The organism is Belliella baltica DSM 15883, from assembly GCF_000265405.1.
GTDB classification, from domain to species: domain Bacteria; phylum Bacteroidota; class Bacteroidia; order Cytophagales; family Cyclobacteriaceae; genus Belliella; species Belliella baltica.
This window is the reverse complement of sequence record NC_018010.1, coordinates 1,842,984-1,900,654: the sequence shown is the minus strand read 5'-3', so window position 1 is coordinate 1,900,654 and position 57,671 is coordinate 1,842,984. Positions and strand designations below refer to the sequence as shown.

The 57,671-nt window shown below is 37.8% G+C and carries 41 protein-coding genes and 2 pseudogenes (2 of these 43 cut by a window edge); 14 read left to right on the top strand and 29 right to left on the bottom strand.

Going from position 1 to position 57,671, the window contains the following annotated elements; genetic code table 11:
• A protein-coding gene (locus BELBA_RS08765; protein WP_014772366.1) for a DUF4397 domain-containing protein crosses the window boundary here: on the top strand, positions 1–452 show its 3' portion. Its footprint begins 274 nt before the window's first position; 452 of the gene's 726 nt are visible here — the last part of the coding sequence; its start codon lies off the left edge, out of view; the stop codon is at positions 450–452.
• Positions 453–756: 304 nt separating this feature from the next.
• Here the strand turns inward: BELBA_RS08765 and cysM are convergent, their stop codons facing one another.
• From cysM to BELBA_RS08745, 4 genes are read right to left on the bottom strand one after another with little or no spacing between them, the layout of a single operon-like run.
• A complete protein-coding gene (cysM, locus tag BELBA_RS08760) occupies positions 757–1,635 on the bottom strand; it encodes a cysteine synthase CysM (protein WP_014772365.1) in 879 nt (292 codons plus the stop codon).
• 46 nt (positions 1,636–1,681) lie between these two features.
• Positions 1,682–2,518 carry a serine O-acetyltransferase gene (locus BELBA_RS08755; protein ID WP_014772364.1) on the bottom strand — a complete coding sequence of 279 codons (837 nt, stop codon included), beginning with the start codon at positions 2,516–2,518 and terminating at the stop codon, positions 1,682–1,684.
• Positions 2,519–2,537: 19 nt separating this feature from the next.
• On the bottom strand, positions 2,538–3,107 hold the full coding sequence (locus BELBA_RS08750; protein WP_014772363.1) for a hypothetical protein: 570 nt from the start codon (positions 3,105–3,107) through the stop codon (positions 2,538–2,540).
• Positions 3,088–3,375, bottom strand: a complete 288-nt coding sequence (locus BELBA_RS08745) for an FtsB family cell division protein (protein WP_014772362.1) — start codon at positions 3,373–3,375, stop codon at positions 3,088–3,090. The genes BELBA_RS08750 and BELBA_RS08745 overlap by 20 nt, the downstream gene beginning before the upstream one ends.
• 196 nt (positions 3,376–3,571) lie before the next feature.
• Between BELBA_RS08745 and BELBA_RS08740 the strand changes: the two genes are divergently transcribed.
• Positions 3,572–6,346: a VPS10 domain-containing protein gene (locus tag BELBA_RS08740; RefSeq protein WP_014772361.1), complete on the top strand. Its 2,775-nt coding sequence runs from the start codon at positions 3,572–3,574 to the stop codon at positions 6,344–6,346.
• A 33-nt stretch (positions 6,347–6,379) separates the two neighbouring features.
• Here BELBA_RS08740 and yaaA read toward each other — a convergent pair whose 3' ends face one another.
• On the bottom strand, positions 6,380–7,123 hold the full coding sequence (gene yaaA / locus BELBA_RS08735) for a peroxide stress protein YaaA (RefSeq protein WP_014772360.1): 744 nt from the start codon (positions 7,121–7,123) through the stop codon (positions 6,380–6,382).
• A 10-nt stretch (positions 7,124–7,133) separates the two neighbouring features.
• Complete coding sequence (locus tag BELBA_RS08730; RefSeq protein ID WP_014772359.1) at positions 7,134–12,698, bottom strand: T9SS type B sorting domain-containing protein; 5,565 nt, start codon at positions 12,696–12,698, stop codon at positions 7,134–7,136.
• An 83-nt stretch (positions 12,699–12,781) separates the two neighbouring features.
• Here BELBA_RS08730 and BELBA_RS08725 point away from each other — a divergent pair, with 83 nt between their 5' ends.
• From BELBA_RS08725 to BELBA_RS08710, 4 genes are all read left to right on the top strand, one after another.
• Complete coding sequence (locus BELBA_RS08725) at positions 12,782–13,831, top strand: PorP/SprF family type IX secretion system membrane protein (protein ID WP_014772358.1); 1,050 nt, start codon at positions 12,782–12,784, stop codon at positions 13,829–13,831.
• A 12-nt stretch (positions 13,832–13,843) separates the two neighbouring features.
• On the top strand, positions 13,844–15,076 hold the full coding sequence (locus BELBA_RS08720) for a M48 family metallopeptidase (RefSeq protein WP_014772357.1): 1,233 nt from the start codon (positions 13,844–13,846) through the stop codon (positions 15,074–15,076).
• A 93-nt stretch (positions 15,077–15,169) separates the two neighbouring features.
• Positions 15,170–15,778, top strand: coding sequence for a Uma2 family endonuclease (locus BELBA_RS08715; RefSeq protein ID WP_014772356.1), 609 nt, complete (start codon positions 15,170–15,172; stop codon positions 15,776–15,778).
• Positions 15,779–15,857: 79 nt separating this feature from the next.
• Positions 15,858–16,556 (top strand): hypothetical protein, encoded by a 699-nt coding sequence (locus BELBA_RS08710; protein WP_014772355.1) that lies wholly within the window; start codon positions 15,858–15,860, stop codon positions 16,554–16,556.
• Between the two features lie 132 nt (positions 16,557–16,688).
• On the opposite strand, the gene BELBA_RS08705 is transcribed toward BELBA_RS08710, so the two are convergent.
• The 4 genes from BELBA_RS08705 to BELBA_RS08690 all read right to left on the bottom strand — a co-directional run bounded on the left by BELBA_RS08705 (position 16,689) and on the right by BELBA_RS08690 (position 25,237).
• Complete coding sequence (locus BELBA_RS08705) at positions 16,689–17,879, bottom strand: hypothetical protein (RefSeq protein ID WP_014772354.1); 1,191 nt, start codon at positions 17,877–17,879, stop codon at positions 16,689–16,691.
• Positions 17,880–17,984: 105 nt separating this feature from the next.
• The gene (locus tag BELBA_RS08700; RefSeq protein ID WP_014772353.1) at positions 17,985–21,101 is read right to left on the bottom strand and encodes an efflux RND transporter permease subunit; all 3,117 of its coding nucleotides are present in this window, start codon (positions 21,099–21,101) and stop codon (positions 17,985–17,987) included.
• Positions 21,102–21,107: 6 nt separating this feature from the next.
• Positions 21,108–24,158 (bottom strand): efflux RND transporter permease subunit, encoded by a 3,051-nt coding sequence (locus tag BELBA_RS08695; protein WP_014772352.1) that lies wholly within the window; start codon positions 24,156–24,158, stop codon positions 21,108–21,110.
• A 5-nt stretch (positions 24,159–24,163) separates the two neighbouring features.
• Positions 24,164–25,237, bottom strand: a complete 1,074-nt coding sequence (locus BELBA_RS08690; protein ID WP_014772351.1) for an efflux RND transporter periplasmic adaptor subunit — start codon at positions 25,235–25,237, stop codon at positions 24,164–24,166.
• Positions 25,238–25,845: 608 nt separating this feature from the next.
• Between BELBA_RS08690 and BELBA_RS20470 the strand changes: the two are divergent.
• A pseudogene (locus tag BELBA_RS20470) lies at positions 25,846–26,641 on the top strand (IS256 family transposase); the annotation flags it as partial.
• A gap of 111 nt (positions 26,642–26,752) precedes the next feature.
• Here the strand turns inward: BELBA_RS20470 and BELBA_RS08680 are convergent.
• The 3 genes from BELBA_RS08680 to BELBA_RS08670 form a co-directional block, all read right to left on the bottom strand.
• Positions 26,753–27,835 carry a hypothetical protein gene (locus tag BELBA_RS08680; protein WP_014772349.1) on the bottom strand — a complete coding sequence of 361 codons (1,083 nt, stop codon included), beginning with the start codon at positions 27,833–27,835 and terminating at the stop codon, positions 26,753–26,755.
• Positions 27,836–27,896: 61 nt separating this feature from the next.
• Positions 27,897–28,088: a hypothetical protein gene (locus BELBA_RS08675; protein WP_041779294.1), complete on the bottom strand. Its 192-nt coding sequence runs from the start codon at positions 28,086–28,088 to the stop codon at positions 27,897–27,899.
• A gap of 363 nt (positions 28,089–28,451) precedes the next feature.
• Complete coding sequence (locus BELBA_RS08670) at positions 28,452–29,018, bottom strand: septal ring lytic transglycosylase RlpA family protein (protein ID WP_014772347.1); 567 nt, start codon at positions 29,016–29,018, stop codon at positions 28,452–28,454.
• Between the two features lie 145 nt (positions 29,019–29,163).
• Between BELBA_RS08670 and BELBA_RS08665 the strand changes: the two genes are divergently transcribed.
• From BELBA_RS08665 to BELBA_RS08655, 3 genes are read left to right on the top strand one after another with little or no spacing between them, the layout of a single operon-like run.
• Positions 29,164–30,393, top strand: coding sequence for a metallophosphoesterase family protein (locus tag BELBA_RS08665; protein WP_014772346.1), 1,230 nt, complete (start codon positions 29,164–29,166; stop codon positions 30,391–30,393).
• Complete coding sequence (locus tag BELBA_RS08660; protein WP_014772345.1) at positions 30,390–33,422, top strand: AAA family ATPase; 3,033 nt, start codon at positions 30,390–30,392, stop codon at positions 33,420–33,422. Before BELBA_RS08665 ends, BELBA_RS08660 begins: the two co-directional genes overlap by 4 nt.
• Positions 33,423–33,448: 26 nt before the next feature.
• On the top strand, positions 33,449–34,357 hold the full coding sequence (locus tag BELBA_RS08655) for a 6-bladed beta-propeller (protein ID WP_014772344.1): 909 nt from the start codon (positions 33,449–33,451) through the stop codon (positions 34,355–34,357).
• A 137-nt stretch (positions 34,358–34,494) separates the two neighbouring features.
• Here BELBA_RS08655 and BELBA_RS08650 read toward each other — a convergent pair whose 3' ends face one another.
• Positions 34,495–35,691: an ATP-binding protein gene (locus BELBA_RS08650; RefSeq protein WP_014772343.1), complete on the bottom strand. Its 1,197-nt coding sequence runs from the start codon at positions 35,689–35,691 to the stop codon at positions 34,495–34,497.
• Positions 35,692–36,023: 332 nt separating this feature from the next.
• Between BELBA_RS08650 and BELBA_RS08645 the strand changes: the two genes are divergently transcribed.
• Positions 36,024–37,031 carry a glycoside hydrolase family 43 protein gene (locus tag BELBA_RS08645; RefSeq protein WP_014772342.1) on the top strand — a complete coding sequence of 336 codons (1,008 nt, stop codon included), beginning with the start codon at positions 36,024–36,026 and terminating at the stop codon, positions 37,029–37,031.
• A 158-nt stretch (positions 37,032–37,189) separates the two neighbouring features.
• Here the strand turns inward: BELBA_RS08645 and BELBA_RS08640 are convergent, their stop codons facing one another.
• The 7 genes and pseudogenes from BELBA_RS08640 to BELBA_RS19970 form a co-directional block, all read right to left on the bottom strand.
• Entirely contained in the window at positions 37,190–38,338 is a 1,149-nt protein-coding gene (locus BELBA_RS08640) for an aldose epimerase family protein (RefSeq protein WP_014772341.1), read from the bottom strand.
• 12 nt (positions 38,339–38,350) lie between these two features.
• Positions 38,351–39,049 (bottom strand): L-ribulose-5-phosphate 4-epimerase, encoded by a 699-nt coding sequence (locus BELBA_RS08635; protein WP_014772340.1) that lies wholly within the window; start codon positions 39,047–39,049, stop codon positions 38,351–38,353.
• 53 nt (positions 39,050–39,102) lie between these two features.
• Positions 39,103–39,441: pseudogene (locus tag BELBA_RS08630) on the bottom strand (four helix bundle protein); the annotation flags it as partial.
• 164 nt (positions 39,442–39,605) lie between these two features.
• Entirely contained in the window at positions 39,606–41,267 is a 1,662-nt protein-coding gene (locus BELBA_RS08625) for a ribulokinase (RefSeq protein WP_014772339.1), read from the bottom strand.
• A 12-nt stretch (positions 41,268–41,279) separates the two neighbouring features.
• Positions 41,280–42,827, bottom strand: coding sequence for an alpha-N-arabinofuranosidase (locus BELBA_RS08620; RefSeq protein WP_014772338.1), 1,548 nt, complete (start codon positions 42,825–42,827; stop codon positions 41,280–41,282).
• Between the two features lie 25 nt (positions 42,828–42,852).
• The gene (locus BELBA_RS08615) at positions 42,853–45,210 is read right to left on the bottom strand and encodes a glycoside hydrolase family 127 protein (RefSeq protein ID WP_014772337.1); all 2,358 of its coding nucleotides are present in this window, start codon (positions 45,208–45,210) and stop codon (positions 42,853–42,855) included.
• 6 nt (positions 45,211–45,216) lie between these two features.
• Positions 45,217–46,497 (bottom strand): TonB-dependent receptor plug domain-containing protein, encoded by a 1,281-nt coding sequence (locus BELBA_RS19970; RefSeq protein ID WP_280956347.1) that lies wholly within the window; start codon positions 46,495–46,497, stop codon positions 45,217–45,219.
• A gap of 417 nt (positions 46,498–46,914) precedes the next feature.
• Here BELBA_RS19970 and BELBA_RS08605 point away from each other — a divergent pair, with 417 nt between their 5' ends.
• The 3 genes from BELBA_RS08605 (at position 46,915) to araA (ending at position 51,150) form a co-directional block, all read left to right on the top strand.
• Complete coding sequence (locus BELBA_RS08605; RefSeq protein WP_014772336.1) at positions 46,915–47,625, top strand: NUDIX hydrolase; 711 nt, start codon at positions 46,915–46,917, stop codon at positions 47,623–47,625.
• 120 nt (positions 47,626–47,745) lie between these two features.
• The gene (locus BELBA_RS08600) at positions 47,746–49,620 is read left to right on the top strand and encodes a sodium/sugar symporter (RefSeq protein WP_014772335.1); all 1,875 of its coding nucleotides are present in this window, start codon (positions 47,746–47,748) and stop codon (positions 49,618–49,620) included.
• A gap of 30 nt (positions 49,621–49,650) precedes the next feature.
• Entirely contained in the window at positions 49,651–51,150 is a 1,500-nt protein-coding gene (gene araA / locus BELBA_RS08595) for an L-arabinose isomerase (protein WP_014772334.1), read from the top strand.
• Positions 51,151–51,512: 362 nt separating this feature from the next.
• Here araA and BELBA_RS08590 read toward each other — a convergent pair whose 3' ends face one another.
• The 8 genes from BELBA_RS08590 to BELBA_RS08555 all read right to left on the bottom strand — a co-directional run.
• The gene (locus BELBA_RS08590; RefSeq protein ID WP_014772333.1) at positions 51,513–52,010 is read right to left on the bottom strand and encodes a VOC family protein; all 498 of its coding nucleotides are present in this window, start codon (positions 52,008–52,010) and stop codon (positions 51,513–51,515) included.
• Positions 52,011–52,110: 100 nt separating this feature from the next.
• A complete protein-coding gene (locus BELBA_RS08585) occupies positions 52,111–53,262 on the bottom strand; it encodes a DUF4221 family protein (RefSeq protein ID WP_014772332.1) in 1,152 nt (383 codons plus the stop codon).
• A gap of 78 nt (positions 53,263–53,340) precedes the next feature.
• Positions 53,341–53,532: a hypothetical protein gene (locus tag BELBA_RS08580; RefSeq protein WP_014772331.1), complete on the bottom strand. Its 192-nt coding sequence runs from the start codon at positions 53,530–53,532 to the stop codon at positions 53,341–53,343.
• Positions 53,533–53,948: 416 nt separating this feature from the next.
• Positions 53,949–54,566, bottom strand: a complete 618-nt coding sequence (locus BELBA_RS08575) for an alpha/beta hydrolase (protein WP_014772330.1) — start codon at positions 54,564–54,566, stop codon at positions 53,949–53,951.
• The gene (locus BELBA_RS08570) at positions 54,559–55,509 is read right to left on the bottom strand and encodes a ring-cleaving dioxygenase (RefSeq protein ID WP_014772329.1); all 951 of its coding nucleotides are present in this window, start codon (positions 55,507–55,509) and stop codon (positions 54,559–54,561) included. The genes BELBA_RS08575 and BELBA_RS08570 overlap by 8 nt, the downstream gene beginning before the upstream one ends.
• A gap of 87 nt (positions 55,510–55,596) precedes the next feature.
• Complete coding sequence (locus BELBA_RS08565; protein ID WP_014772328.1) at positions 55,597–56,115, bottom strand: YceI family protein; 519 nt, start codon at positions 56,113–56,115, stop codon at positions 55,597–55,599.
• Between the two features lie 82 nt (positions 56,116–56,197).
• Entirely contained in the window at positions 56,198–56,647 is a 450-nt protein-coding gene (locus tag BELBA_RS08560; RefSeq protein WP_014772327.1) for a MarR family winged helix-turn-helix transcriptional regulator, read from the bottom strand.
• Positions 56,648–56,803: 156 nt separating this feature from the next.
• Positions 56,804–57,671, bottom strand: the 3' end of a protein-coding gene (locus BELBA_RS08555; RefSeq protein WP_014772326.1) for a mechanosensitive ion channel domain-containing protein. Its footprint extends 1,625 nt past the window's final position; the window shows 868 of its 2,493 coding nt (coding positions 1,626–2,493); the start codon falls outside the window, past its right edge; its stop codon occupies positions 56,804–56,806.

Sequence of the window (57,671 nt, the reverse complement as noted above, 5' to 3'; positions counted from 1 at the left end):
CTTACAACTCAGTTACATCACTTTTAGAAAAAACTTTTACCATTGAAGAAGATGTGGTTTATTCCATGTTTTTCACTGGTATGGAAGATGATTTAGACGCTATCCTTTTGACTGATGAATGGGCTACACCAAATCAGGAAAGTGCACAGTTGAGATTTGTCCATCTTTCTCCTGATGCCGGATTAATAGAAGTTCAAGTGGAAGAAGGAGATTCTCCATTTGTGGACAATTCTGATTTCAAAACTCACTCTAATTTTGAAGACCTTGATTCAGGAACTTACAATATCAGAGTTGTGTCAAAAGGATCAGGCGAAACTTTAGTCACTGCAAACAATGTGGAATTGAGGGGAAATAGAGTCTATACATTGGTACTTCGAGGACTACAGGAAGAAGGGACTGAAGTGGAAAAAAGGCTGAATTTGCAGTTGATTACCAACTTTATCAATTTTTAAAAAGTTATTAGTTATTAGTCAATCAGTTATCAGTGAATCAAAATCAAATGAAATCATGAAACTGCTTGGCCACTTCGTATAGGAAACCGAATATAAAATCACATGTAAAAAAGTGGTCAGACCTCTGGCCACTTAAATAAAGTAACTCAGTTTCTATTAATCATCAGTTGACTGACTTCTGTTAGCAATGGACACTTATCCGCTACTATTGATCTGCTTTATAAAATTACATTAATGAGGATAATCAAATTAATTGTTTTTTAGGGTGATCCCGGGATATTTCATATCTCGGGATATTTTTTTTTTAGCCGAACAAGTCCGAACTCAGATATCTATCACCTCTGTCACAAGTGATGCATACGATCACTCCTTTATCGATTTCTGAGGCTATTTTCATGGCAGCAAATAGCGCCCCTCCACTGCTCATCCCTGCCAAAATCCCTTCTTCTTTTGCAAGTCTTCTTGTCATGATACTTGCCTCTTCTTCGCTGACATCGATGGTTCTATCCACTCTTTTTGGATCAAATATCTTTGGCAAAAACTCAGGTGACCACCTTCTGATCCCAGGAATGCTCGACCCATCAGTCGGTTGGGTTCCTACAATTTGAATGGCTTTATTCTTTTCCTTGAGATATTTTGACACCCCCATAATGGTTCCCGTAGTTCCCATAGCAGACACAAAATGGGTGACATTTCCATCCGTATCTTTCCAGATTTCCGGACCTGTACTTTTGTAATGGGACAGATAATTATCCTCGTTAGCAAATTGATTCAGCATAAAATAACCCTCTTCATTTGCCATTTTTTCTGCCAAAGTTCTGGAATACTCGATTGTCTTTGCAGCAGGTGTCAAAATCACTTTTGCTCCATAGGCTTCCATAGACAAAACTCGCTCTTTAGTGGAATTATCTGGCATAATCAAGGTCATACTTACTCCAAGTAGATTCGCGACCATCGCTAAAGCTATTCCAGTATTCCCACTTGTAGCCTCGACCAACTTATCACCTCTTTTGATATCCCCACGTTCTAGAGCAGATTTGATCATGTTGTAAGCAGCTCTGTCCTTGACGCTGCCCGCAGGGTTTTGCCCCTCTAGTTTACAAAAAATCTTCACATTGGGATTTATCGGAATTGACTTCAATTCCACCAAAGGCGTATTCCCAATCAATTCAAGTAATTTCATATTTAGCTTGATTATTATTTACAACTAGCACTAAAAAATTCAGATTTTACTCCGTATCATTTTTGAAGACATATACATCTGTGGTTTCGGAATTAGCGTCATACATCTTGGCTTGATAATAAATCTTGCTAAACGCAGGTACCGACTTGGTCAACCATACATTTCCTCCTATCACTGAACCTTCACCAATTACTGTATTTCCTCCGAGAATTGTGGCGCCGGCATAGATAACTACATTGTCTTCAAGAGTCGGATGTCTTTTAGTATCTGCATCTTCTTTGTGTACACTCAAAGCTCCCAAGGTCACTCCTTGGTACAATTTCACATGATTTCCAATCACAGTGGTCTCTCCAATCACCAATCCTGTCCCGTGATCAATGCAAAAATGATGGCCTATTTTAGCTCCCGGATGTATATCAATCCCCGTTTTGCTATGCGCAAATTCAGTGATTATTCTTGGGATCATTCTAATTCCCAAAAGTGTCATTTGATGGGAAATTCTGTAGGCTGCTATGGCAAAAAACCCAGGGTAACACCTCAAAATCTCTGCTCTAGATTTCGAAGCCGGATCACCAGCGAACATCGCATCTACATCTTGATGAATCGCATCAAAAACTTCTGATAAACTTTCAAAAAACTTTTTACTTAACTCCCTTCCATCACCTTGATATAAATGTTTGTTTCTAACTAAAATATCGGAAAACTGTGCTTTCAATACCTCAAGGTTCTCTTGAATATCCTTTTTATCTTTGATGATATTCAATGCATACTCAGGAAAAAGCAAGCCCAAAAGGCTTTCAAAAAAAGTTTGAATCAATTTTGGTGAAGGGCATTCAGGGCAATCTTGATGAGATTTAAATATTTTTTCGACTAAATTTTCCATGTTCTTGAATGATTTCAAATCAAAGAACAAAACCTACTCGAATGACATAAGGTTCATTGTAAGGTGATCTAAAATTGTCATGGATCAAATTATAGAGAAATGTAAAATTCGCCCCACCTCTACTACCGAAAGGAGCGAAATATCCTGCACCTAAAAATAGCGAAGGAACCCACTCTCGATTGTATTCATTTGTTCTTCGATTGAACAGGTCGAAATTTAGCATTTCATATTCTGTATGCGCAAAAATATTGGGTAAGATGTTATATCTCACAAATGTTCTCCCTCCATACAAGCTCCGGTTTCCTGTGCCTGCACCTACAAATCTCCTATCATCAAAATATTGGTAAGTGGCGCCAAGACCACCAGATAATCGTTCCGTAATCATAGCTCCTACAAGTGGCGACACGTCAATAAATGTGATTGTACCAAACTGCATGGCGAAATTACCTCCGTAATACAACCTGTCCTTCAAGGGCGGATTACTTTCAGGGTCGATTTCTCGCTGAGCTTGAGCGGCAGTAGCTAGTGAAAAAAATAGTATTGTAAGGACTACAAAATTGAAATATTTTTTATTCGGGAATGATAACATACAGGTCTTCTGTTTTCTTTTTCATCAAGTACCTTTCACGAGCAAACTTCTCAAGAAGTTCATAATTACTCATCAATTCCTCTCGATCTTGCTTGATTTTTTCTTTTCTTTCAAGAAGGTACTCTTTTTGATTTTCAAGTTCTCGAACCTTGGAGCTTAGTTTAAACTGAGAAACGATATCATTCGAATCGATGAAAATCATCCACAAAACAAATAACGCCGTAAAGACAAAATAAAAATTTTTAGTGTACTTGAGGTATTTTTTCATGATCAAGCGGTCGATTTAAAACAAATATAGAAAAATCAATTGCATTGAAAAATTGATTTTTACTGAAACATTTCATATAAAGAATAATCTCAAATGAAATTTTCTCCAATTATCACTTATTGAATGGTTTTATGGTTTTGTTACTCTAGTTCCTGTAGCCTTTTTATATATTGTGGTGAGAAATCTATAACAAACTATGCATAAAAATTTACGTCAACTCAGCATACTGACTGCAGTCTTCCTTTTCGAAGCTGGCATCATCAGTACAAATGCACAGCAAATCAAGCCAAGCAGCTCTAAAGAGATGCAAACAGCTTTTCAGAAACATCAAGAGATGTTTGCCAGCACACCTTTCAAGAACTACCCTTTACGGAATATTGGACCAACAAATATGTCTGGCCGAATTACCGATATAGAGGTAAGCTCAGATTTCAAGACCTATTATATCGCAGCTGCTTCTGGCGGTGTTTGGAAGACGAGTGATAATGGACAATCCTTCTCCCCAATCTTTGATCATCAAGGTGCATTAGGAATGGGAGATATGGCTCTAGCTCCATCTGATGACAATATCATTTGGGTAGGTACTGGAGAAAACAACTCAAGTAGATCAACTTATGCAGGAAATGGAGTCTATAAATCAATTGATGCAGGAAAAACCTGGGAATTTGTAGGATTTCCACATTCACAGCATATCGGTCAGATTCAAATCCACCCAAGCAATCCAAATATAGTTTGGGTAGGTATCATGGGCTCTCTTTATAGTAAAAATCAAGAAAGAGGACTCTACAAAACTACTGACGGAGGAAAAACGTGGAAAAGAACACTTTTCGTAGATGACAACACAGGTGTGATTGATATCAAAGTTCAGCCAGGAAATCCGAATGTAATCTTAGCTGCAACTTGGGAGAGAATGAGACAAGCGCATGATTTTGTTGGAAATGGAAAAGGTTCTGCAATCTGGAGATCTGAAGATGGAGGGGATACTTGGAGCAAGTCAATGGTTGGATTCCCACAAGATGAATTTGTAGGAAGAATTGGCTATGACTTTAGTTTAAGTAGTCCTAACATTGTGTATGCTCTTCATGATTATCAAAAAACAGAAGAGAGAGAAAGAAGATCAAGCACAAATACAAATAATGATGCGCTGACCTTTGAAAAATTTGAAAAAATGACTTCTAATGATGTTTTGACTTTAGAAGATGATGCACTGAATCAATTTTTGAGAAGAAATAGGTTTGCTTCAAAATACGACGCCAAGTCTGTTAAGAAATTAATCGAAAATAAGAAAATCACTCCAACAGATATCGCTACTTACAGTAGTGGCGGCGTAGATGCTAACTCAGCGATTATCAATTCATCAGTAATCGGAGCTGAAGTTTATAGATCTGAAGATGCTGGAAAATCTTGGAAAAAAGTCAACGAAACAGGACTAGACAGGGTTTATAACAGCTACGGTTATTATTTTGGAGAAGTGCGGACAAGTACTCAAGACCCGGATGAATTATTTATTCTTGGCGTTCCTTTGATGGTCTCTAGAGATGGTGGGAAAACATTTGCTAATACCGATTCAGTGGGAAATGTCCATTCTGATCATCAATCCATGTGGATCAATCCAAATGACTCAAAACATATTCTCTTAGGAACTGATGGTGGCTTATACGTTTCTTATGGTAACGGAGAAAGATGGACGCACCACAACGATCAATTGACCATTTCTCAATTCTACTCCATAATGGTTGATGAAGCAACGCCTTACAATGTCTATGGCGGAATGCAAGATAATGGAGTTTGGTATGGCAAATCAACGAGCAGACCTGCTGATCAGTGGAATTCATTATTTGGAGGAGATGGAATGGTTGTGGCCGTTGACACAAGATCAAATGACATCGTTTACACTGGATCACAGTTTGGTAACTATTACAGAATCAATACTTCAACCAATGAAAGAAAATATGTCACGCCAGGCCATGATATTGGTAATAAGCCAAACAGATGGAATTGGAGAACTCCAGCTACTTTGAGTAAACACAATCAGGATATTTTCTATATGGGTTCTCAATATGTCTATAGAAGTTTAGACAAAGGTGATACTTGGGAAACTATCTCTCCAGATTTGACCAAAGGACCTAAGGAGGGCAATGTGCCATTCGCTACACTTACAGTTGTAGAAGAATCACCTTTAGAATTTGGTACTCTGTATGCTGGCTCTGATGATGGTAACATCTGGTATACCCGTGATCATGGGAATTCTTGGATAGACATCAAAAAAGGCTTGCCTCAAGATCGATGGATTAGTAGTATCACTCCTTCTCAGCATGTAGAAGGTCTTGTGTATGTGACTTTGACTGGGTATAGAAATGATGAATTCACTCCACATGTGTACAAAAGCACTAATTACGGGACTACATGGACCCCAATTTCAGGCAATCTTCCTACCGAGGCTATGAATGTAATTCGTGAAGATCATCATCATCCTGAGATACTTTACATTGGTTCGGATCATGGATTATACGTCACTTTGGATGGTGGTAAAAGTTATGATCTAGTTCAGGGAAATATTCCAAATGTCTCGATATATGACATGATTATTCAGAAAAATGAAAATGACCTTGTCATTGGTTCACATGGCAGGAGTGTTTACATCATGGACCTGAATCCATTATATGAAATGGTCAAAAATAAAAGTGCCGAAATCAGCTTGCTTAGCGTGACAGATGCTCAGCTATTCCAAAGGCGAGGTACACCTAGCATGGATGCCATGTTTTATATACCTAATACAGGAGAGGTTCAGATTACCATCAAAAATAGTAAAGGAGAAACCTTAAAAACTTGGACTGATAATTTCTCAAAAGGATTCAATCAAGTTAGCTGGGATTTGAAACCTGAATCAGGCAATCCTTCCCGAGGTAAGTTCAGCATAGAGCTTAGTAAAAATGGACAGAATAGTACTAAAGAATTTGAAATTAAGTAAACAAAAATGGGATCGAAATTCGATCCCATTTTTTTACCTTACAAATCTCAATTCCGATCCATCTCCAAAAAGCTCATAACCTTCTTCATTAAAAGTCTTGAGTTGCTCAGGATTGTTGATTCTATTTTTGATGATAAAATCAGTCATTAGGCCTCTAGCTTGTTTTGCAAAGATCCCGATGATTTGATATTTACCATTTTTATATTCTTGAAAAACCGGAGAAACCACCTTTGATTTCAAGGCGCTTTGATCTACTGCTTTGAAATATTCTTGAGAAGCAAGGTTTACTATTGGCTCACCCTTGGCAACTTCATTGATTGCTTTGGCTATTCTCGAACTCCAAAATTCATAGAGATTTTTTCCTTTTTTATTTTCTAATTTAATCCCCATTTCCAAGCGATAAGGCTGAATCAAATCCAATGGCTTCAAAAGACCATAAAGTCCAGATAAAATCCTCAGGTGATCTTGTGCAAACTCAAAGTCTTCTTTGGAATAATTATCTACATCCATTTTAGTGTAAACATCGCCTTTAAAGGCTAGCATAGCTTGTTTTGCATTATTTGGATCAAAAGTTTTCTTAAATTCCTTATACCTTTTTTCATTCAAGGAAGCAATATTTTCACTTACTCCCATGAGTTTGCGGATATCATCAGAACTCTTTTTTTTCATGATGGAAACCAACTCAAAAGTCTCCTTTTGGAAATCAGGTGTGGTAAAAATATCCACATCAGTACTCGTCAAATCAAGTGTTTTTGCAGGTGAAATTAACGTTATCATATTTATTTGATTATTCTATTACTACGATGGCCTCTCTGAGGGTTTTGGTTATATTTTGATTATTACTTCTAAACCTCACGACGACCGGATATGTTCCAATTGGCACCTTTTGGCCATTTACTGTACCATCCCAAGGGCAATACCCACCTACTGCATCCCCAGGGAGATTACTCTGCTCACAATAGAAAATCAATTCACCCCAGCGATTGTAAATATATACCGATAGCTCATCAATAAAGTCATTGGTATAAATCAAGAATTGCTTGGAGGCATCACTTGGACTCATGGCATTGGGGAACCTCACTCTTAGCTCACAATCCTCCACCACCTCAAAAGTGATCTCCTCCACACAACCCAACTCATCGAATACCACTAATCTGTAATTACCTTCCTGCTGAGGAGTAAAGATTGGGTCTGTGGATATAGGCTCGTCTTCGCCTTCCAGATACCATTCATAATTATCGTATTGACCGGGATCAAGTTGAAATACGATATTTTCCAAAGCACAGATGATGTAAGTAGCCTGTAAGACTGGTGCCACCAAGGTGGACTGAATTACCTGAATCTGATCCCTTCCTACCAAGCATCCGAAATTATTGTAAACTTCAACTTGATAAGTCCCTTGATTAGCCTGATCCACTGAAACCATGGTAGCGTCATCATTGGCAGGAAGTGGTGTTCTATTTCCCCCTTGAACAAAAAACCACCTGATCTGACCCACAGCATCCATGTCATCAGCATCAATCAGCAAATTCACAAATGTACTCGGTTCACCCACACAGAATGGTTGAACTTCCAATTCAAAATCCACAGCTGCAGCAAATTCCTCCACCTCAAATGGTATCGGAGGAGTCGGACAGTTAGAGCCTACCCTTGGCTGAACATCTAGTGTATACTGCCCAGGTGCAGATGGGAAAAACCGCTGTGATCGCCCAACTACCTGGCTGGATTCATTTCTCCAAAAGAAAAATACAGAAGCTGGATCTGTTCCATCTAAAATAATCGCCTCATAAGACACGCCGTCCACACAGTCTACTTGAGGGGCTGAGAGTTCATATTGGATCGGGTCATTGATAGTAAGATTAATAGTCCTCTCTCTCGGACAAGCAACACCGTCAGGATCTTCTCCAAATACGGTGTATACACCAGAAATATTGAGTAAATAAATGCCGTCTGCGTCAGCATTGATTAAATCCCCATTGGGATCAGTAACTGTAAATACCAAATTTTGCTGTGTCGATATTTCTAGCTCAAAGCTTTCGCAGGCCACTATATTAGACGGTACATTGAAATCCGCCAAAAATCTCCGTGCTACAGTCACATCACCTACAGGTATGGCACATCCATTGGCATCTTCCACTTGCACCGCATAGTCACCATGGCCAATCTCAATGACAGTAGTCTGTCCATCTAGTGCCCCGGTAAACTCTTGCCCATCTCCTTGACGCGTAATGGTATAAGTACCCTGAACAGCAGCGCTAAGTTCAATAGTTATGCTTCCTGGGATGATCTCGTTGACTCCGCAACTTTCGTCGGTACTGTCCAAGGTTATGTTCTCAAACCCTTGAGGTGGATTCACATTTTGAATCGTGGCGGTTCTGGTAAATTCACAGCCAAAATCAGTCTGACCTCTCACTGTATAATTACCTGGTTCCAAATCTGTCAAAGTAAAGAAATCACCAGCAGACACATTTTGGAACACATCCCCAGTTTCCATAATTTCCAATACCGACATGGCTATCAATGCTTCTATTTCAAAGCTACCCTCAGGACTATTGCAATCTTCGGCATTGGTTAAAATTACTATTTCAAAATTAGGAAGAGGAAAAACTTCTAGCTCCAAGACTTTCTCCACCAGACACCCTTCTACTATCGGGTCTTCAGTCACAAAAATAATCTGATACAAACCTGGACCAGGCAGATCTATTGATGGGGTGATTTCAAGCTCAAAGGCTAACCCAACAGGAAACTGCACCCTATTCGGATCGCCTACTCGTTGATAGAACCATTCTCCCGACACAGGGGTGTCTGGAGCAAAAACAACCAAGGTCTCGTCATAACAAACTTCTTCTGCAGTCTGAGTCAAATCAAATTCAAACGCAGGCCCTACAAAAACAGACCTTGTTGCTGGACAAGCATCAAAAAATTCTTCGTCCTGATTGGTATTTCTATATGATACCGTCACTGTATAAATACTTTCCTCTTTTACAGTAATTTCATTGGAATTTTCATCCCCAAACTGAATTCCAGCTGCATTTCTCCATTCGAAATCATACAACCCATCAGCAGGATCATAACCATCTATGGCAGTTAGCGTGACAGGAGTTCCACTACAAAGAGTGACATCATTCTCAAGGGTGATCTCAGGCGGTGCAACCACAAGCACCTCAATGCTATTATTTTTATTATAGTGTTCAGGATCGCCACACCTGTCAACCCTTAAAGTCACTGTGTACAGACCTTCTCTCTGAAAGATATAAGTCAAAGTTTGATTCTCTTCCCCAGGCCCACCAAGATCTGACTCTATTACTTCACCATCCTCATGAACAATCGTCCAGAAGTAACTATCAATATCTGGTTCACCTGCACCCTCAAACAAACCTTCTGCGCCATTTTCAGGATCAAGACATAATCGATCTGGACCACTGATAGCAGGCTCGGGAATACTACTGCCTGACTGCTGCACAAAAGAAGGGAGACCTAAATTCGAAGTTGTACCAGGCAAAAGTTGAAAACCTTCGGTAGTACCTGTACTAAGCTCACAAAGTCCTCCAGGTTGAATCGTACCTAAGAAATTCTGTCCAGGTCTTGCTACATAAATATCTCCCATTGGCCCCATTTGGATGGCACCTATTGGTCCATTGATACGTAAATCTGTTCTTGAGTCTAAGATACACTGTGCTCTTTGGGCGCTTGTCGTAGCTCTTTCGAAACATGCTCCACAACTCAAATCATCATCCTCATCTTGTGAACTCGGACTTTGAATGATAAACTCTTCAACTTTCCCTCCATCACCAGTGTATGTGACAAAAATCCTGTCACTATCATTTGAAAACTCTACTCCATAAACATCATCATCATTGCAATCCAAATCAACTGATGCGTACTCTGTCAGACGCCCTGTACTTTGATCAAAATCGAAAAGTTCCACCCTACTACAAGCACCATCTTGAATAGTCACTGCGACTTTGGTTCCATCTGGGCTAAACTTCATACTACCAACTCCTGTATCATAACCATGGGTAGAACCAACAGAAGAAAAAACAGGTGGCCCTATCCCCAAAGAGCCTACTGGATATGCCCTAAAGGTATTATTTCCCAACTCATGAAAAAGCACCCAAGTAGTATCCCCTGCTGCGATGGCCGCTGATTGTTGTGTAGCTGGACTGAATAAGAAATTATCTTTGCTAACTACATTCCCTACACCTGTAGGATTTTCAGCCTTGATATCAACTAGGGAAAACTTCACTTGACTGTTGCCGTCAGCAGCTGTAGATGTAGTGAATAGATAGAAAATGGTTTCTTCTTGCGGAATAGCTACTGCAATTACACCCTCAGAAGCTTGGTTACTTCCCCCGATATCTTCACCATCTGCCATGACATCTCCATACAAATCCCAAACTGTAGACCCATCTGTGTAAAACAAAACCTGACCAGTTTCATCTGAGATTGTTGTTGTACCTGCGGGGATGTTCTGTGGATGCCTTGGATCTACTGGTCTTGGAGTAGGCAAGATACCAGCTGGATCTTCATTGAAATCAATCCCAGCGCCATCACCAAAATACCAAATATTATTACTCTGATCATCCAAATCCCACATTCTCACGCGAATACTTGCATAAGCATAGCAAGATGAACCAGGCTCTTTTACCAAAACCCAATACAATCCAGGCTCACATATCTGATTAGGGGCTTCCGGTCCCCAGCCTTCATCTCGTTTGTTTGACCAAAAATATTCATAAACCCCATTACCACCACCTGGACCACCAACACCAGGACCACCCGGGCCACCTGGCCCTTGTCCACCTTGTCCTCCTTCACCTTGTTGAACTTCTAAGAGGGGCATTAAGTCAAAGCAAGATTCACAAACTGTGGTATCTTGAGGTGAGAAGTTTGCCTCCAAATTGTTTTCGGATAAGTTGATAGTTCTCGGGTCAGATGTAGAGGTCGTACCATCAGCAAAAGTAACCGTAAGTGTTGCTGTGACGCTTTCTCCAGATGTCGCCTCCGCAGGCAAAAGCAAATGCTCTTGATTGTAATCAATATCAAGTGGCTCTCCATCTTCGTCAGTCAATTCAGGCTCAAAAGTCCATTCAAAGCTTACCGGTCTGTAATTCTCAGGCGTGATGACACTAGTCAATTGTACGGGATTATTGCTACATGGCTCTTCAGGTTCCCAAGTAAAATCTACCGTAGCCTCTACATCAGCATTAGGAGCAAATTGCGGGAAAATCCTACCACAAAAATCCACCCCATCAAATGGATCTTCATCTTTCTCTAGTTCCTCCAGATCTTCCTCGTCAGGATTATCTACCCTTCCTATCAATTGAGGGCCACCTGCTACTTCTTCATAGATATAATACAATCTTCCATCAGGGCCGACTTTGATATCATAGATTCGGAATACATTATTTTCCAAAGGAATCAATTCAGGGTCTGCATCTAAATCATCCGCAGGAACTCGGAACAATTCATTGCCTCTAGAAAAGTAGATATAATCAGCATCAGGACTGAAGGCTGCTCCTTCTATTGAATCAACTCCCCCAGATTGCGAAATGGTATTGACTGTACCAAATCTTCCTTCTGCGGTATCAAAATCTACCAATACGATGTCCTCATTAGGATTTTCAGGAATAAGAATCAATTGCCCTGTTGCTTCATTAAAAATTATCGCCTTTGGTGTAAAAGGTATACCAACATCATCAGTCTCCGTAAATTCACCTTGTGTGGCTTCAATTCTTCTGGAGATTAAGTTGCCTCCATTGAAGCTGATCAAGTAAGAAGGTGATTGTGCTGACTTTACCACTGCGATAGAACCAGTAGCAGGACCAATACTTCGGTTAAACACTTCTACTCTACCTTGTGGCGGTTCATTACCAACCGCAGCTCCTGGGGAATTCATATCCACCACTGCATATTGTAATTGACCACCAGTAGTTAGATAAAAAATGTAATAAAGCTTATCCCCATTTGGATCAAATTCTAGAATACCAATTCCAATTTCCTGTCTACCTGATGAATTACCATTGATTGAAAGCGCCCCTTGCATAGGGGAATTATTATAATTATAAACTAATTCTCCGTCTGAATAAAAAACCACATTTCCGTTTATTGGATCAACTGCAACAGCAGAATTATTTTGATTAAAAGCTCCTGAAACTTCTCTTATAACCGGTTCTTCTCCTTTACCAAATGAAACTATTCTTTTGAGAGTATCTAATTCACAATACCCAAAGATCCATTCGTTGTTATTAAATCCCTGTGAAAAACTTTTATTTAGGGGCATAATGCAGGATAATACACATATTCCTGCAAAAATTAAAAGAAACTTGATAGATTTAAAGCGGCTTTTCATATTTTACGTCTTGCTAATAAAACAACGATCTCTTACAATCGTTTAGCAACTACATTACATAATTTAAATAAACGAACAATTCCTTGATTAGGTCTTATCTATATCGTCTTTTTTTTACATTCCTCAGTATTTTTGCTGCCAATTCTGCTTTGGCTCAAGACCCGCAATATAGTCAATATTATGCTGCTCCATTATATTTGAATCCTGCATTTACAGGTGCTGAACAAGCTACACGGATAGGAGCCAATTACAGAAATCAATGGCCCGGACTGAGTGCACAGTTTACTACATTTTCGGCTTATGTTGATACTTATTTGGAAGATTACAATAGTGGAGTGGGTTTTTTGGTAATGAATGATGTAGAGGGCGCTGCACAATTGAGATCTACTACACTTTCGGCACTTTATTCTTATGAATTAAGATTGGGTGAACGTTCATTTTTCCGCCCAGGATTTCAAGCTTCCTACATAAGACGAGACATAGGTTTCTACGAAAACTTACTATTTGCCAATCAGATCGATCCAACAGATCCATTTGGACCAACTTTAGGAGGGAATGAAATCCCTGGTTATGGAGAGCCTGTTAATCTTCTTTCGCTTTCCTTAGGGGGTCTCTTTTTCACTGAAAATTTCTGGTTTGGCGCATCTGCTCAACATGTCAATCAACCTAATCAATCTTTTATTGAAAATGGTGTAAGCAACTTGCCAATGAAATTTTCAATTCACACAGGATACAAAATCTCACTGGGCTCTGGCGGTTATAGGAATGATTTCACCCACATGTTTAAAGAACGTTATTTTGTCCCTACTGTCAATTTCAAAAAACAGGGACCTTTCGAACAATTAGATGTTGGCGCTTATTTATTTATGGAACCCATCATTTTTGGACTTTGGTACAGAGGTCTTCCATACAAGCCTGTAGAACAACAAAGCAATCGAGATGCCATTGTCATGATGGTTGGGTTCAATCTCCTTTCTGGTTTGAATATGGGTTATAGTTTTGATTATACTGTTTCAAATTTGGGAATTCAATCTGGTGGCGCTCACGAAGTCAGTCTCTCTTATGTTTTTCCAAGCCGAAACCAAGGTAAGCCAAGGAGGAGAGATACTGTGTTGCCTTGTCCTAAATTTTAAAAAATTTTATCCATGGATGCTGAATCGATCAAACACCTTTTGATAGGGGTAGTTGCCTTTGGTTTTTTATTTGAAAAACTCCTTAGTTTCTTAAACAGTAGAAGAAGCCTACCTGCAGTTCCAAAGACATTGGAACAATATTTAGATGAAAAAAAATTAAAGCGTGCAAAATTATATCAAAAGGCTAATTTTCGTTTTGGCTTGATTTCAGGAACTTTCAGCTTTGTACTTACTATCTTGATGATCTATTTTGGAGTTTTTGGATGGATAGATAGCTGGTTAAGCGGGTTTGTTGAGAATCCGATCTTCTTATCATTGATTTACTTTGCAGTGATTTTTATCGGTTCTGACTTGATTTCTATTCCTTTTGATTATTACCATACTTTTAGAATTGAAGAGCATTTTGGCTTCAACAAGTCAAATAGGGCGACATTTTTTACAGATAAGTTGAAAGGCTACGTACTTTCCATTGTGGTCGGTGGTGGGTTGTTAGCTTTACTGCTATGGCTTATCCATCAGATTGGGAAAGGTTTTTGGTGGCAATTTTGGATCTTGGCGTCTATTTTCATGGTATTTGTGAATCTATTCTATACCGCATGGATTCTTCCAATTTTCAACAAGCTCACCCCGCTGCAAAGTGGTGAGCTTAAGGAAAAGCTTATAGCTTATACAGCAAAAGTAAACTTCCCTTTAGAAAATCTTTTCGTGATTGATGGGAGTAAAAGGTCATCAAAAGCCAATGCATTCTTTTCTGGATTTGGAAAACGAAAAAAAGTGGTCCTTTATGATACGCTCATTGAGCAACATACACCTGACGAAATTGTGGCAGTTTTGGCCCATGAAGTAGGTCATTACAAAAAGAAACATATTCTTATCGGAATGCTCAGCGGAGTGATTCAAGTGGGGATTCTGTTGTTTATCCTCTCCCAATTTATCCATAGTCAAAATATGAGTATGGCACTTGGAGGAAGTGAAATGGCTTTCCATCTGAACATCATTGGATTCACCATGCTTTTCTCCCCGATTTCAATGGTCTTAGGGATATTTATGAACATGATTAGCAGAAAACATGAATTTGAAGCTGATGCATATGCTAAGGAAACCTTCGCGGGTGAACCTTTAGCGGAAGCCTTAAAAACGCTATCAATCAATTCGCTGAGTAATATCAACCCGCATCCTTGGTATGTTTTTGTGAATTACTCACACCCTCCTTTAATAGAAAGATTAAAAAAATTAGAAGGCTGACGAGTGAAAAAAAACAAGCCCTTTTTGAAGAAATAGAAGATAAATCACAAACAGAACTCTACTTATTTGCCTCTTTTTTAATAAATTAGCTTTATGAAGATTAGAGACCAAAAAAACTTCTTAAACGAACCTGAAGCCCTTTATGGCACTTATTCCTATGCAGATTATCTTTCATGGGATTTGGAGGAAATGGTAGAGTTGATCAAAGGCAAAATCTTCAGACAAGCCGCAGCTCTAAGAAGGATTCATCAAGAGGTATCGGGAATAGTATTTAATAAGCTTTTTAACTTTCTTGAAAGAAAAAAATGTAAAGTATTCTCGGCTCCATTCGATGTTCGACTTCCAATTAAGTCTAAGAAAAATGAAGATATAGACACCGTCGTGCAACCTGATATTTGCGTTGTCTGTGACATGGACAAACTTGATGAAATGGGCTGTGTGGGAGCACCGGATCTGATTATCGAAATTCTCTCCCCAAGCAACAACCAAAAAGAGTTGATCAATAAGTATGAAGTCTATGAAGAAAGTGGTGTCAAAGAGTATTGGATTATTCATCCTTCGGAAAAAACCCTTTTTATCTACACCCTAGTTGCAGGGAAATACATTCCTTCCAAACTCTACACCATTGGCCATCAAGTAGCCTCTACTGCCATTGAAGGTTTTGTTTTGGACTTAGAGCAAGTTTTTGAGGGGTTGGAGTAAAAATTCATTTCCTTTTACAAATTCATAAACTGTTTTTGATGCATTACGTATTTTTATGTCATACTCCTCTTGTTGTGCTATGAAAAAACTCATTATTATTTTCTTCACACTTTATTTTTCAAACAGTTCTTTTGCGCAAGACCTACTTTGGGGTTTGCAACTCAAAAGTGGTATTGCTACACAGGATTTCTATCAGGAGTCAGGAAGATTGGTGGTGCCAGAATTGGCCTTTTTTACCAATTATCAAATCCCAAACAAACCAATTGAAGTAGGCTTCAGTCTTGGCTATGGCCTCTATGGTACAGAGCTCGAAAAACGCAATGACCTCTATGTAGGATTCAATGACGAATTGAGATTGAGAAGAAATAACAATATGCTGAGCATGGCTGGGGTTTTCCGGTTTTTCCCTCAGGTTTATGGAAAAGTTTTTCCATTTGTAGAAGCACAATTGGGCGCAATCTATGCTTATTCTCGCTTTAAGATAAGAGAAACTGCTACCACAGAACCCATCGAAGAGGGTCGAGATATGGCAGATTGGGCGAGAATGAATCAGCTTGGTGGTGGCTTGCTTATCCCATTAGGCAAAGACTTCAATGGAAATATTGAAATAAGATTGATGTACCAAAATACAAGTAGATTGGATTACCTCAAAAGTGGAGACACCACTTTTCTTCCGGATCCGGATGGGGAAGTCAATGGAGTTTTTGAGTACAATATCCGAAGGTCAACATTGAATATGATACAACCATCTATTGGAGTGAGTTTTTACATCGATTAGCCTATTTTGGCATAGAGTTTGAAAATTGTGAAAAATAATACTAAACCAACTATTGCAATACCAAAAACAGCCGAGAAAGAAATTTCCCGGCTGTTTTTTTGTGCTTTAAGCTTGATCAAATAGCTTGATTCTTCAATCCACAATCTTTACTTTATAGAAGACATTGTAATCGCGTTCCTCTTCAGGATTAGCATTGTCATTGATATAAATCACCCCATTTTTATCCAAAAACTCAACAGAACCTTTAACTGGCATTTCATTAATTACCCCTATTTGTTCTCCATTCTTTACAAGGATAAAGTAAGGTTTAACGTATTGCTTTGAAGCCTCTTTATATTCATCACTATTCCAATATTGCTCTGAAATAGCCCTTAATTCATTCATTTTTGACTCTGGTATTTTTGACTGAAATTGAACCAGACAATATTCACCGGCATAAAGCACATTATTGAAAGACGGATAATCATTGTATTTACTTGAGTTATCTGGGGAAATAGCAGGAGCAAAATCAGGCCTTTCGGGATGTTGTAGTTGAATTTCTTTGCTAAGTTTTATTTCTTCTCCAATTTCATAAATAAAAAGCTGAGACCCAGTTAGGGGAAGTAATACATAAGACTTTTTAGTGTCATGAAGCGCTACAAAAGATATGTTGTTTCCCACGAATCGCTGATTTGCTCTTGGCTCCCAGCTAGCAGGATAGGATTCTAATATTTCATTTTCTTCTGTTTCTAAATTATACCTGTAAATGTTGCTTATTTTATCATAGTAGCTTATTCCAAGAGTTTTGGGATCACTCTCTTCAGCGGAAAAGAAGTTTAGCTCTTCACCTATCATCATCATTTGACCATCTTGTATATACGGGTGAAAAGTCGTTCTAGTATTGTAGATTGTAATTCTATAGATTTCTTTTGAATTGTAGGGGACTTTTTGGAGCTGTTTACCTTCTAGGTTATAGATAAAATAAGAAGTCATTAATCCCTGTGCTACAAACCTATCTTTGTCCAGAAATTTATACCCAAAAGCACCATTCCTACCTAACCCATCAGGACCATCATTATTAAGTTCATACTCTTGAAGTTTTTCACCATTTAAATCTGTCAGGAAAAGGTTTTTATTATTAGAAACAAATAGTGCCTTTCCAGCTTCCAAATTAATGTCTTGAAGACGAAGAATCGATAATTCATCAATGACTAAAGAGTCTAACAGTTCCAATTCAATGATTTTGGACGGATTGGCTTCGATATTTTCCTCAATTTGGCTACAACTAAACAAAACCGAACCTAGGAGTGATAAATGTAAAAGTTGCTTGTGAATTGATCTCATAATATTAAAATGTTAATGATACTTTAATTAGTGTCACTTTTACCTAATTATATGACTTGATAAACAAAAAAGATTCGGAGTCACCCGAATCTTTCATTTAATTATTTATGCCTTCTTTACTTTCCTCCACAAAAACACAGGCAATCCTAAGAATACACCAACGACACTGAAAACCAATCCGCCGATAGTTCCTATTGCTAGAGAGAACCAAAATACTTCATTTTGTCCTTCGATCACAAATGGAATTAAACCAAAGCAAGTGGATAAAATAGTCAACATGATCGGAATAGCCTTGCCAGCCGCCGCTTTGATCACATTTCTATTGTAATTGCCCACACTGACCGATGCTCTATTGTTGAGGTCATTTACGATGAAAATAGCTGCATTCACCGCCAATCCACCAAGCATCACAAAGGCTGCCCATCCTCCTTGGTCATAGTAAAAGTCAAAGAGAGAGAAAATTAAAAACAAGCCAATAAAGGAAAGAGGTATAATAGCAATGATATAAAATGGCTGTCTTAAATTTTCAAAAAGCACTGCTGTGATAAAGAACACACCAATAATCAAAATCCCCATCAAACCATATTGTCTTTTTGCTTTGCCATAACCCCAAGCCCATGATTGTTTGCTAGCAGAATATCCAATAGGCATTGATGTTTTCATTTCTTCCAATACCTCATCCAAATACTCTTCTCCAAACTTTCTAGATCCCATATATTCAAATGCAACAGATCTGATATACTGTCTATCTTCTTTGTTTAGTGCATTGGTGGTAAATTCCTTATTTAATGTTCCAAAATTACTGACTTTGAAAATATTATCCTCACCAGTAATAAGACTGCTCTCTTCTAAATCAAATTTGGAAAAACTATTTGCATCTTTTTCTCTTACGATCACTCCATAATTCTTCTCGTCCAAAGCAACATAAGCAGATGGTCCCGAGGGCTTAGAAACATCATTAAGTGAATTGATCAGCTGATATTGATTCACACCTCCCAAAGCAAGACTTGCTTGATCTAGTCGTAGCACATATTCTTCTGTTTTGGATTCGTTGTAGTTAAGCCGCTCGTTGGTATTGACTTCTTGAATCCTTTTATGCTTCAAAAGCTTTTCAGCTAATATTTCAGATTGCCTTTCCAGTTCATCAAAATTGTAGCCCTTCATCGTTACATTGAAGGAAGGAATTCCCTCACCTCCACCACCAGTGTAGAATCCTTGCCCTACTCCATAAATATTCCATCTTGCACCAGACCAATCAGTAGATTTCACAGAAAGCCGTCCTTTAAGCTGATAGGGCAAAGCTGACTTTTCGTAAGCCTCCTTAAAAGTGATTGTAATATTCGCATATTGACCTGATTGAACTGAGGTGACAAACTGATCTATCCCTTCTACACCTTGCAGGAATCCTTCAAATTCGCGCATGATGAAATCCATCTGATCCAAGGTGTTTCCAAAAGGCAATCTTGCAGTTACATATAACCTTGTCTTTTCAGCTTCTCTATAACCAGATTTTTCATAAACCCCCCTTACAAACATCCTCAAAGATCCACCCAGTGCCTTGTCCACATAAGGTCTAATCTCTTCTTGATAAACCGTGGACCCGATTGTCTTATTGTACCATTCTTGCCCTTCCCATTTGGCAGGGAGGAAAAAGACAGGAAGTCCGAAAAGTAAAATAAGCAGTGTTACGAAAGACTTTCTATATTTAGCTGTAAAAGCAATGCTTTTGCTATAAATACGAAAAGCTTTAACGCGTTTTCTCAATTGAGCTACAGAAAGTTCCCTGCCTTTTTGACCCTTATTTCCAAATAATACAGCATACATAGCTGGTGTAAATAGCAATGCAACAACTAATGAAACTCCAAGCATCGTAGCCACGACTATGGAAAATTCGGTGAGGTTTTTTCGATCTTCTTCAGGCAAGAAAAACACAATCATCAAAGCCGCGATTGTCGTTAGTGACGCTGCTAAAAGCGCTAAAAACACCTTTCGGTTTCTCTGCTTATGTAAATGATCAATCATGATAATGGCATTATCCACAATCAAACCAAAGGAAATAGTCAATCCGGCAAGTGAGTAAAGATGAATATCCACTTTAAGGAAATACAGAATAATCCCCGTCACACTCAAATTGATCACAATTCCCAAAAATAGGATGCTAAGATATTTGAGGTTCCTGTTGATAATAAAAATAAAAACAATCAAAATCAGAATGGATAATCCTGATCTTTTGTAAATTTTATTTAATTCCTTTTCTAAAAATTCTGTGTCGTCATTCTCTAACCTTACTTCAAAACCAGCCGGCAATAATACCTTAGAATCTTCGATGGCTTGTTTGATGTTTTTTGCCAAAAGTACCTTATTAACACCATCCCGGTTGATTACAGCAAGTGTTACAGAGTTATTTCCATTGATTCGATAATAGTTGTTGGCTTCTGCTTCCTCTAAAGTTAATTGAGCCACATCCTTCAAGTATATTTCAGCGCCCTCTTTGGTAGTAATCAAAAGGTTTTCAATTTGATCCAAAGAAGACAAAGATCGATCTACTTGAATAAAAAGCGTTTCTCCTCTACTATTTACTAGAGAACCCGGAAAATTTCTTCCAAAAGCTGAGGAAATCGCTGCACCTATATCTGATCTAGAGAGACTTAGCGCCTGTAGTTTTTTGATATCATAGGTCACATAAAGCTGCAAATCATTGGCTCCTCGAATTGTGACTTCTTCAATTTCCTCAAATCTATTTAAAGCTGTTTTAATAACATCTTCCGCAATTTTTTTGATCTCAAAAGAAGCAAATGGACCATTGACACTGTAAGTTAGAATTGGGGTTTTTAGATCTGTTCTCCTTGCTGAACTTTGTGTAACTAGCGGATAACTTACGTTTTGATCTAGCGAAGGGTAAACCTGACGAATAATCGAAGCAACTTCAAATTTCTTAAACTCCATATCCGTCTCCTTGTCAAACCGAAGCGTAATCGATCCTACATTGTAATTGGAGATAGAGTTTACTTTTTTGAGTTCTGCAAGCTGAGATAAAGCCCCTTCCAAGGGAGATGTTGCTAATTTTTCTACTAGTTCTGGTGAAGATCTTTGGACAGAATAACTCACTGTGAGCACAGGCTCTTGTTCCCGAGGATTGAGATCTACCGATAATCTTGGCACCAAGGCAAAACCTATAATAGCCAAAACAATAAACGATATGATAATTCTAAATGGAGTCATACTTGCTTATTCCTTTTCCTTGACACTCACTTTTCCACCAATAAACCAATATGCTAAAGGCACAAAATACAAAGCTGTAAATGTACCAATCGTCAAACCACCAATCACAGAAAAAACCAAAGGTCTCTGTAAATCTGCCCCAAGTCCAGAACTGAATACAACAGGAAGCAATGCCAAAATAGTCGTAATAGAAGTCATCAAAATCGGCTTCAACCTGATCTCTCCTGCTTCGTAAAGCGCACGGTCCAAGATTGCTTTGGGATCCAGGTTTGTATTTTCTGAATATCGTATTCTCAATCGGTTGACTGTATCAATCTTCAAGATCGCATCATTCACCATGATTCCCAACATCACCACCAATCCTATGGCAGACATGACATTTAGGGATGTTCCTGTCAAAAGAAGCACGATAAATGCTCCTCCTATTCCCAGAGGAAGTGTGAAAATCACGATCAAAGGCTGTACAAAACTCTCAAATTGAGCTGAAAGAATGAAATACAGCAGCAAAACGGCAATCATCAAAATACTCACCAATTGACTGATCGTTTCTTTGTCTTTAAAGTATTGTCCAAAAAAGCTGACACCCAAATTCTTGTCAGATCCCCAAAGACTGATATCTCTGTCAAACTGTGTAGGGTTTTCTTCATTTAGCAAAACTGATTGGTAAATTCCTCCCTTATCAGCGGTGACATATTTATAATGATTTTCATAATCAAAATATATGAAATTGCTAAGAGCATATTCATTACCTTCTTTCCCAATGATATTACTCGTCCGGAGAATTTGCTCAAAATCTGAGCGTTCTCCTTTCATCCTAATTGGAGTTATTTCTCCAAATCTTTTGATTTCAGTAATTTGAAAGGTGCCAAAAAGCTTTTGAATCTGTTCTTGAACAGCTGAGGAAGAAATCCCATAAAGTGCCATTTTAGCTCCATCGAGACGGAAGATAACTGAGGCTTCTTTTTGAAGTCCCGGTCCTCTTTCAAAATCTTGAACTGGAAAAGTAGAAAGCCAAGAGTCCATTTTGGCTTCCTCCACAGGTCTCTTTGTTGCCAAATCCTTCCATCTCACTTCATAATATGGAAGATTTGAAGAGAAAAGCTGATCAAATGCATTTGGCGCATCCATGATGTTGATATTCGCCTCAGGATAGTTTTCCTCTAAAATTTTCCTGAGGCTCTCCATTTCTACTTTTTTCTTCTCTTGTGTTTCGAATAAAAAGTAAACACTCGCCTGCTGAATGGAATTTTCACCATCAAAGAGCAAAAACTGTCTTACACCTACATCAGATTCAGCCTTGAGATAATCTCCATCCAAAGACTGCAGTACAGTAATCAATCTATCTCGATTTTGCTCCACACCTATTGGTTCGTTCCAGTCGATCTCTACCAAAGCATCAAATTTCTCAATAGGCGGAAGTCCTTCCGTTTTCAACAACTGACTCACCAAAAGTGCTATAGGAATAAAAACCAAAAAAATCACAAAACTCAACCCTCTCTTCTTGAAGATGATCTGATAAAGTCTCTTATATGATCTTAAGACTATTCCAAAAAACTTGCTGTCTTCTTTTGCCAACTCTTCCGCAGATTTGTTTCGAAAAAAGAAATGATACAACATCGGCAAAAGAATAAATGCCACCAATAAGGAAACGAACAATATCGCTGCTACCGAAACTGCCTGATCGTAAAACAAAGCTCCAGAAATTCCACTCAGGAAAATCAAAGGAATAAATACAGCCAAAGTAGTCAATACGGAACTGATCAAAGCAGACATCACTTCATTTACCCCTTCTACACAAGCCTCAAAAATCGCTAAGCCTTCTTTCCTTTTTCTCGTGATATTGTCCAAAACAATGATGGAGTTATCAATCAACATCCCAAGTCCTAAAGCCAAACCACTTAAAGAAATCACATTGATAGAGATGTCAAAGAAGTAAAATACCAGAAAACTGATGATTAGTGAAGATGGTAAACTTATCCCGATAATAACCGGCGTTCTATAATTGCCCATGAAAAGGAACAATACTCCAAAAGCAAACAAACCGCCGAATAAAAGAGAGGTCTGCAAATTGCTGATTCCAGCATTAAGGAGCGTCGATTGATCTTGTGTCAGTTCGAAATCTACCTGCGGGTAATCATTTTTGAAGTATTCCAAAGATTCGTAAATCAATGGCATCATTTCATTCATCTTGGCCGAAGCCTGCTTGTGAACAGTGATAACCAGACCTTCTTTAGTACCAAAATAATGGTAACCCAGCACATCTTTGTTTTCATATTTCACTTCTGCAACTCTTCCCAAATCTACGGTGAGTCCATCCTGATTCGTAACAGGAAGTCGCATGATATCATCCGGCGTATCCACTCTCGTCGCCAGTCTAAGGTAGTAACGAAACTGACCATCCTCCACACTAATTCCTGGCAGTTCTTCATTCCCAAATCGAATAGCTCGGATGACATTTTCCTCCGTCATTCCCAAAGCCCTCAAAGCAGGTTTATCTGGAGTAACAGTTATACTGCGTTCTTTTTTTCCATTGATATCTACCAAGGAAACCCCTTGCAGTTGTTCCAATCGCTTTTTGAGGACATTTTCTGCAAGTAAACTCACCTCTGTGTAATCTATCCCTTCTTTTGGGACGACTTGCACGCGGGCTACAGGAATATCATTTGTGTTGATTCGAATGACCTGAGGGCGATCAAGGTCCGAGGGAAGAGAATTGGTAATTCTATCTATTTTTTCATTGACATCGATGTAAGCCAATTCCATTTTGGTTCCATAATCGAAAGTCAAGCGGATCGTACCCACTTCACTTCCTGACTTACTTTCCATGTCTTCCAGCCCATTGAGTGTCATCAATTCATCCCGAATCCCTCTCAGCACATTTTGTTCAATAGCCTCGGGAGAAGCATTTGGATAATTGACTTTGATGACGATTTGTGGAACATCAATCGGTGGAAGCAGAGAAATGGGCAATGTTCTAAAGACAATCACACTGAAAACCATCAGTGCCAAAAATGTCATTAAAACTGCAATAGGTCTCGCTAATAAAAATCTAACCATAGCGATTAATCTTTTACGATTTGAATTGGTGCTTGATGGGCAAGCTGTAAGTTATTGGTAGTGATCACCGTGCTGTTAGGCTCTATTCCGGAAAGTATTTCTACTTCTTTACCGTTGTCTTTGCCTACCTCTACATAGTTCCACTTAGATTCGTTATTTTCAATGGTAAACACCACCGCTCTACTAGATCGATAGACCAAAGCTTGTTTTGGAACTACAATGCTATTACTTTGAGGTGCTCTGATAATTGCTCTTGCATTCATTCCCGGCAATAATCCTTTGGATCCATTTACCAATAAACTCACTTGAACCAAGCCATTTTCATCTACTTTCGGATTGATACTTCTGACAGTTCCTGTCACCTCTACACTTGATCCACTTACAGGATAAACTTCTGCTTTCTGTCCAATTGAAATCAGGTTGATATCAGATTCCAACACTTTTACTTTTAATTCTAGCGAAGATGTGTTGATAATTTCCATGAAATCTTCTCCATTGGAAACTAGACTTCCTTTTTTGATCAGCAGATCTGCTACCCTTCCTGAGATAGGTGCTTTGATTGTAGATTTTTGAATTTCTAATTCCGCTTCTCTCAAATCTATTTCAGCGGAAAAAAGTCCACTTTTTGCTTTGAGTTGATCCACCAAACTTGTTTTCCTTAAAGTATCTGCCGAACTCATAATTGAGTTAAAACTCAAAATTTCTGAATCAAAAGTCGCTTGTGCATTTTTCAAAGCAATTTTAGCTTTCTCAAGTCTAAACTGTGCTTCAGAATCGTCTAGTTTGGCCAAAATTTTACCTTTTTCTACATAATCTCCTTCTTTCACATTCAGCTCACTAAGGATACCTCCCCGTTGCGTTACAATTTTGACTTGATCTAGCGCATCTATTTTACCTGTCGCATTGATCAGGTAATCGAAAGTTCGCTGTTCAGCTTGGGCGACCCTCACTGGGGTGGCTGCTACTTCTCCTCTAAAGGATTCTGTGGGAATTTCTTGGCTTTCTACTTTTTCCTCTTTACAGGATAATGTTGTGGTCAACAGTACAGCCGCAATAAAAAACAATCTAAAATGCTTCATACAATAACAGAAATGATCTAACAAGCCAACAATAAACTAATTTATTAAATACGATCAAAGTATCATAGTGTTAAAAAATGAAAAAATGTGATGAAAGTGGGGTGGGAATAGTTATTGGTTATTGGTTGATTGGGGGAATGGGGATTGGGGTTGGAAAGTTGGGGGCTCTCACAGATTACACAGATTACGCGGATTTTTTTATGTTGATGATTGGGGGATTTAGGGATTGTGTTAAGCGTTAATTGTTAAATATTAAGCGTGGAAAGACACTAGGTGATTGAGTTATTGAAGTGAATGTTAAAGGTTAAGAGATAAATATTATGGGATTGGAAGATTGAAGATTCGAAAATTGGCGGGCTCGCGCAGATTAGGCGGATTTTTTATTTTGATGATTGGCGGATTTTGGGATTGTGTTATTAGGGGATTAGGGAATGAGGTTGGATTGCTTTGTACATGGTACTTTGTACATGATGTACTTCCCTAAATGAGACTGTTCATTTAAGTGTGTCTGCTAACTTTAAATAATATGAGTAAGAAAAAGATAATTGATGACATCTTAAATGATCCTAAGATGAGTGAACGTTTGAAAGAACGTCTTTACAGTATGAAAGGATTACAGGGAAAGAAGCCTTCAGAGCTTTTACCCATTCGTATACCTGGATGCCCCATACACTTCAAAGTACGCCAAGACGGCAAATACACCAACAGCGCCTTCTATACGGTATATTCAGTGGATTGGGAAGGAAACAGGGACGTATTAGGGCTTTATATCAATTCTCTGGTGGGGAAGGAGCTAAAAAATGGGGTATGGTGATGGAAGACCTGAAATCAAGAGGAGTAAGCGATATTCTGGTAGTTTGTACGGATGATCTGCAGGGATTTTCAGAACAGATTCAGGAAGTTTTTCCTGCTTCAGTTATCCAAAAGTGTAACGTCCACCAAATGCGGAATTCGTTAAAATATGTTGATAAAACGGATAAGAAAGCCGTAATCAAGGACTTGCGCCAAGTCTATACTTCTACCACCGAAGAGGCTGCTAAGACAGCGCTATCAGCTTTTGAAGCCATCTGGGGAAAGAAATACCAGTATATTGTCAAACAATGGAGGGAAAACTGGGCCGAATTGATGGCTTTTCTGGATTTTCCTTTATCGATGAGAAAGATGATCTATACGACAAATCCGGTTGAGGCACTCCATAGAATCATGCGAAAACTGATAAAAAGCAAAGCTGCATGGACATCAGAAACTGCACTGTTGAAACAGCTTTACTTATCGATTACTAGGAACGAAAAGTCATGGAAATGAAAGGCCTATGGCTGGACCTCCATACAGCGGGCAATAATGGAACTGTACCCAGAAATGATACCAAAAAAAATTAAATTGATAACCCATTGCTTTAGTTGATCTAGATCAACTAAAGCAATGGGTTACTGCAAAAATTAAAACCTAGACACAGTTTAATAAACTATCCCCATTTCAATTAATTCTATATAAATTATCTTGGTTGAAATTCAATTAATCAAAAATCAAACGCTTCAAATACAAATTCTCATCTTTCTCTCTGATTAAAAAACTAACTGTATCTCCTTTCACTTGAGGAATCAATTTTCTTAATTCATTTAAGTGCCATGATCCTGCCAATTCCTTTTCTTTGATTGTCATATTCTCAAGATCAATTTTCATCAACATCCATTTATAAGTACCCAAACCATATTCCCTATCACGGGTATCAAATGAACTGTAGGTCGCATAAAAAATTTTTTCAGAAGAATTTTGATCGGAAGCCAATCCATTGAACTGATCAGTTAGCGGAGCGGAAAATGGATCATTGGTGTAATATCCAATTTCAGGATCATGATGTTCAGATTCCAATTTATATACACCATTCAGATCACCATTAAGCAAATACTCTTTCAAAATCGGAACTCCAGCCACATTAAGGATATAGATTTTTCCGTCTTTGATGATTTTGTTTTCGTTTGAACTCAAAACCAAATTTCCAGTTGTATACGGCTTAGGAAAAGAGCCAAAATCATTTAAAAATTGACCATCTAAGCCAAACTCTGTAACTATTTTTGAATTTTTAAACCTGTCACTCAAAGCACCATCATAAACTGAGCTAAGAAAAATCGAATTTTCCTGAATTTCAAAAAGCCCCATAAAAGTTGGCTTTTGAGATAAGTTTTTAAAATTTAATTCTATTTTTTCTTTAAAATTTTTATCCAAATCAAATACAAAAATTGATCTAATTAAATCATTCAAAATATAAATTAACTCTCCTTTGATATAGAAAAATGTCATATCCTTTTCAGGTAGAGGGAATGATTCTATGCTATCAGTTTCAAAATTTGAAAGAAAGGCTCCTGATTTAGAATGAAATAAATTAATACTTCGAAAAGAACCGTCTCCAAACCCTAAAATACTATCATTGAATACTCTAGGATTATAGATTTCGCCAAAACTAAATCTACTATCATCGATTTGAACAGAGTCGATAATTATTAAATCACCTGATTCTAAAGAAAAATTAGTTTCCTTACTATTACATGAAAATAATATAATATATATTACTAAATTGAATAAATAGTTTGATTTCATAATTAAAATTTTCTTTTAAAAAAAGGCTATTTCTTAAATCAGAAATAGCCTCTAAACTTAATTAGGCTCGCACAGTAGTACCTCTAGCGACAGTAACTTTACCATGTTCACCACAATCGTAAATTGCAGTAGCCCCTCCTTCATTTATACTTTCTAAAGTACAAGGAACAGCCTTTGCATCCTGCACATTAATGAAGAACATACCAACCATGGCAAACATGATTAGACCTGATTTTAGAATTGAATTTTTCATAATAATAAAGTAAATTTTTCCACACACTTTTAGGCAGCGCAGTACTCCTAAAAAGTATTCCTAACCGGTATTGAAGACTTTTCGATGCTCAAAGTACCCCCCCCGAAATTAAAAAACAAGTTTTCCCTAATTTTTTTTTATAATAATATCATTTTTTTATGTTGTTAAAACATACAAATAATACATTTATTTACTAATTCAAACGGTTTATTGTTACTAAAAACCATTTTGTTCACCTAAATAATATTTTTAATTTATTTAAAAAAAATATCATCTAAGAATTAATTCCTTTAATTAGGATTAATAAAAATAGCTTTGAATTGTAAAGTCTTAATCTTGAAAAACCAGGATTAGAAAAAATACTTACTTCAGTCTCGAAAAAATCAACTCCCCTGGGAGAGTTAGCATCAAATCAAACATTTCGATTTCTGGTCTAAAAAATTCTATGGGCTCGGGATATAATCTTAAGCGCATCCCTGCTGGTTTATTTTCTTGATAATAATCAATCAGCGAAACGATGGTTTCTTGATCGGGAACTTCTAACCTTACAGGAACTATCCCATCCTGAATCATTTCTAATTCCCTTGCAGCACCTTTAGACAAATCTATGACACGCTTGGATGTTTTAGGTAAGCGATCATTTACCCGAACCCAGACTTCACGGTGATTTCTTAGATTGACCACACGAAGCATGGTGCCAAAAGGAAGGTGCTTGTGGGCTGCTGTCAACTTTTCCATATTGTATATTTCACCATTTGCCGTTTCCCGCAAATGAAATCTTATTCCATAATAACTTGCTATTCCTTCTTCAATCAAAAAAGTAGAATCCGCTACATGGACATTCTCCATGAGAATGATCTCATCCTGAGCTTGAACGCCTGTCAAGCCAAAGAATAAAAATAAACCTGTGATTAAGCTGATTTTTTTCATCTGCGAACCTTTGACAATTTATATGCCAATTGCTGTCATTTATTAAAGTCTCACTTGGAAAGGATGTCCCAAGCTGATAACTTTAAATTCCTTATCGAATAAAGTTAAACTATTTTCATTTAAATCTACACAAGACTTTTCAGCTATGATCAAAATCCTTCACACCGCAGACTGGCATTTGGGCAAAAGATTGCAGGATTTTTCCAGAATGGAAGAACAAAAACTCGTCCTAGAAGAAATCATTCAAATCTCAGATGATCAAGAAGTTGATCTGATTTTGCTAGCAGGTGATATTTTTGATAGTTTCAACCCTAGCCACGAAGCTGTCGAGCTTCTCTACAAAACCTTGCGGAGATTATCCAAGAATGGAGAAAGACCGATCATCGCCATCTCAGGAAATCACGATAGCACGCAGTTTGTCGAAGCTCCGGATCCTTTAGCTAGGGAAATGGGCATTTTCTTCTACAGCAGATACGACTCGGTCATGCCAATAGGAAAACTAGACAATGGTATAGAAATTCTCAATTCTGAATCAGGATTTATAGAAATCAAACTCCCAAAACATGCAGAACCAATCCGCATCATTTTAGCTCCTTATGCCAATGAAGTCTTACTCAAAACTTATTTAGGCGAAGAAGACAGAGAAGCCGAATTGAGGAATATTCTAGAAGCAAAATGGCGAAATCTTGCTGACCAGTATTGTGACAAGGGCGGCATCAACCTATTTGCAGGGCATTTTTTCTTTGTCAAAGAAGGTGAAAAACCAGAGCCAGAACCTGAAAGTGAACGGCCCATCCTACATGTTGGCGGAGCACAGGCACTTTATACGTCCAATATTCCTACACAAATTCAATATGCTGCCTTGGGACACTTACACCGCTATCATGCGGTGAGCAAATCTCCTTTTCCAGTAGTATATTCAAGTTCTCCCCTAGCCTACTCTTTTAGCGAAGCTGATCAGGAAAAAAGGGTTGTGATCCTAAAAGCCGAACCTAATAAGGAGATCAACTACGAAGCCGTCCCACTGACAGCGGGAAGACCACTATACAGAAAACGTTTTGAGCATTTAGCCGATACGCTGGCATGGCTTGAAGCAAATCCTTATTGCTTTGTAGAAATCACCTTCGCCACCGAGCATGCCATTGACGCAGCGACGAGAAAAGCCATCATGAAAGCTCACGATGGAATTGTCAACTTGATCCCAGAGATTCTGCATATCAAAGGTCAGGAAAGCTTAAGCCTCAAAGTAGAAGATTTAGGAAAAGATATGGTGACACTTTTCAAGATGTATTACAAAAGCGAAAAAGGTCAAGATCCCAATGCGGAGTTGATCGATATTTTTAATGAAGTAATCAGCCAAAACGAAGATTTATGATCCCAATTAGACTGGAAATACAAGGGCTTTATTCCTACAAGGAAAAACAGATCATCGAATTTGATCAACTGACAGCAGCTGGACTTTTTGGGATTTTTGGAGCTGTAGGAAGTGGAAAATCCTCCATATTGGAAGCTGTCTTACTTGCGCTTTACGGAAGCACTGAGCGACTTTCCGATCGTGGAGAAAAAAACAGCATGGTCAATCTTCAAAGTGAAGCGTTGCTGATCAACTTTGAATTCAAAGCTGGAAAAAACAACAGCAATACCTACCTCGGCAGATATGGTGCAAAGCGAAATCCAAAGAATTTTGATGATGTAAAACCTGCTGAGCATACCTTTTATCTTAAGACAGGATCCGAACTTCAGCCATTGACACTTCGAGGTGAGGATATTTTGGGGATGAAAAAAGAGCATTTCAAGCAAACTGTCATCATTCCTCAGGGAAAATTCAAGGAATTTATCGACCTCACACCTGGGCCGAGAGCTGAGATGATGAAGGAGTTGTTTGGTTTAGAAAGATTCGATTTGAGCTACAAAACTGCCGGACTGCTCCGAATTGTCAAAGATGAAAAAATCAGACTGGAAACACAGATTACCAGCTTAGCGCAATATTCTGAAGAAAGCTTGAAAGAAAAAGAAACCAACATCAAGCAAATTGCTGAGCAAGTTGGGGCTTTGGAAAAGGATTTTCAACATGCAGTACAGACTTACAAAAAACAGGAGCAAATTCAGGCATTGCATCAAACACTTCAAAGCTTTGAAAAAGAGTGGGAAGAGTTAGATGCTAAGAAGGAAGACATCAAAGAAAAAAAAGCTGTTTTCAAGGACTTTTTAAAAGCAAAAACTTATTTGAAACCTATATGGGATCAAATAGAAGATAGAAAAAAGGAAGTAGAAAAGTTTCAAGTAAGCATCGTTGACTGTGAGCGATTCAAAGAAAGCTATGTCGAAGAAATCTGTAAAAAGGTCGAAGAAGAAACTAAACTAAAGGAAAAGGCCAATCAAAAGTCAGAGCGAGAATCCAAAATCAGAGATCTTGAAAAGGTGAAAGAAGTCAAAGACCTTGAGCTACAAATCGAAGAAGCTGAAAAAGAGATCAAATTAATCCGTCCAAATCTTGATACAAGAACCTCAGAACAGAAAACTTTGGAAGTTAAAATCAGCAAACTAGAAGAGGAGTTGGACAAGAACCAGATTCCTGACAGCAATCGACTTGCTAATCTTAAAAGTGCTGTAAAAGATTGGGAGAACTGGAATTCAAATAAGAAAACGCTAGGACTTGAAATTAAAAATCTAGAGCTATCCCAAAAACAGCTTCAGGAAGAAATCACAAAGTTACAAGATCATTTACCCAAAGACGAATTATCAATCAATACTTGGATTGAAAGTCTGAAAAATAGAATTAAAACCCTTGAATCAGAAAGAGACAATCTGATTCAGAAAAGTGGTTTGGGTGCTCATGTACATTTGCTGGAGGATGGCAAGCCTTGTCCGCTCTGTGGAGCCTCAGAGCACCCCGACCCCTTACAATCCGATCCACAAGACCTTTCTCTAAAACAGAAAGAAGAGGAAATCGAAAAGGTTAAAATCACCTTAGAAGATGTATTTGAACTTTCCAAAAAACTGTCTGAATTCGGATTCAAGCTCGATAGCAATACCCAACAATTGGAATCAAAGCTTTCGGATTTTCAAAATCTGGAAAGTCAAATCAAAAACTTGGAAGAAGATTTAAAAGCACAAAGCTTTGATAATGTAGAAGCTGTTAGGCATTTTCTCCAAAAAACAGAAAGCGCCATACAAAAAGCTGATCAACAAAATCGGCAACTGAAAGATTGGAGAAAGAAATGGCAAACAGAAAAGTCTGATTTGGAAACTGCCGAGCAGAAGCTACGGATTCTGGAGCAGGGTTTGCTAACCCTCCACACAAAGCAAAACTCCAAAAGAAGTGACATCAAGGATTTAGGGTTTTGTCAGCCATTTTTCGATAAAAATGCTTTGGAAATACAGCAGACTATTCAGAGAGTTCAAGATGATATCGACAAAACAGCTGATTTGCTCAATGGCATCCAAAAAATTTTGGTAGAAATCAGAAATAAACAAGCAACCAATCTAGCCAACTTAGAAACTTACAGAAAAGGACTAATAGACACAGAAAATAAGATCACCTCCCTCAAATATCAGTTTGAGGATCTCAAAAAAACTCATGGTTTTGAAGATGAAGAAAAATTGATTCAGCTCTTTCATCATTCTTTGGATGCTGATAAAGTGGAGATAGAAATTAAGAATTTTGAGCAAAGAGCTCATTTGGTGAAATCCAGAATCGAAGAGATCCAAAAAACGGAAGGTATTAAAGATTTCAATCAAGACGCTTTTGAAGAATTGAAAAATACGCTAGAAGCCAAATCCAAAGCACTAGATGTAATCAAGAAAGATTTTACGCTTCTGGATAGAGAAATCATAGAAAGCACCGAAAAGCTCAAAGAGAAGAAAAAAGTCCTTGAAACATTCGGTAAGTTAGAAAACCGAGAGAGTAACCTAAAAGAACTTGAAAAGCTCTTCAAAGGTAGTGGATTTGTGCAATACGTAAGTTCAATCTACCTAAAAGAACTCTGCAATACTGCTAATATTCGATTCAACAAACTCACCAAAAACAGTATGAGCTTGGAGATCGATGAAAATAATACTTTCTATGTGGTCGATTACCTCAATGGAGGCAAAAAGCGACTCCTCAAATCACTTTCTGGTGGTCAGACTTTTCAAGCATCATTATGCTTGGCTTTGGCGTTGGCTGAGAAAGTCAAATCACTTAATGAAGCAGATCAAAGTTTCTTCTTTTTGGATGAAGGTTTTGGTGCCTTAGATAGAAATGCTCTTCGAGTGGTCTTCGAAACCCTCAAGGCTCTTCGACACGAAAACAGAGTTGTCGGTATCATCTCCCACGTCGAAGAACTCCAACAAGAGATAGAAGTCTATGCTAAAATCGAGTTGGATGCAGAGAAAGGAAGTCAGGTGAGGTATTCTTTTTAATAAAAACAAAAACTCCTATAGGAGGAATGCCTGATGTTATACTTTCAGAAAAATATATTTATCTATTCGACCAAGATTATTCACAATCACTTTACCAGGTTGATTATGATGGTAATGTCCTGAATTCCATTCGATTTGGCAATGATGACAAGCTCAACATTAACGGGATCAATAATCTTGTCGTTAAAAATAACAAAGTTGGAGTTGTTTCTAGGGGTTCCAAAATCATTTGGTTTGATGAAAACCTCAAAGACGAAAAAACAGAAATCATGGCCACAAAGGCCCATTATCATTTACCTTTCCAAAATGGATATGTTTCATTCGTAAACCGAATAAATGAAGAAATTGATTTTGACTTTGTAGCTTCTGATGAAAGTGGCATAATCCATACTGCTATCCCAATCGATAGAAATGAATATGGTTACGTTTACAAGCCCTATTCACCTTTAGCCAAATACAAAGATCAAATCCTATTTACAAAATCTTTCAATGATACTATTTTTGTTTACAATGAAAAAGAAGGTTTAATGCCATTTACAAAAGTTGATTTTGGGAGTAGCACAGTTCCAGATGATCAATTTTTAAAAATTCAAGATGCTTTTGATATGATGAATTTTTTCAATGCTAAAAAACACTCCTATTTATCAGGGGAGGTTTATCCAATTGATGATCAAAAAGCCCTAATTGGAATTACTATCAAAGGAAGCGGTAAATTAGGATTATGGGATATAGATAAGGGAAGTTTAGTAACATATCCAAGTTTAAAAGATGATTTCAAAAGTAATATGGAGTTATTTCAAATTAGTACCGTGAGCTTTGGCAAAACCGTCTTTGGAGTGAGTGGGGAATACGTAAAAAACAGTGCTTCAGAATCCTTTAAGAATAGTCTTGAAGAAGGATATGAATATTCGTTTTTCCTCTTAGTCTTAGAGTGAGCTGTAAATTACAATCTCCATTGAGTAGTTTTACTTATTACATTGAGTAAAATATTAAAAAGTAACGTATTTATTTATTAATCAATACATTATAAAATTATTTTTAAGCAAAAAACACAGTCAAGATGACTGTCTTTTTATTTGAATAAGGAGACAACATCCATCTCCAAAAACTCTTGCCAAGGAATCCCTCCTGAACCTATCAGCAGAGATTTTTGGGGTTTGAATTTTTTATCGAAGGCATTGAGTCCTGATAATTTACCTGTTTTAGCAGACTTCACTTCAAGGGCAATTACCTTCTTCTTATATTCTATCACATAATCCACTTCGTCATTTCCCTGCCTCCAATAGTGGATTGTTAAGTATTTATCCTTGAAAGATTGATTGACAAGGTGAGCACCGACTGCGGACTCTACCCATCTACCCCAAGTCTTTGGATTTTCCATTAATGTGTCGAAACTCTCATTCGAGATTCCGGACATGATGGCTGTATTATGGACGATGAATTTTGGGCTAGAAGAGCGCTTTCTCACCATATTTGGGCTGAATTTTTCTAATCCTCCCAAAAGTCCAGCTTCATTGAGTAACTCTACATAATTGGCCAAAGTAGTTGTATTTCCAGCGTCGCTAAGCTGCCCCATGATTTTTGTAAAACTCAACACCTGCCCCGAATACACTGATCCCAATTCAAATAAGCGCTTCATCAATGCTGGCTTATCTACTCGAGTAAGCATCAGGATGTCTTTGGAAATACTGGTTTCTAACAGCGAATCCCGGATATAGCTCTTCCATCTATCCTCGTCGTCTTTTAAAGTAATCGCTCCCGGATAACCTCCTAACCATACGAATTCTTCTGCAGTCAAACCGAAAGCTGCTTTCATCTCTCCATAAGACCAATGCCCTAGATAGGTTGCCTCAAATCTACCTGCCAAAGATTCTGTCAAACCCTGTTGAAGCATCAACCTCGAGGATCCAAGCAGTACCACTCTGACATCTATTCCTAACGAAGCATCTCTATCCCACTCAGATTTCACCTGTTCACTCCAATTATCTATCTTTTGCACCTCATCAATCACGAGTAAAAAAGGCTTGTCCGATTGCTTTGCTTGCTCAATCCTTGCCAACTCCCATTGCTGAGCTATCCAAACTCCATCTCCAGCAGGAACTGCATCTGCAGCTACAAGCAAATGTGGATAGTCAAGCTCTGCTGAAATTTGTCTAACCATGGTAGTTTTCCCAACTTGACGAGGCCCATAAATCACCTGTATGAAGCGTCTCGGTTCATCCTTCAATCTCTTAAGAAGAGTAGTTTTTTCAGATCTTTGATAAGCCATATCCTAAATTACTTTATTTATTGAGTAAATTTACTTAATATATTGAGTAAATTCAAATTAAACATCATATTTATTTTATATACAGATAGTTACAAAAATATCTTTAAGCTATTTTATTGAAAAAAAAGCTTATTTTTAAATTTAATAGCTGAAAAATATAATATCCATGAAACATACTTTTGGTTATAAACCCTATGCAGGATGATTACTGGTTATTTATAAACTCAAATATTCTCGCAGTATTTCTCACTAGATTTTAATTGTATTTTTTACACTTATTTATTTATATTGCTATTGATAAATAAACCTTAACAATAATATCCCATTGATCTATGAAGAATTTCAAAGGAAAAATCAATTTAGCTTTAGCAGGGCTGATCATTACACTTGCGGCATGTACTGAACCCACTACTCAAGAAAGCGAAAGTCAAGCCGCAGAAAGCACCTCAATTGAAAGAGTTGGCAATCCAATCATCACACATAAATACACTGCCGACCCTGCAGTACTTGTACATAATGACACCGTATTTCTTTATGTAGGTCATGATGAGGCTCCTGCACGAAAAGAGTTTTATGAAATGCATGAATGGCTTATTTTTTCCTCCACTGACATGGTCAATTGGGAGGAGAGAGCGGCTTTGAATGTAGTAGAAACATTTGATTGGGCGTCTGGCGATGCTTGGGCAGCCCATACGATTGAAAAAGACGGTAAATTCTATTGGTTTGTGACTGTCACACACAAAGAAATCCCTGGCAAAGCAATTGGAATTGCAGTGGCAGATTCACCGATCGGCCCTTGGAAAGATGCACGAGGCTCAGCATTGATCACCAACGACATGACTACAGATACTGAAATCAGTTGGGATGATATTGATCCAGCGGTATTCATTGATGATGATGGAGAAGCTTATGTGTTTTGGGGAAATACGATCGCTTATTGGGCCAAATTAAAACCAAACATGATAGAACTTGATGGCGAAATCAATCAAATTCCACTTCCCAACTTCACAGAAGCGCCATGGGTTCACAAGAAAGGTGACTGGTATTATCTAACATACGCGTATCAATTTCCAGAAAAAACAGCCTATGCCATGAGCAAGAGCATCACAGGGCCTTGGGAATACAAAGGAATCTTAAATGAAGTTGCTGGAAATTCAAACACCAACCACCAAGCAATCATAGAATTTAAAGGAAAAGACTATTTTATCTATCACAATGGCAGTATCCCAACAGATGGAGGAAGCTTTAGAAGGTCTGTTTGCATAGACTACCTCTATTATAATCCGGATGGTACTTTGAAAAGAGTGGTAATGACAACCGAGGGGGTTGACCCGGTTTGAGGATTTTAGATTTTAGATTTTAGATTTTAGATTTTAGATTTTAGATTTTAAAGGAGTAGCTTGATTTGGAGAGTCTGTCAGGCTTTAACAAAAAAATAGAAGGTAGATTCAGAATTGGAGTAATGCCCAATCTAAAATCTACCTTTTAAAATCTTCAATTATCTAACACCAAAGTGTAGCTCAATCTTGTGGCTGTATTTTTCGCCTGGATTAAGTCTTGCAGATGGGAAAGAGGGTTCATTTGGCGCATTTGGAAATGTCTGCGGCTCAAGGCAAAGTCCCATATACTGAGAATATGTAACGCCATTGGTAGTCAATCCGCCATCTAAGAAATTACCAGAATAAAACTGTACAGCAGGTGAATCCGCATAAAGCTCCATCACTCTTCCTGAACCCGCATGATACAATTCAGCCATTTTTGTCAGCTGACCGTCATGCTGCTCTTTTACCACATAATTGTGATCGTATCCTCCTTGTATTTCTGAGATTCTAGCACCGATTGTCGTTGGTGTGTTGAAGTCAAATGGAGTTCCAGATACATCTTTAAGTTCCCCTGTAGGAATTAATTCATTGTCCACAGGAGTGTATTTTGCAGCATTGATTTTCAATTCATGTCCAAGAATATCCTCTTTCATCGCACTAAGGTTGAAGTATCCATGATGCGTCAAGTTTACGATGGTTGGTTTATCTGTTGTCGCTTCAAAACTGATCAATAGTTTATTATCAGCTGTCAATTCATAGATGACTGTAGAGACCAACTCTCCAGGAAAACCTTCTTCACCATCAGGACTCGTGTAAGTCATTTTGACTTTCATAGACTCTTCGCCTTCAATAAATTCAGCGTCCCAATTCTTACGATTGAAGCCAAAATTACCTCCATGAAGGTGGTTATTTCCATCATTGGTGGTTACTTGATAGCTAGATCCGTCGATTTCAAATTTACCTTTAGCGATCCTGTTTGCATATCTCCCAGCAGTCGCCCCTAGGTAATAGTCATTGGTGTCATACCCATCAATTGACTCGTATCCTAAAACAATGTTCTCAGATTTTCCATCTCTATCCGGCACGATCAACTTCGAAACTACAGCTCCAAAACTTGAAAGTTCTACTTCCATTCCGTTTCCATTTTCTAAATGAAAAACCTTGGCTGTCTGATCTCCTACAGGAACTTCCTGTACTTTGACTTTAAATTTGATTTCTTTTTTCATTTCTTCTTTTTCCTCTGTTTTAGGCGAAGAACAACTCCATATTCCGATTAAAAGGGCGGAGAACAAAATGGTGATTGATTTGAAATTCATTTTTTTCATGTGCTTTAGGTGTTAACAGCCTTGACCATAGTATGCATCTTTACCATGCTTACGTTCATAATGCTTCTTGATCAAAGCATCTTTCAGTCTAGCTGCATTTGGGTTGATTTGGAGTGTAAGGTAAGCCATTTTAGCAACCTCTTCAAGTACTTTACTATTGTAAACTGCTTTTGCAGCATCTTTTCCCCAAGCGAATGGACCATGACTTCCTACTAAAATCATTTCTACTTCTTTTGGGCTTAGGTTTTTCTCCGCAAAACAGTCCAGAATCTGCTGTCCTGTATTGTATTCATAGTCTCCTTCGATCAGGTGATCTGCCATGGGAGGTGCACAGGGAATGTCAGCAGTAAGATGGTCAGCGTGGGTAGTTCCAAAATTAGGAACATCCATAATCGCCTGTGCCCAAGAAACTGCATAAGTCGAATGCGTATGGCAAATCCCACCAATATGCTTCCAATGTTTGTAAAGAAAAGCATGGGTTTTGGTATCAGAAGAAGGGCGCATTTTCCCCTCTACGACTTTCGCGTCAAAATCTACGATGACGATATCTTCCACTTTCAATTCTTCATAAGGGACACCACTTGGTTTGATAGCGAAAACGCCGTTCTCTCTATCGACGGCACTTACATTTCCAAAAGTATACACCACCAAATCCAATTTCGGTAGTTGCATATTCGCCTCGTAGCAGGCTTGTTTTAGTTCTTTGTACATTTAATTTTAGATCTTAGATTGTAGATTTTAGATCTGAAATCTGAAATCTACAATTATTTTAGAGGATTGTTTTCTTCTTTATTTTTTGAGTTTGATCTGTTTTTAATGGTTTTCAGACTCGAAACAAAGATCGCTGATAATTCATTTGCCTCTTGTAGTTGTCTTGAAACATCAACCCAGCCTTTAGCTTGAATTAATTCCAACCAATACCCACTTTCATCTGCCTCTTCTAAGACAATTTGAAGTTTTGAAATAAACTCATTATCACTCCTTGCCCTGCAGACAGCTCTGTAATTTGCGCCTACTGAAGTCGCAGATTTGACAAGTTGATAGGAAATTGCTTTTACTGAAACTGAATTTGGAAGTGATTCAATAAGATCAATTACATCGAGAGCAAATCTCTTTGTTTAATTAGACTTTGCATAAATGTAAAAATTAGAATTGAAAAATGTTGAAAGCATAATAAATCTACACAATCTCCAACTCAATCTAAAATCTACCTTCTAAAATCTAAAATTAATCCCTCCCTCATCCTTCCTAATTCCTCCTTCTCAACTTATCCTTCAATTAGTTTCCCGAACTCCGTATACTTGCTATAAAGCTTTTCATATACAAGAACATTGGCTGGGATTGGTTCGTAGATTTTATCGAAGCCGTTGCTCATGGCTTGTATTGCGGATTCGGTATCAGCATGAATGCCTGCAGCAACTGAAGCATACATGGCGGCACCCAAAGCTGGGGCTTGGTCGGAAGTGGCTACTTTGATCGGCATATTCAGTACGTCTGCGAGTGTCTGCATCACCAAAGTTGACTTTTTGGCAACTCCTCCTAAACCAATCACTGCATCGATCTGAACACCTTCCTGACGGAATCGCTCTACGATGCTTTTTGACCCAAAACTAATCGCTTCTACCAAGGACTTAAACACCCGAGCAGCATCTGAACCCATATTCAGGTTTCTGATTGCGCCTTTGAGTGCTTGGTTGGCATCTGGAGTTCTCCTGCCATTGATCCAATCCAAGGCTACAATTTTAGATTCCTCAACAGGTATCGCTAATGCTTCTTCAGATAATTTGACAATCAATTGATCATCAAGTTCTGTTTTTAATTTCTCTTTTTGCTCTTGATTTAAGATTTCACTTGCCTCAATCAATTCCAGAGATGGTTTAAGTAGGAGATTTTTGAACCATGCCAACACATCACCAAAACCAGACTGACCAGCTTCCAAGCCAATTGTACCAGGAATTACAGAACCATCTACCTGTCCACAGATTCCTGGAATCAATTTATCTCCTAACTTTTCTTTATTGGTGACCATGATATCGCAAGTTGATGTTCCCATCACCTTGATCAAGGTGTTTTCGGTAATCTCTCCTCCTACTGCTCCCGCATGTGCATCAAATGTCCCTACAGAAATTACTGTTTCTTCAGAAAGTCCAAGCTTCTCAGCCCACTCTTTACTTAAATTACCAGCAACTTCATCTGAAGTGTAAGTTTCAGTGTAAAGCCTGTCTTTTAAATCGGCCAAATAAGGATCAAACTTGCCAAGAAATTCTTTTGGTGGCAATCCGCCCCAGGACTCATGCCATAGCGCTTTGTGACCAGCCGCGCATCGACTTCTCTTGAAATTCAAGGGATCTTCATTTCCAATCAAATGGGCAGTGATAAAATCACAATGCTCCATCCAAGAAAACGCTACATTTTTTACTGCTTCATCTTCTCTTACAACATGGAGAATTTTGGCCCAAAACCATTCGGAAGAATAAATCCCTCCTTCATATTTTGTGAAATCTTCACCTCCCCATGTTCGGGCGACATGATTGATTTCGTCTGCTTCTTTGATAGCAGTATGATCTTTCCAAATGACCATCATGGCATTGGGATTTTCTGCAAACTCGGGCTTCAGAGCCAAAGAAACTCCTTTTTCATCTACCGGCATCGGGGAAGAGCCAGTTGTATCTACACAAATTGCATTCACTTGTTCTTTTGATACTCCAGACTTGGACAAAACCACCTTAATAGTCTCTTCCAGTCCTTCCAGATGATCTAAAGGGTGTTGTCTGAATCTATTGGATACAGGATCACAATACTTGCCTGCTTTCCATCTTGGATACCAATAGACATGGCTTGCTAGACAGTTTCCATCTTCCGTATTTACCAAAACTGCTCTTACGGAATCAGAACCATAGTCAAGACCAATTACATATTTATCATTCATATTTTCACCTATTTATTTCACTCTTACCATCAAAACTGCATTTGCTGGCACAGAAATTTTGAGATTTTCTTTGTTCAATTTGAAATCTTTGAAAGCAGCTTTTTTTACTACTTCCTTATTCTCAAAAGTATTGTGCGAATTGATCGCAGGAGCAGTGATGTATTCAGCAGTCACAGTTTTTGCATCAATTCCTCTTAACACTACATCTAAGTCGATTTTCTTATCCGGATTGATATTAGCAATACTAATATTCACTGTTCCGTCAGCAGATTTAGAAGTAGAGATATTTAATGCTTCCATTTTTTCCTTACCGAAACTCACTTCTTCAGACTTCAAATCATGAGAAATCAAAGTCGCGTCTTTGTGAGGCTTATAAAGATCAAAAACGTGATAAGTTGGTGTCAAAATCATGTCCGTTTCATTTGTCAAAATCACCGCTTGTAAGACATTGACAGTCTGCGCAAGATTAGCCATGTGAACACGGTCTGCGTTTTTATTGAAAATATTCAAAGAAATCGCCGCCACATGAGCATCGCGCATGGTATTTTGTTGGTAAAGGAACCCAGGATTTGTTCCCGGCTCTACTTCAAACCAAGTTCCCCATTCGTCGATGATCATTCCGATTCTCTTCTCAGGATCATATTTGTCCATAATCGTTCCATGACGTTTGATCAAATCATCGATAAATGCAGCTTTTCTTAACGTCTCCAAGTAAGTTTCTTTGTCAAAATCTGTCGCTGATTTTTTGTTTTCCCAGGATCCAGCAATGGTATAATAATGTAAAGAAAGTCCATCCATCATCCACAAAGGAATGTTTTTCATCAAGACTTCAGTCCAGTTATAATCCCAGTTATTCGCACCACCAGCAATTTTATAGAGCTTATTCCCTCCATAATTTCTAGCGTAGGTTGCATATCTTCTATACTCGTTGGCATAGTACTCAGGAGTCATATTTCCTCCACAACCCCAACTTTCATTTCCAACACCCCAATATCTGATACCCCAAGGTTCGTCTTGACCATTTCTTTTTCTCAAATCAGCCATTGGACTCACCCCATCAAAATTGATGTACTCGATCCACTTGGACATTTCCTCTACAGAACCACTCCCTACATTCCCTGTGATATAAGGTTCTGTACCGATTTTTTTGGCGAAATTCATGAATTCATGTGTTCCAAAAGAATTATCCTCTGTCACGCCACCCCAATGGGTATTGACCATTTTCGGTCTTTCGGCAGGATCTCCAATCCCGTCAGTCCAGTGATATTCATCAGCAAAACAACCTCCCGGCCATCTTAAATTTGGGATTTCCAAGTTGATCAATGCTTGCATCACATCTTTACGGTATCCATCTTCATTTGGAATATCAGAGTCAGGACCTACCCAGATACCTCCGTAAATACTTCTTCCTAGGTGCTCTGCAAAATGACCGTAGATATGCTTGTTGATCTTAATATGTCCTTGATCAGCATTTACGATCAGGCGGTTTTGAGCTAGGGAAAAGAAAGAAACCAACATTGCTGTTAGTAGCATGATCCCTTTTAAGCTTTTTGTTTTCATAAGTTTATATTTATAGGTTTATTTTTTATTGATCTGCTTTCAGTAATCTCACATAGTGGATTCTTTCAGTCTCTAGTCCATTAACGCTGACGAATTTCACTTCTATTTCTTCTGATTGAAATAGTGAAATGTCATAATCTCTGTCCAATATTTTCTGTGATTTTTCAGAATCAAAATGTTCCTCGGCTAAAACTTCACCATTGATCAGAATTTTGAAAGGATTGCTATTTTTGGTAGGCAAATAAGAAATCCTCAAGGTCTTAGCTTCCAAAGCTGGGTTTTTCAGATCGTACTGAAAAGTAGTTGTAGTGTTTCTCCAGAAAAGCCCATTTTCTTGTCCAGATTGACTGCTGACAGCTTTAAAATTATGCTCAGATTCAGGCTGTTGCTCACCTGCAGCGACCTGATCTACAGTGATAGACTCCAATTTCAGCATCAATTCATCCTTTCCGCTCAATTTTTTTCTAAAATCATCAACTTCATCTGCCTTTAAAACCGGCCAATAAACCTGATATCGGCTTTCATGAATATTAAAAAATGGAACGAGACTTACAGATTCGTTTTGATTATGAAATTGATTTTCAGCTAAATAAAAATTGAAATTATCATTGCTTTTCGCGGGTGAGATTTTTTCTTCTGTTTGCTTGAGAATTGCAGTTTGAAAAATCGGGATCATCTTTCCAGAAGCAACATGGCCCATTCTACTATCATCTGCAAAAACACCTTTGAGGTCTTCCTTTCCCGTCTCAGCCGCCAATACAATCGGCCCATGAACAAACGACGCCCATGGAGAACCATCAGCCAAATATTCCACCTTCGTTGACATCGGCAAAGTGACAGAAACTTGGTCTTTTGATTTCCATTTTCTATCGATCACAACATAGCCATCTTTCGACAGGCTTATAGGAAAAGATTTCCCATTCACCTTAACCTCCATTGCTCCTCCTTTGACCCAATCTGGATATCTAATTTTTAGCTTAAATTCTTTCTTTCCTTTATGGTCAAATTGAAGTGTTGTGCTTTCTGAAAAAGGGAAATCTGTTTTCTGAGTGAGTTTTATGCCTTTTTCTTCCCAGCTCAATTCCGAAGCGATAAAGAGATTCACAAAAAGTTCATCTTCCTTGTGAGCATAAATAACCTGACCATATTTGGCATGATTTTCCAAACCCGATCCTACACAACACCAAAAATTCTCGTGTGGCTGGGAATAAACACGATAATGCTGTGGACGCATGGGCGTGAAATAGACAAATCCACCTTTAGTAGGATGTTGAGATGAAAGGATATGATTGTAAAGTGCCCTTTCGTAATAGTCGATGTATTTTCTGTCAGGGCTACTTTCAAAAAGCTTCTCAGATAAGCGCATCATATTGTAAGTGTTGCAGGTTTCTGGGCCTTGATCAGAAGAAAGCATTGGCGAAAAATCATCTTTTGGATGAAAGTGCTCTCTTACACTATTTCCACCTATAGAAACTGACCTTTGATTGGTGACATTTTCCCAAAAATAGGTGGCGGAGTTATTCCATTTTGCCTCATCCGAAAGTTGTGCGATACGCTGAAAACCAATCACTTTAGGGATTTGGGTGTTGGCATGCATTCCTGTTAGATTGTCTTGACGTTTAGACAGTGGATCTAGAATCAAATTATGAGACATTTTCTTTGCAAGCTCTAGATATTTTGGATTTCCCGTCATAGCTGATACATCAGCAAAAACTTCATTCAAACCTCCATGCTCGCTGATTAGTATTTCTTGAAATTGTGCTTCTGAAAATCCTTCTGTCAAGTCATAAAACCAATCTGAAAGCGCGATCAACATTGGTTTTGCATCGGCTATTCCTGCAATCAAATAAGCATCTTTAAGCCCTGCGTAGATTTTGTGAATATTGTAAAGCGGTACCCATCTGTCATTGAGTGAAAAGCTACCTGCTTTGATATTTCCAACTCTGATTTCTTCCCAGATTTTTTGTCCGTTAGGAACACCACCGATGTAGCCATTTGCATTTTTATCCTGAGCTAACTTCAGTTGCTCAATCATGTAATCCAATCGGCTTTTGATTTCTATATCTCCGGTAGATGCATACATCATCGATAGTGCAGAGAGATAATGGCCACCTATATGGCCATCCAATCCTGTATCTTCCCAATTTCCATAGTTCTCAGCGATCCATTCTATCCCAGCATCTTTCATGTATGGCGCCAAAAGTCGGTCAACATCCATCTCAAGAATGTATTTTTTATCAACTTCCTGAGCATTTTTGAATGGACTATCCAACAACCTTACCTGATCCAATTTAAAATATTGAACACGGTTGGATTGTGCATAGGAAGCTGAGCCTAATGCTAGAATGAAAACAACAGTAATAAGTTTAAGCTGGCTGGGCATTTTATTTTATTTCTTTTTGGCCCAAATGGCCGTTCCTTCATTATTTAAACCAGTATATATTATAGTTTCTTTTCTTTTTTCCCAATCATACTCGTTGTCCACATAGACTTTGTCTATGAAAGCACCATTTCCATAATTAAGTGTCAACCATGGCTTTTGATAAGTCCATACATTTCCAGCATCACTTCCAATACTCCCATCTGCATTCAATGTCAAGTCAGCAGATTCTTGGAGGTCTGGAAGAAACTGCTCGTCTGCATATCCAGGAACAACTCTATAGCCTAGAATAATCTGTTCCCAAGTCCCAACCAAATCATCTCTTTGGATATCTTTCATTGGTAAGTTTGCATATCGCTGAGGTGAAGCCACTGGCCAACCATCTTCTGTCCAGTACAGTTTTCTGACATGCTTGATCATATAAAATCTATCAGCAGTCGGCCTTCCCTGATGTGCAATGTAAAATTGATCACCATCTCTAAAGACTGCATTGTGAGCGACACCCTGAACCAAATCCGCAATTAACGGAGGTCTATTTCCAGCCAATACGTCTGGTCTAAAAGTCAAGGCATCTTCATAAGAGTGTGTATAATATAAGGATGACCCTACTTTCAGCCTCCCTTTTTCTGAAAGCGTATTCATTCTCATAGAATATCTTTCATAGTTTGGTCCATTTCCTACTAATGTCCCTCTATTTTCAAAATAATCTACAGAAGCATTGTACTGTGTGTATTCGCCTCCACCAGAGAAATTCAAGTTATGATTTTGTCTAAAACCATTTTTCAGACCTTCTTTTTGCCAGTCTGTATCAATATCAGTGATATATCTTGGGTTGTTTGGATCATTAGCTGGAACCAAAGGCTGATTACCATTTCTCTGAACTTCGTTGATGATCATTTGATAATCTTCTCTTCCCAATACAGGAATTCTCTGCCATACCTGATCTACCCCTACATAAGTATTGTATTCAACCTTCAAAGGAGAATTTTTCTTCCCTTGTTTTGTTGTGATGATTACCACACCATTTGCAGCCCTTGAACCATAAATAGCCCCAGCAGAAGCGTCCTTCAACACTTGCATACTCTCCACATCATTTGGATTAAAGTCTCTTGGGGTTGTACCCACAGGCACACCATCTATTACATATAGTGGCTGACCATTGCCAAACGTAGAAATACCTCTAATTCTTACACTTGGAAAAGCTCCAGGCTGACCATCAGAGGTCACCTGAACACCTGATACTCTTCCTTGGAGCATTTGGGCAACATCATTTGTAGAAAATTTCTTGATTGAAATAGTTTAAAAGCAGATAATTTAATATTTAAATAATTGATAATGAATTATTTGAACATTAAATAAACTGATCTTAACGCTATCATAAACGAATATTAGAGAATAAAAATTAAAGACACAAATATTAATTGTCTTTTTTACACTATTAAAATAAAATAATCAAAAATGGCTTTAAAATATTCCTTGATAAGCATCTACCACAACATTAAGAGCAAATGATTTGAGACTTCTATAAATAAACAAATAGAATCGATATAAAAAAGAGTGATTTTAAAATCAAAAAGAGCTTAATCATTTAACTTTTTTTATTCTATTCTAAATTGGACAAATATTAAGTGTCAATATTGGATTTATATGGAGAAAATAACTAACTTTCAAAATTAAACTAGCCTAAACCCATAATATCAACCAAATATGAAGTATTCAAATCAAACCAGGCTTTTAGTGGCTGTGGATTGTATAATTTTTGGCTTTGACGGTGTCGATTACAAGCTACTGCTGATTCAGAGAGGTTTTGCCCCCGAAAGAGAGAAATGGAGTCTAATGGGAGGATTTGTACAGTCTGACGAGTCTTTAGATCAAGCAGCTGAGCGAATCTTGAAGCAACTAACTGGTTTACATGATGTTTATATGGAAGAAATGCAAGCATTTAGCCAGCCAGATAGGGATCCCATCGAAAGGGTCATCGCCGTTGCCTATGTGGCATTGATTGATATAGAAAAATATCAGGCACAGATTAATGATGATTTTCATGCTAGATGGTATTCCATAAAAGATCTTCCAAATCTAATTTTTGATCATAAAGAAATGGTAGAAAGAGCTCTGACTAAATTAAGATATAAAGCTGCATTTCATCCTATTCTATTTGAGCTTTTACCTGAAAAATTTACGCTTCCACAGTTGCAAGCAATGTATGAAGGTCTTTACGACACAAAAATAGATAAGAGAAATTTCACTAGAAAAGTGCTCTCTACCAAGCTTTTGAAAAAAGAGTCAGAAAAAGATAAATCAAGTTCTAAGAAAGGAGCATTTTATTATTCTTTGGATGAAGATCACTATAAAGAAAACTTTACAAACATTCATAATTTCATACCAAGAAATGAAATCCCAGCAGGATTGGAATAAATTTTCACTTGCATATTTTTTTTATTCGGATTTTAGGTGTAAATATGACACTTAATTGCTTATCACGGCAATTCATGTCACTCAATTAACATTTTAAACCCTCTAAAACACAGATTCTCTATGAATGCTGGATTCTCTACTTTAGATTACATCGTTTTTTCGGTTTACGCAGTTATTATAGTCGCACTGGGGCTATGGGTCTCAAGATCTAAAACTGGCCTGCAAAAAACTGCTCAGGAGTATTTTTTGGCTGATAAATCGCTCACCTGGTGGGCAGTTGGTGCGTCCTTGATAGCAGCTAACATTTCTGCGGAGCACTTTATCGGAACATCAGGTTCTGGATTCGCAATCGGGTTGGGCATTGCAGCATATGAATGGATTGCTGCGATTACACTGATCATCGTCGCCAAATACTTCTTACCAGTTTTCTTGAAGAATGGCATATATACAATGCCTCAGTTTTTGGAATCCAGATTTGATAAAAGAGTAAGTACTGCCTTTGCTGTTTTTTGGCTTTTGGTATATGTCTTTGTCAATCTGACCTCGGTAAGTTACTTAGGAGCCTTGGCCATGGAGAAAATCATGGGGGTACCTCTACAATATGGCATTATAGGTCTTTTGGTGTTTTCAGGCATCTACTCTATTTATGGTGGTCTAGAAGCTGTAGCATGGACAGATGTTGTCCAAGTGATTGTATTGATTGCAGGAGGTTTAGTTACTACTTTTCTTGCCTTAGAAGCAGTTGGAGACGGAGCTGGAGTTTTTGCAGGAATGGCAAATCTTTATGAAGCCGCTCGAGAACATTTCGTAATGGTGGTACCAAAAGGTGAAATTATGATACCTGATGGAGTTGGAGGGCTGAAAGATGCTTATCAAGATCTTCCTGGTGTAGCTGTTGTACTTGGTGCTATGTGGCTTACCAATATTGGTTATTGGGGATTCAATCAATATATCATTCAAAAAGGCCTTGCAGCAAAAAGTATAGAAGATGCGAAACGAGGGTTGATCTTCGCAGGTTACTTAAAAATTCTTATTCCATTGTTGGTTGTAATTCCGGGAATTGCAGCTTGGGTATTGATCAATAAATCAACGCCAGAAGAATTGTCTGTGATGCTGAATGTTCCATTTGAGCAAATTGGGACAATTGATAAATCTGATGAAGCTTATCCATGGCTTTTGAAAAACTTTGTTCCTGCTGGAATTAGAGGATTGGCATTTGCTGCACTTGCAGCAGCAATAGTTTCCTCTCTTGCGTCCATGATCAATAGTACTTCGACGATTTTCACCATGGACATCTACAAAGTATATTTCCAGCCTGATGCTACCAACAATCAATTGGTAAGATCAGGTAGACTCGTGGCAATTGTGGCACTTTTCATAGCTATGCTTGTCGCTCCACAGTTAGCATCACTGGATCAGGTATTCCAATACATACAAGAATACACAGGATATATTTATCCTGGAGTGGTTGCAGTATTCTGCATGGGTCTGTTTTGGAGACAAATCACAGGAAATGCTGCTCTTTGGACAGCTATCGCTACAATTCCTGCGGGTATTGTATTTAAAGTATTGTATCCTGAAATGCCGTTCTTGTTGAGGATGGGATATGTATTTATTATTTTATTGCTTATTGCCTCAGTGATAAGTTTCACGGAAAAGAAGACACACGCGAATCCTGCTTTCAAAGAAAAGGGGGTTGGAAGTAAATCCTTAACTTCCTCTTATATTTTCTTTACTTTGGGATTAATTTCAACAATTCTTGGTATTGCATTTTTCAATGACTTCGAATCAATAGGTTTTGAATCCATTTTTATGATGGCTTCATTATTTATGATGCTTGGGGTTATTTTATATACCAATGTGAAAATGAAAAAAGCAGACCCAAAATCTTTAACAATAGATCCTGTACTCTTCAATACAGCCACACCATTCAATTTAGGCGCAGCTGGGATTATATTAATTGTTGGTCTGCTTTACTATTTCTTTTGGATGTAATCAAAATCAAACCTTATAAACGAAAAATTCATGAATAATCTCAAACAAAACGAAGTATGGTTTCTCACAGGAAGCCAGCACTTATATGGAGAAGAAACCCTTCGTCAAGTTGCGGAACATTCTCAAATCATAGCAAAAGAGCTCAATGAATCTCAAGGAATCAGTGTAAGCATAATTTATAAACCAACTGTTAAAACTACAGAGGAAATCTACGCAGTCTGCCAAGAGGCAAACCAAAACAAAAACTGTATTGGTATCATTGCATGGATGCATACTTTTTCTCCTGCCAAAATGTGGATCGGTGGCTTAAAAATTCTTCAAAAACCAATGCTTCACCTCCATACTCAATTCAATAGAGATATTCCATGGGAAAGCATAGATATGGATTTTATGAACCTCAATCAAAGTGCTCATGGAGACAGAGAATTTGGATTTATGGTTTCTAGAATGAAAATCGAACGTAAAGTGGTAGTTGGCCACTGGCAAGATCCAAAAGTAAAATCTCAAATTGACACTTGGGCAAGGGCTGCTTCTGGATGGAATGATTGGCAAGGAGCCAAATTCGCAAGATTTGGAGACAACATGCGAAATGTGGCTGTAACTGAAGGCGATAAGGTCGAAGCTGAATTGAAGTTTGGATTTGCTGTGAACACTTTTGCCGTAGGCGATTTGGTACAACTCATCAATGCTGCACCTGAGTCTGAAATCAAAGGACTTGTCGAGGAATATGAAGCTACTTATACCCTAGCAGATAATTTAAAAGCGAATGGGGCTAGAAGATCTTCATTGTTAGATGCTGCCCAAATTGAAATCGGAATGCGCAAGTTCCTTAAAGAAGGCGGATTTAAAGGCTTTACAAATACTTTCGAAGACCTTCATGGCATGAAACAATTGCCAGGAATAGCCACACAACGATTAATGGCTGAAGGTTATGGATATGCAGGTGAAGGTGATTGGAAAACTGCCGCTTTGGTAAGAGCCATGAAAGTAATGGGAACAGGACTTGAAGGTGGAAATGCTTTCATGGAAGACTATACCTATCATTTTGACCCAAGCAACAGCATGGTTCTTGGTGCCCATATGCTGGAAGTAGATCCTGTTTTGGCGAATGGAAAGCCTACTTGTGAAGTACATCCGCTCGGAATAGGTGGAAAAGAAGATCCTGTTAGATTGGTATTCAACGGCAAGGCTGGTGCTTCACTAAACGCCTCTTTGGTGGATATGGGAAATAGATTCAGGCTTGTAGTCAATGAAGTGGAAGCAGTAGAAGTGCCTCAAGCCCTTCCGAAACTCCCTGTGGCGAGAGTAATGTGGAAACCGCTTCCTGACATGAACACTGGCTGTGCAGGCTGGATTTATGCCGGAGGTGCACACCACACATGCTTTAGCCAAAGTTTGACAACAGAGCATCTGACTGACTTCGCGAAAATCGCAGGTTTGGAAAATATTATAATCGATAAAGAAACAAACTTAAGACAACTCCAGAACGAAGTAAAATGGAGTGACGCTTTCTATCGATTAGGATTTTAAATTGATTTGCCTTAATTATTGTAAAAGGAGTTCTGTTTTACAGAGCTCCTTTTTTTGTGTTTTACTGAAGGCCTTCTTGCACTCAAAATGTAATACCCCCAACCATGGCTTGTGTCTCCACAAGCCATTATATTAAGGCAAATAACATTATCAGAATATACTTTAGAAAAAGGTCTGTGGGGACACAGACCTTGGGAGATCAAAAGGTCTGTCCCTCCCAAGGCTTGTGTCCTCACAATCTATTATTTTGTTAAGACTTAAGACTTCTATTCATAAATTATGTACAAGGAAAGCATTAGTTTGATAACGAAGCTTAAATTGGAAAAGGTCTGTGAGGACTCAGACCTTGGGGGTCAAATTGCCTATCTATGCTGATCAATTAAAATCATATTGCCATCAGGATCCGTCAACATGATACTGCCTGGTCCTTTAGTGTTTTGATCTACCTCTGATGATAATGAAACATCATTTTTCTTTAAATGGCTTTGTATTTCTCTTATATCATCAAACTCGTTGATTTCTTGGGCATTTTCATCCCATCCTGGATTGAATGTCAAAATATTATTTTCAAACATCCCCTGAAATAGCCCGATCAGGGAGTTTTCATTTTTCATGATTAAATAATTTTTGTCAAAATCTCCTGCAAATACAGCAAAACCTAGTTTCTCATAGAAATCTTTGGAAGTTTTGAGATCTTTGACGCTCAAACTCATGGAAAAAGCTCCTAGTTTCATTTTTTCTGGGTTTAGATTTGTTTCTACTATTCTTGGTTTATTTTCTTCAAATACGAAATAATTGGAAATATATCCAAGCGCAAAAGCTCCCGCTAGGCCTAATATAAATAACAAATGCTTCTTCATAGGAATGATGATTTAAAAGGAAAACATCGTAAAACCCCTTAGTTTACAGAGAAATTGAACTTTTCCCAATAGAAATTTACATGATTCTTTTCAAAAAGCATCATTGTTTCAAACCTGAAAAATCAAACACTTCTATTTTAAGCTCATCTTCTTTGGTATTTGGATTGTCAGGATGATTCAAAAACAAATTCAATCCATCTTCACTCACAAAATAATGATGCGCCAAATATTTGTTTCTTGGCAAATCAAATTCCCCTAGTAACTCTAAAGATTCAGCATTATACACCCCTACTACAAAATGCGGTAAAAATTCCGAAAACTTCATGAAATTTATATTCTTATCTAATTCTTCCCCTTTCCAACCCATTCTGTAAATCATTTTTCTAAATGGGTCATACAACAACCCAATATTAGAAGCGTATTTGTAAATTAATCGGGTATTTTCAACAGCTGAGTTATTCCTTGGCTCGGACTTGAAATAACTGTCAGAAAAATTATTGACCAGATTAGACTCCAATGGATGCACACTTACCTTACCTTTTTGAATATCATATTTATGTAAAACATTACTATACTGGGTAATTACAAAAAAATCATCCCCTTCGCCTGTAAAACTACTACTGATCAAATTCGATCCTTTGTCAAATAAAATAGGATCAAAATTGAAATTCATTTTTTCAAAGTTTTCGTACTTAAGATCAAAAACCAGAAAGGGATTGTAGCGCTTAAGAAAATCCTTATTTAAAAGACTTTTTGAAATCAACTCAGGCTTTAGGCTAATTGCTACCCCTTTGGATAGGTTAACAAATTGGCCACTGTATCTGGTGTTTGAAGATAATGGACCTGCCAATTCCGTTTCTGAAAAATCATATACATTTTTGATTTTTGCCTGCCGATCCAATAAAAATAAGCGGTAACCAGATGGCATGTAAATAGAATCCAAATTATGCAAATAAAAACCAAGAGGTGTCCCTACTCCATCAGGTCCTTCTTCATTGAACTTGAGGAATAAGTCCATTTCCTTATTCTTAAAATCAAGCTGATGAATTGTCCTTTTATCCCTACTCATCCAATATAGCTTACCTTCAAAGTACTGCATAGCAAAAGTGCTTGGAAAGACCGTGTGATCTATTGGCAATCTAATGGACTCTGTACGATAACTGAGAATATCCTCAGTATCTATATCTTTGGAGGAACAGGAAAGAAAAATCAATAGACAAAAATGGAAAATCAAACAATTGAATCTAAACATTTGCTTTTAAAGTTTTTTGGATAAAAATCAAAATTACAAAACCACCGATCAAAAACTAATGATCGGTGGAAATGTGAATTACTCAGTCACAACGACCACTTCGCAATCATCTGGAAGTGCACAATGACCATCTGTGAATGTAGGGTCACAGGAGAAATCTCTATCACTCCACATGCACCCACCTGATGAAGCTTGAGAAGCTTCAGGAATGAAAGTAGTAAATGCTAACACGGACATAAGTCCAAGCGAAAAAACAAGAAATTTACGCATAATAAATAAAATTAATACCCATAGCAATATGCAGACAGGGCAAAAGCCTAATCAAACTAAATTTGATTTGCTCAATAATAATAATAATAGGTAATTACAAATTTAAGTCAAACTAAACGAAATTTATCATTCTATTTATAGATATAATCTAAACAGGAAATATACCATCGCTATTTGGTTTGGGATTTAAAAAATTGCTTTGAACTACTCTTTAGGAATATTTATCTTAAAATGTTAATTAAAGTTTATGATAATTCTTTAGACCAAATGCCCAAGGAAGAAATTGATTGATTTTTGGAACAGAGACCATGGTTAGGGTTATGTGTTAACTTAAGGTTTGTGGGGACACAGACCTTGGGGCACAAAAAAAGCCAACGATTCCGCTGGCTATTTTTCATAATAATAAGAAACAAATATTAATTTTTTGATAGGATATTGACATTTACCCAATCAATCTCTTCCTGTCGAATTGTATGGTTTGTATCTTGAAAGATCAATGTTTTGGTGGCAGCACCCATTTTTTCCATGATCTCTACCGATTCTTCGATCCTAGACAAAGGTACGTGCATATCTTTATGGCTAGAACCTATGAAAATTGGTGTTCCTGAGAATGTACCTGAGTAATTTGAATGATTGATTTTTTCTCCAATCAAACCTCCTGTGAAAGCTATTACCCCTCCATATTTTTTGGCATTTCTAGATGCATACTCCAATGAAAGACATGCGCCCTGCGAAAATCCTATAAAATAGATTTGATTAGATGAAATTCCAGCTGAAGTAACTTCTTCTACCAATTCTTCTACTGAGTGCAAAGCATGCGTCAATGAAGGCTCGTTGTTTTGATCGGGAGCCATAAAGCTATACGGATACCAAGTATTCCCAACTGCTTGCGGTGCCAAAATCGCAAAATCTTCCAAATCAAGGTAATTCTGAAGTCCTATAATACTATCAGCCGATGCTCCTCTGCCATGAAGCATTATTGCAACTTTTTTAGCTTCGCTTATTGGCTTTCCTTCTCTTTTGGTATCAGACATATTTCTCTACATTTAATTGAACTTTGGCTAATTTTGGTTCGATCTTGTCTCTATGCTGCTCCGCCCAATCAGGTAATTTGAGCAATTCTCCCAAATGTGCTTCATCTTCATCAATAGCAAAGCCAGGTTCATCGGTTGCTATTTCAAACAAAACCCCACCTGGCTCCCTGAAGTAAATGGACGTAAAATAGTTTCTATCTTTTACTTCCGTCACATGATAGCCATTATTGATTAGGATTTGTTGAACCTCCAATTGAGACGCTGAATTCGCTGTTCTGAAAGCAATGTGGTGGACGGTCCCGGCACTCTGTACTCCTTGACGACCATTTTTGTCCAAGACGATATCTACAATATCACCAGGCTTACCTGCAGTTCCATAACGGAAGCGACCCTCTTCCTCAGCTATGAATTTATAATCCATAAATTGGGTGAGCAACTTTTCTGTAAGTTCTTTTGCTTTAAGATTTAGGGTCGCTCCGTAGAAACCTTTTATCACATGTTCATTTGGGATAAAACCATAGGTCCATCCTTTCCTTTCATCATTATCATTAGCGATCAACTCTATACCCATTCCATCATGATCTTCAAATCGAATCAATTTTTCACCAAAACGTGTCAATACATCTGATGTGGGAATATTGTATTTCTTTAATCTTTCTATCCAATAGGGCAGAGCATCTTCAGAAATTGAAAAAGCTGTGTAAGTCATTTCACCAGTTCCTTTGGTTCCTTTCCTAGCTCCATCAAAAGGGAAAGTTGTAAAAACTGTCCCAGGAGTGCCAAGCTCATCTCCAAAGTAAAAATGGTAAACGTCCGGAGCATCGAAGTTGATTGTCTTCTTAACTAATCTCAATCCAAGAATTCCTGTGTAGAAATCCACATTTTTTTGAGCATTTCCAGCTATTGCCGTGATGTGATGAATACCTGTGATAAGTGCTGACATGATATTGATAATTTAGTTTTTTTAAGAGAGGCTGAGAGATTTAAAACGCTCAGCCTCTAATTGAATTTTAATTTCTTTTTATAGAAATTATTGTTTTACCAACTGAACACTCAAAATGATTCTAACTGCGTCAGAAACGACTACAGAACCAGCTTCTGTTACTGCATTCCACTTCAAATTAAAATCTTTTCTGCTAATTTTACCTTCGATTTCAAACCCAGCTTTAGTTTGACCGTAAGGATCACCTGCTACACCACCAAGCTCAACATCCAATTCAACGGCTTGAGTCACTTCTCTGATAGTCAGGTCACCTTTCAATTTATCGCCTTCGATAACTCCTGAGAAAGATAATTTTGGATATTGAGCTGCATTGAAAAAATCGTCAGATTTCAAGTGACCATCTCTATCAGCTTGATTTGTATCGATACTATCGATGTCTGCTGAGAAAGATACTTTTGCTCCTTGGAAATCATCAGAAGTAGATTCAGCTGAACCTTCAAATTTCCTGAAATATCCTGTTACTGTAGAAATTACTAAGTGTTTTACTTTAAATGATACTTCTGAGTGAGTTGGGTCAATAACCCATTTTGTTGCTGTAGTGCTCATAATTTTTACTTTAAATTGTTATTAGTTTATTTATTAGTTATTTTTACATTGAATGTCTATACAATAATATAGGTAAAAAAAATCACCCACGCATTTTGTCTAACAGACCATTGAGTTGAATTGTTTCTTCTTCGCTTAAATTAACAAGCTGCTTATTAAACTCATAAACCGCAGATTCCAATTCAGTCAATATAGCAAGACCCTTTTCTGTAATCATAATATCAACTTGTCTTCTATCACTTGGACATTCTTCCCTTAAAACAAAATCTTTTTGTTTTAATTTTTCGACTAATCGAGAAGCATTTGACATTTTGTTCAGCATTCTTTCTTGAATCGATGATACTGTAATGGGTTTTCCATTCTGACCGCGAAGAATTCTTAATACATTATACTGTTCAGGCGACAATCCCAATGGTTTGAACAAAGAACTTTGATTAGAAACAATATAACTACTCGTATAAAGCAGATTGACGACCACTTTATTGTAGGGATCTTTAAATTCCTTTTGTTTAATCGCCTCTTCTATTCTCATTTGTATTTATTGTATTTGTATTAAATGTATACACATACAAATGTAAGAAAAGGTTTTCAAAAGCCAATCTTTTTTTAAAAAAAAATCCTAAATTGACATGTTTCTAGAGAATTTAATGTCTTTGCCAGCTGCAAATAATTTAAAAGTAGAGAAGAATCAATCTTTGGAATCTTGATTTCTTTTCAATTTTTCAAGTTCTTCCAATTCTCCAATTGATTTAATTTTTTCATCTAGAATATTAGGAAAGGCTTTTAAATTCAAATCTCTTTGAGGGAAAGGAATCTCAACACCATTTTCTTTAAAGGATGCGAATATTCCTCTCATCACTTTATTCCTAATATCAATCCATAAACCAAAATTTTCGACCCAAAATAGCACTCTAAACTCAACTGCACTATCAGCAAAACTTTGTAAAAACACTTTTGGAGTTGGGTTTTTCATGATTTCATCAATCTGCAATTGCTTAGTCAAAATTTCAGAAACCAAATCCATATCAGAACCATAGCTTACTCCGATAATCAATTCCACACGTCTTTTCTGATCTGAGAGTGTCCAATTAATCAAATGTTGGGATAATAAATCCCCATTTGGAATTATAATTTCCGAACCATCATACGCTAAAATCTTACTTGACCTGATACCGACCTCTTTGACTGTTCCGGAACGACCACCAACCTCGATTGCATCTCCAATTTGAATTGGTTTTTCAAAAGCAAGTATTACCCCAGAAACTAAATTATTTACAATCGTTTGAAGACCAAAACCAATCCCTAAAGAAAGTGCCCCAAGCACTATTGCTATTTTATCAAAACCAATTCCCGAAGCGCCAACTGCTAGAAGAAAACCCACAGCAAGCACACTTAATCGTATCAAAAGTATAGACGAACCTAATCTTTTATCTCTTGACTCTCCCTTTTGCTGATCCTTAATAGATGCAAAATAGGCTATATTATTAGCAACTACACTTGAGACATAAACTAATAAGAAGAATATCAGGATGTTTCCAAAAGTAAAAGTTGAGTTA

What these genes read in the sequence shown, in the direction of transcription:
- cysM (WP_014772365.1), bottom strand. Translation starts at nt 1,635, where the DNA reads ATGAAATTACTTGAATTGATTGGGAATACGCCTTTGGTGGAATTGAAG.
- BELBA_RS08755 (WP_014772364.1), bottom strand. Translation starts at nt 2,518, where the DNA reads ATGGAAAATTTAGTCGAAAAAATATTTAAATCTCATCAAGATTGCCCT.
- BELBA_RS08750 (WP_014772363.1), bottom strand. Translation starts at nt 3,107, where the DNA reads ATGTTATCATTCCCGAATAAAAAATATTTCAATTTTGTAGTCCTTACA.
- BELBA_RS08745 (WP_014772362.1), bottom strand. Translation starts at nt 3,375, where the DNA reads ATGAAAAAATACCTCAAGTACACTAAAAATTTTTATTTTGTCTTTACG.
- BELBA_RS08740 (WP_014772361.1), top strand. Translation starts at nt 3,572, where the DNA reads ATGCATAAAAATTTACGTCAACTCAGCATACTGACTGCAGTCTTCCTT.
- yaaA (WP_014772360.1), bottom strand. Translation starts at nt 7,123, where the DNA reads ATGATAACGTTAATTTCACCTGCAAAAACACTTGATTTGACGAGTACT.
- BELBA_RS08730 (WP_014772359.1), bottom strand. Translation starts at nt 12,698, where the DNA reads ATGAAAAGCCGCTTTAAATCTATCAAGTTTCTTTTAATTTTTGCAGGA.
- BELBA_RS08720 (WP_014772357.1), top strand. Translation starts at nt 13,844, where the DNA reads ATGGATGCTGAATCGATCAAACACCTTTTGATAGGGGTAGTTGCCTTT.
- BELBA_RS08715 (WP_014772356.1), top strand. Translation starts at nt 15,170, where the DNA reads ATGAAGATTAGAGACCAAAAAAACTTCTTAAACGAACCTGAAGCCCTT.
- BELBA_RS08710 (WP_014772355.1), top strand. Translation starts at nt 15,858, where the DNA reads ATGAAAAAACTCATTATTATTTTCTTCACACTTTATTTTTCAAACAGT.
- BELBA_RS08705 (WP_014772354.1), bottom strand. Translation starts at nt 17,879, where the DNA reads ATGAGATCAATTCACAAGCAACTTTTACATTTATCACTCCTAGGTTCG.
- BELBA_RS08700 (WP_014772353.1), bottom strand. Translation starts at nt 21,101, where the DNA reads ATGACTCCATTTAGAATTATCATATCGTTTATTGTTTTGGCTATTATA.
- BELBA_RS08695 (WP_014772352.1), bottom strand. Translation starts at nt 24,158, where the DNA reads ATGGTTAGATTTTTATTAGCGAGACCTATTGCAGTTTTAATGACATTT.
- BELBA_RS08690 (WP_014772351.1), bottom strand. Translation starts at nt 25,237, where the DNA reads ATGAAGCATTTTAGATTGTTTTTTATTGCGGCTGTACTGTTGACCACA.
- BELBA_RS08680 (WP_014772349.1), bottom strand. Translation starts at nt 27,835, where the DNA reads ATGAAATCAAACTATTTATTCAATTTAGTAATATATATTATATTATTT.
- BELBA_RS08675 (WP_041779294.1), bottom strand. Translation starts at nt 28,088, where the DNA reads ATGAAAAATTCAATTCTAAAATCAGGTCTAATCATGTTTGCCATGGTT.
- BELBA_RS08670 (WP_014772347.1), bottom strand. Translation starts at nt 29,018, where the DNA reads ATGAAAAAAATCAGCTTAATCACAGGTTTATTTTTATTCTTTGGCTTG.
- BELBA_RS08665 (WP_014772346.1), top strand. Translation starts at nt 29,164, where the DNA reads ATGATCAAAATCCTTCACACCGCAGACTGGCATTTGGGCAAAAGATTG.
- BELBA_RS08660 (WP_014772345.1), top strand. Translation starts at nt 30,390, where the DNA reads ATGATCCCAATTAGACTGGAAATACAAGGGCTTTATTCCTACAAGGAA.
- BELBA_RS08655 (WP_014772344.1), top strand. Translation starts at nt 33,449, where the DNA reads ATGCCTGATGTTATACTTTCAGAAAAATATATTTATCTATTCGACCAA.
- BELBA_RS08650 (WP_014772343.1), bottom strand. Translation starts at nt 35,691, where the DNA reads ATGGCTTATCAAAGATCTGAAAAAACTACTCTTCTTAAGAGATTGAAG.
- BELBA_RS08645 (WP_014772342.1), top strand. Translation starts at nt 36,024, where the DNA reads ATGAAGAATTTCAAAGGAAAAATCAATTTAGCTTTAGCAGGGCTGATC.
- BELBA_RS08640 (WP_014772341.1), bottom strand. Translation starts at nt 38,338, where the DNA reads ATGAAAAAAATGAATTTCAAATCAATCACCATTTTGTTCTCCGCCCTT.
- BELBA_RS08635 (WP_014772340.1), bottom strand. Translation starts at nt 39,049, where the DNA reads ATGTACAAAGAACTAAAACAAGCCTGCTACGAGGCGAATATGCAACTA.
- BELBA_RS08625 (WP_014772339.1), bottom strand. Translation starts at nt 41,267, where the DNA reads ATGAATGATAAATATGTAATTGGTCTTGACTATGGTTCTGATTCCGTA.
- BELBA_RS08620 (WP_014772338.1), bottom strand. Translation starts at nt 42,827, where the DNA reads ATGAAAACAAAAAGCTTAAAAGGGATCATGCTACTAACAGCAATGTTG.
- BELBA_RS08615 (WP_014772337.1), bottom strand. Translation starts at nt 45,210, where the DNA reads ATGCCCAGCCAGCTTAAACTTATTACTGTTGTTTTCATTCTAGCATTA.
- BELBA_RS08605 (WP_014772336.1), top strand. Translation starts at nt 46,915, where the DNA reads ATGAAGTATTCAAATCAAACCAGGCTTTTAGTGGCTGTGGATTGTATA.
- BELBA_RS08600 (WP_014772335.1), top strand. Translation starts at nt 47,746, where the DNA reads ATGAATGCTGGATTCTCTACTTTAGATTACATCGTTTTTTCGGTTTAC.
- araA (WP_014772334.1), top strand. Translation starts at nt 49,651, where the DNA reads ATGAATAATCTCAAACAAAACGAAGTATGGTTTCTCACAGGAAGCCAG.
- BELBA_RS08590 (WP_014772333.1), bottom strand. Translation starts at nt 52,010, where the DNA reads ATGAAGAAGCATTTGTTATTTATATTAGGCCTAGCGGGAGCTTTTGCG.
- BELBA_RS08585 (WP_014772332.1), bottom strand. Translation starts at nt 53,262, where the DNA reads ATGTTTAGATTCAATTGTTTGATTTTCCATTTTTGTCTATTGATTTTT.
- BELBA_RS08580 (WP_014772331.1), bottom strand. Translation starts at nt 53,532, where the DNA reads ATGCGTAAATTTCTTGTTTTTTCGCTTGGACTTATGTCCGTGTTAGCA.
- BELBA_RS08575 (WP_014772330.1), bottom strand. Translation starts at nt 54,566, where the DNA reads ATGTCTGATACCAAAAGAGAAGGAAAGCCAATAAGCGAAGCTAAAAAA.
- BELBA_RS08570 (WP_014772329.1), bottom strand. Translation starts at nt 55,509, where the DNA reads ATGTCAGCACTTATCACAGGTATTCATCACATCACGGCAATAGCTGGA.
- BELBA_RS08565 (WP_014772328.1), bottom strand. Translation starts at nt 56,115, where the DNA reads ATGAGCACTACAGCAACAAAATGGGTTATTGACCCAACTCACTCAGAA.
- BELBA_RS08560 (WP_014772327.1), bottom strand. Translation starts at nt 56,647, where the DNA reads ATGAGAATAGAAGAGGCGATTAAACAAAAGGAATTTAAAGATCCCTAC.